Below are 57,671 nucleotides of genomic sequence, written 5' to 3' on the forward strand. Positions count from 1 at the left end.
TGAACCTCTCGGTGTTCCCGAAGAGAAACGCCTTGATCTCGGCGTAGGTCAGCCGTCCGGCGAGGAGATCCTCGTTGTAGACGCGATCGCTGAGCCGTTTGAGCGCGTCACCGGCTTCGCCGGTCCGCTCAGGCGCACGCTTCAGGGCGAGAAGGAGGGGGTCGATCGTCGCCTTGAACAGGTCCCATGGATGAACATCCTGCGACTGGCTCGCCGGCGCGCCGACCATTCGCAGAAGGACGTCGGCCCCGTTCTCGCGCGACGGGCCGGCCGGAGGGGAATCGTGGGGCGGAGCGGCCGATTCCCTGGGCTGTCCAGGATTGAGCGCTTCGACGGCCGACGCCGCCCGGTCGAACTGTGGAACAACGTCCGTGGCCGGGTCGGCCAGGTCGCGGGCGAGCCGTTCGGTCTCGGCGGCGCGGATCCGCGCGTAGTGCTCGGCTATCGTGGCCGGCGATTCGAACATCGCCGCGAGCTTCCGGTACAGCTCCTCGTACTTGGCCGAATAAACGAAGCGTCCGCCATCACGGACCAGTTCACCTCCGTCGGTGACCGTTCCGTCCGCCCACACGAACTCCTTGGCGAAGTTCCGGTTCGGTGCGTACCGCAGCGTGGTTTCCTTCTTCCGTTGATACGACGCCGTCGGCGTGTACGAAGAAAAGTCCGCCTGGTAATACTGGTGGGTCTCCACGAAAAAGCGCTGCGCGTCCGCACCGAATCCGCCTTGCTCCAATGTCGTCAAATCAGCCGGCGGACGGCGGCCGAGGCTGTTGAGAGCCTGCTCGACCGCCTCCCGATCCAGCTCCCACGCCGTACGCCCCGGCGCCTGCTCCACCGCCGGCACGGCATCCCGCGCAACCCTCAGGCGATAAGCCCACTCCACGATGTAACCGAACGCGGTATCCGCATCATGCCGACCACGCAGATAAAGCCCGATCGGATCCGAATCCACCAACGCCCGGGCCGCAAGGAAATCGCGATAGCTCGACCACAACGTGGGATAACGCCGCATCATCGCAATCGCGAGCAGATGCTCGGGCTCACGATCGTGGCTGTCGGCGTCCTTCCCGAACGCCGCCTTCGACGCCTCCTTCTCGATGTCATGGAACAGAATCGCCTTCGCGACCGCGTCGACGGACACGAACCGCGCCTCACCCGCCAGAACAAGGAACTGCCCCAACACCAACTGAGCATGGTCGTAGAACGTGAACTGCTCCGACGGCGCACAGATCGCGTCGAACTTCGACGTCAGCTCCGGCAGCTCGGCCAGCAACCCATCCACCATGCGGCGGGCCACCACCTGCACGGTGCCACCGGACTCCAGCAGCCCGCTCAGCCGCCAGCCCACCTCACGGTGCCACTCCTCACGCTCGGCCCGCGTGTCACGCCATTCCGCGAAGGAATTCGGGAACGGCGGCTGCGCCGCGACATTCTCCGGGTCGACCGTCCGCAGATCCGCGTCGACCTTCAACCGCTCATAGTCGGCCGCCATCAACGCACCGATCGCCGCCTGCGTGGCGACCGCCGGGACCTTCTCCATGAACGCCTCGACCTGCTCAGCGGTCACGGGCGGCACCACGATCGAGTCGGCGGCCGCGGCGGCGAGGCCGCCGGCCCGATTCGCGATCTGGTCGGCCATCTGCACACGGAACTGCTTGGATACGTGCGCCAGATAAGGGCTGCCCGACAGGGCGCGCCGGGTCGCCCCCACCATGCCCGGGACCAGCTCGTTCGTCACCGCGGCACGGATCACTTCCGGCGCGGCGCCGACGAAATCGCGTTCCTGGAGACTCTTCGCGCTGACCTTCTCGATGCCCGGCAGCAGGTGCTCGATGGAGTCACGCAGCAGGGCCAGGTCGATGGGTGTGCCCCGAAGCCTGTTGATGACAGCGGTAAGGGCCTGCCGCAGCGCCACGTCATCCACGATCGGCTTGCCGGCATTCGCCACGAGGCCGCCCAGCCATCCGTCCCTGGCGGTGGAGAACCACCCGGCGGGCGGATCCTGTGCGATCCCGGTGAGCTGGCGGACGATGGCCGCCCCACCTTCGGCGCGGATCACGTTCGCGAGATCATGTCTCACCCCGCCGGATAGCCAATGGACCAGCCGCTCATCCTGCTCGACCGCTCCGGCGAACACCTCCGTGACGTGGGTCAGGACGGCGGTCCTGAAGTCTTTGGTTTCTCCACTCGGACTCGTCCACGTGTCGTTCAGGATGGCGAGAAGGGCTTCCGGAGAGCGGACGACACCGTACTCCTCCTTCATCCGCCGGACGAAAGCCCTGAGCGTCACCGCAACGGTGCTCGGGAGGATATTAGTCGCCAAGCGGCTCTTGACCGCAGCGATATCGATGGGCGGTGGATTCGTAATTGCGGCGATATGATCCCGAGCCGCGACTTTGATCTCACCGACGGCATGTTCGATGACGGACCCTACGCTGGCGGCAGGTGGGCCCACTTTATTGAGGAAGGCGTTCAGGCGCCGGAGGCGCGCGGCGAAGCTCCTATCAGGTGGCCTGTAGCCGGGTCCCTTACCAGGCCACCCGCCGATATCGTTATCGAGCAGCGCGCTCGGCGTGCGCTGAGCTGCCGGCAGCCGAGACTGCCGGTATGTCACATGACACTCACGCAACTCGTAAGCGCGATTATGGAGCAGGCTCGCATCGAGCTGGAAATTCGGCGTCCATTTATTATTTTCCGTGTCCCAAGACCATTGGAACCAGGGATCGTAATCCCTGCCGAGGACGTCGGACTGGAAGCCGTCGATGCCCAGCCTTTCGAACAGCTCCGAGACAGGCCGCACCTCGCCGGCGAGAGCCTTGAGTTTCACGTCGGACGTAGAGCTCACATAGCTGCGCAGCGAACCTGGCCTGGCGAGGGTGGCAAGGGCCTCTAGATGCGGCCCTCGCACCCCGAACTGGTTCATATCGCCCCGGACGTCAACGTTCGAGGATGACGACGGCAGCACATTCGCCACGGCCTCCGTTGCCGCGGTCGAGGTCAGCTCCAAGAACGCGTCCAACGGCACGAGGAACGAACGCAGGGCCGGCCGCCACGCCGGATCAGTGTGCTGGTACTTCAGCAACCACTGCACGGCGCGCAACGGCCGACCCACACCTGCCCAGAAAATATCGATCTTCCCCGCCGAAACCGTGATGGCACCGGTGCGGGCGTCCTGGTGGACATCCTTGAAGGCAGATGTTCCCCTTCCCGGCCGGCCCGGCAGAGGGGTGATCGCCAGGGGGTCGGCGACCGCCGAGTACACGCGCACGTAGTGTGCGCCGTCGACCAGCTCGACCTCGAAGTCACCGCGGTGGATCGTCATACCTTTGCTGGCGCCCGGATCCCCGAGCGTGTCGGGCAGACGGCTGGGGCCGGGATAGGACAGCCCGGGCAGGCCGATCACCGCTGATTCCGACGGATTCGCTGGACCGGCGGCTCCACGTCGGGCCCGTGATCTCGCGGTCGACGGCCCTGGATCGCCAGCGTTATCGCCCCGGACCGCCTCCTTGCCCTTACCGGGCGCCCCGCCCCGCGCGCGTGCCATCTCCCCTCGCTCGAGAACCTCCTCCAGCGTCTCCGCACCACGCTGCATCGCGGACATGTAGATCTGCGCGATCCGCAGACCCGCCGACCCCAGAGTCCGCTTCTCCGAAGACGGCACCTTCTCCGCCAACAACCGCGGCAACCACCCGAACAGCCGCTCCGCCTCACCCGCCGCCAACGGCCAGCCCTGTTCGTTCAGCCCACCCCGCACCTCGGCGAACAGATCCGCCTGAGCCTTACCGGACAATGCATGAGCCGCCTCGGCGTCATCCGTGACGGGGACCTCGGATTCACGTGTGGGTTCGGCGGGCGGCTCGAGACCGTTCTCGGGCCGACCGGTCTCGCCCGCGAGGGCTGAGCGGATCAGCTCGGCCGTGTCGGAGGGCACGACGGATCCGTCCGGCACGCCAGGCCGGCTCGACACCGTTTCCGCCGGACTCGCGACCGCCTCACGGCCGGCCGCGCCGTAGCGAACGTAGCCGGTTCCGCCCGGCCGGCCGACGTCCGGTCCCGCGTCGCCCGCCCTCGTCCTCGGAAGCGCCCGGAACCACGCGGCCCCCGGCAGGACCAGCATCTCGCCGTCGTCATGCATCGCGCCGCCGGGCGGCCCGAAGACCTCGACGCCCGACAGGTCCGCCAAGCGCCCGGACGGCAGCTCGACGTCCTCGCCGTACTCGCTGCCGCTGGCCGGAATGTAGACGGGCTCCCCCACCTCGGTGGCCAGGTCCGAACCCCAGGCGACCAGCGACGCGGGAGTGTCCTCGAAAGGATGAACGATCATCAGCGGCATCCCCGGCGACCAGCCCAGGTGACGCAGCATCGCGATGAACTCCGCGACCTTGGGTCGCTGGCTCCCCCCGGGACCGAAAACGTGCGGTACGTACGGCCGACGGCCGAACGCGACCATCCCCACGAAGGCCTGACCACCGGGAACCATCCCGCGCAGCCGGTCCGCCAGCGCCATCTCCCCGCGGTCGGCCATGTCGTCGGTCGCGCGGAAGAGCGCCGCCCCCGGTGACCGCGTCACGAACACCCCGCCCAGGGACGCCAGCCCCTTCAGACCTGGCACCGAAGCCGGATCCACGACACCGGCCGAAGCACCGCGCCCACCGAACCACGAGGTCACCGCGTACCGCGCCATGGCCTGTTCGCGGAGATCGGGCCGCCAAAAGATGGTGTCGAGCATGCTGCGCATGCCTGCGGTCAGCTCTGCCGCGTCCGGCTCGAAGACCGTGACTGATCCCGGTCCATCCGCGGCACGGTGGACCCGCTGCGGCACGGCGGCGTAGGAGTCGGTTTCCTGCGAGGCAGGTGGTCGCCAGGTCGGATCCTCGGCCAGCCGCAGTGCCGCGTGCACGAACCCCAGCGCCAAGTTCACATTCTGCTGGTGCTCGCCCTCGAACACGCTTCCGTCCGGCTGCCGGAACTCCACATGATCCGTGCCCTTGCCCTGGACACGCCTGAAACTCAACGCGTCCTTGCTGTTCGACTGATCGGGGGCGGCCCACATATGAACGTACTCGGCGTCCGGGGGGAACGGCTTTGAATGCTTCAGACCCCGGTGGGCGTCGACACGCGGGTTCATCGCGAGCCGGAACAGCTCGGCCTGATGACCGGCGTACAACGCCCGCAGCGCCGCGTAGACCCTGGGGTTCGTGCCGAACCGGCCCGTGCCCACGTGGACATGGGCACTCGTCCGCTGCGTGGTCCGACCACCGTGCTCGCGGACGATCCTCAGGGCGGTCTGTAGGTCCTCCCACCACTGCCGGCTGTCCTCCATGATCGGAGAGATCAGCTCGGCGTCCACAGTGGGATCCCTCTCCAGGCGCCACCAGTCCCGGGATTTGGCGTAGCCCTCCTCCACCACCGCGCGGTATTCGGCTATCTCGGTCTGACGGGTCAGCCCGGCCGCTCTGAGATCGGCGATGATCACCGCATACACGGCCTCCTTCTCCGACTGCGGGAGGCCCTCGGGAAGGTCGAACTCGATCTCGATCCCGAACGTGAGACCGCCCCGCGCCGGGTCGGCCAGGCCCCCGGTGGCGTCCTCCAGCAGGTACGGCACCGGCGCCTCGCCGTGCGCCACCCGCTCGGTGGTCCGCCGTACGACCTGCTCGAGCATCTCGGGTGTCGTCGCGGGCGCCTCGCCCATCGCCGACCACCAGGCCCGCGCGTGCTCCCGCACCACCGACGCCGGGATCTCGACCGATGAGATGCCGTCCGTCCCGGGGACCGGAGTCCCGTCCGGCAGCAGGTGCCGAACCGCCTCGTACAGCGTCGGATCCGCCTCCACCACGGACGACTCGGCGTTCGTCACGTCGCCCGAGTCCAGGGGCGCGGTCTGCTGCTGGTCGCGGGGACCGAGGTCGGAATCGCCCGGGCGGTACCGCCCGGAGCTCGGCTCCCCGAGCAGGGTCGTCCGCTCCTCCGGGGACATCAGCGCCCAGTGCTCGGCCTCGGCGATCTCGTCGGGCTCCGGCAGCCGCAGGTCGACCTCGCTCGCGGGCCGGGTGTCCCCCTGTTCCTCCACGTGGGGGGACGGGGGCGTCTCGTCGAGGTCGGTGGGGATCGACGTCTCCGTCACGATGGCCGGCCGCTCCTCGGCCATGGCCTCGGTGCGGCCGGTCCCGAACGCGTCGGTCGTCATCGCCTCGTCGCCGGACCAGGACGAGGACAGGTCGCGCGGTACCCACAGCAGGCGCCACCCGTCGAAGAAGTCCTCGCGGAACGACTCGGCGGTCCGGTCCCGCCAGGCCGTGTCGTTCAGGTCGTGGCCCTCGCCGATCGCCTGGAACGACCGGCCCGCGCCGCTGAGCGCGGCCGGGGCGGTGGCCTCGAAGTCGAGGTGGGCGGGCAGCTCGGACGTCAGCCGCTCCACCTGCGGGTCCCACTCCGGCGCGAGGCGCGTCAGGTCCTCCGGCCGCTCGAGGGTCCCGCCGAAGACCCCGTCGTAGGTCGTCATCATCCGCTCGGTCAGGCCCGTGCCCACCCGGTCGAGGCCGTCCTCGGGCAGGGACTGCCCGGGATGGTCCTGCCGCCAGTTCGCGTACGCCCCGGCGACGGCCTGCCGGGCCTTCGCGGCCACGCCCTGCCGCGCCGTCTCACGCGCGATCAACGCGCGCATCCGGTCGTCGCCGATGGTCTCGCCGTACCAGGATCGCCACTGTTCGAGCCGTTCCGCCGGCGTTCCGCTCTGCTCGCCGGTGAACAGCTCACCGAACCGGTCGTTCACCGACCGGGCGACGGACTGCTGCAGGGAGCGCCGCACGCCGCCGGGCGGTTCGCCGCCGAACTGGACGCCGAACCGCTCCCGGAACTCCTCGATCCCCTCCGGCGGCGCGGTCCGCCACGCCTTGATCGCGGTGTCCACGTCGCCGAGGGTGCGGGTCAGCGCGCCCTCACGCGCGGTCTGCAGCGCCAGCCTGGATGGCAGCGACTCGGTCACCGTGTCGAACCTCGTCCGCCACCGCTGCTCCATCTCGGCGGTGATCTCGGTTCCGGGCGGGAAGGTCTCGGCATACGCGGTGTCGAGCTCGCGCCACGCGTCGCTCAGGACCTGGTTCCGGCCGGGCCCCGACGGCATGGTGTTCTCGGCGCCGAACGCGGTCAGCAGCTCCTGGTCGAACTCGGACAGATGGTCCTTGAAGGAGTCGACGGTGACGGAGAGGAGCTTGCTGAGCCGCTCATGTTCGGACGCGTGGAGGGCCCGCCGGTCGAAGGCGCTCCACAGGTCGTCGCCGGTGAGCTCCCGCAGGCGTTCGTCGGCCTGGCGCTGGATCTCCGGGACGAGCTCCGGCAGGCGGGCGCGGACGTTCGAGACGCCATCGAAGAGCTCGGATACGACGCTCTGCCACCTCTGCCGGAACTCCCCGAGCTGTCCCTCGCGTACGGACGAGGCGACGGTCTCGGTGACCACGGCCGTGAGCGAGGAGTCCGGCGAGCCGCCCAGGCGCCGGCTCCGGCCCGCGAACCACCTCTCGAAGCTCTGCTCGTACCTCCCCAGCCCGTACTGCACAGCGACCCGCTGGGCGGCCTCCAGGTCCAGCTCGTTCCGTAGACCGTCGAGGTTCTCCGGCCGCGGCCCGTCACCGAGGGAGGTCCGGCGGTCGAACGTCTCCCCCGCCCGGTCCCGGATCTCGTCCAGGTACTCGCCCTGAGCCTCCCCGACGTTGTCCGCGAGCCACGACTCAAAGATCTTCTGCCGGGCGTGGACGTCCTCGTACTTCGTGAACAGCCCGGTCTGCATGGCCTGCGAGGCGTGGGTGCGCCAGTCGCCGGGCCGCGCGTGGGACGGCGCTTCGACGAACTGCCACCCGTGCCGCCGTGCCTCGGCCTCGGCGGTGGCGTTGAGGTGGTCGTCGACGTAGGAGTCGCGCACGTCGTCGACCTGGCCGCGCAGAACGTCGAGGTGGCTCCGGACCCAGACGGCCATGCCCCAGGACCTCAGCGTCACCTGGCCGTCGCTCTGCGCGGCCAGGAACTCGGTGAACTCCCGCTGCGCAGGGTCGCGGCGCTCGGCGACGTCGTACAGCGCGTCGAGGAGCCGCCGGTAGTCGGACTCCAGCCGGACCTGCGCCCGTTCGTCGAAAGTCCGGCCGGCCGTGAACTCGCCGAACCGCTTGGCGATCTCGGCCTGTTCGTTCCGGTACCAGGACGCCACCTCCGGCGTCCATTCCAGGCTCGGCGGGCGGCCGGTGGGGGCCTCGCGCGGGCCTTCCGGCACCGCCTCGTGCTGCGGGACGTCGCCGCGGTCCTGGTCGCCGGCGCCCTGCTGCTCCTGCGTCGCCGGCGCCGACTCCCCGGTGGGCGGCGCGGACTCGGTCGCCTGGTTCGCGCGCTGCTGCTGCCGCCACGCGAGCGCCGCGCTGTCGTACCTCGCCCGGAAGTCCTTCACCAGCCCGGTCCGTACGTCCCCCGTCGGGGCGGGGCCGTCGGTCGTCGCCTGGACGAACTCGTCCCGCAGCGCGGTGGCCTGGGGGCTGTGGTGGAAGGCCGGGTCCATGCTGCGCATTGTCGGCCGTGAGAAGACGACCTCCCGAGCGAACGCGTCGCGTGCGTTGGCGACCGCCCGCGCCTCGTCGAGCCGCCGGGTGAGCTCGGCCTCCAGCCCGCTGCGGCTCTCCGGTTCCGTGGTCGTCCACTGCTGGACGAACCACTCACGCGCGCTCTCGACCTGCTCGAGCACCCCGAACATGAAGCCGCGGTCCGGCTGTTCGTCGAGCACCGCGTCGAACGCCAGATGCGCCTGGTCGCGCTGCTCGACCTCGGCGCGCAGGCGGGCCAGCCCTTCGGTCGCCCGGGCCTCGGCCACCACCGGCCTCGCCGGGCGCGGTGCCGCCGGCGTCTCCCGGACCTCGGGCGGTGCCTCGAGGAGCTCCGGCGACGTCTCCTGGAGCAGCAGCTGAGCCTGCTCGAGGTGCTCGACGGGCGCGTTCGCCTCGTCCGTGACGTCCTCGGCGTACGCCCGCCGGTCCACCGGCCCTTCCGAGACGGCGGGCACGAGCTCCGGGCGGGCCGGCGGCACCGGCTCGGTCGCCGGTTCGGGCACGAGCCCGGCACGCCGTTCCCACTCCGCGAGCGGGGTACGGGTCAGCTCCAGCTGCCGGAAATCCAGAGTCCACTCGGGGTTCCGGTGCCAGTCCCGGTACACCTGTTCCCTGGCGTCGACCTGCTCGCGGAGGGCCGCGAGGCCCTCGCGCGCCTCGGCCAGCACCGCGGCGCGCGTCTCCTCGGTCGCGGCCGCCTCCATCTCGGCGCGGAGACGTGTCCTGAGCGACTCCGCGCCGGTCCGGTAGTCGGCGAGCGCGTGCGGGGACCGCAGGTCCGGGCGTTCCTCCTGGAAGGTCCGATCCAGGGCCTCCCGCGCCTCGGAACGGGCGATCAGGTCCCGGTAGATGGTCATCAGCCGCTCGCGCGCCCGGGCGCTCTCCACCGCCGCCTGCTCGCGCAGCCGGGCCAGCCTGGGCGCGTCGGCCTCCTTCTGGAACTGCTCCCAGCTCTCCCGGTGGGCGCTGCCGAAGGCGTCGCCGCCGGACCGCTCCAGCTCCAGCCACTTCGCCACGTCTCGGTCGCGCGGCCCCATGACCTCGTGCTGGAGCTTCGCCCAGTCGGCCCGGGCGTCGTTGGAGACCGCCTCGAACGTCGCCTCGGTCATCGTGTACCGTCGCCGCGCCCGGCCGGTGAGCTCGCTCACCGCGGCGGTCAGCTCGTTGAACCGGCGGCCCGCCTCGCCGAGCTTCTGCTCGACGGTCGCCTCGAACCGCAGCCGATCGTTCAGCGAGGCGCGGTAGGGCAGGAAGTGGCCCCGGTAGAAAGCCTCCTCGCGGCTTGTGAGTTCGTCGCCGGACCAGAGACCCTCCTCGGGGCGGCCGACCACGGACCGGTACGCATCGGTCAGGGTCGCGTGGGCGTCCGCGCGGACCCGCTCGACGTGCTGTTCCGGCCTGCCGGTGCCGTCGAGCGCCTGGTCCACCCGGCGCAGCATCGCCGACAGGCCCGCCTGCTCGTCGAGCCGCGCGGGCAGTTGCTCGGCCAGGCGCTCGTACGCCGCGGTCAGCTCCTGAACGTGGTTCTCCCAGTCGCGGGCGGTCAGCTCCTCGGGCGGGCGGCCGCCGAGGAGCCGGGTGCTCTCGGCCCGCAGGTCGGCGCGGAAGCCCTCGATCACCGCCTCGTAGTCGACGCCGTCGCGCTCCGCGCGAGGGCGCTCGGACATCTCCCGCCAGTACATCTCGTGGTCGCCGACCTCCTCTTGGGCGCGGTCGACCAGGGCGGCCTCGGTCATCCGGGCGCGGAGACGGGCCGTCCAGCGTTCGTCGAGGTCCCGCAGCGCCGGCCCGAACTCCGCCGCCTGCCGTTCGAAGTCGGCGTACTCGACCGTGCGCGTCTCCCGGCCGTCCGGGAGGGTCCGCGTACGGGCCTCGAACTCCGCGCCGTACTGCGTCCGCAGGTCCCGCGCCTGGTCGGAGGCGGTGTCCAGACCCGCTGCCTCCGCGGTGCGCCGGAAGTGGAGGTCGGCCTCGTGTTCGAGCTCCAGCCGGGTGGGCAGGCCCCGCAACAGCTCGACGGCGCGCGCGTTGGCCTCCGTGTGGAACAGGTCCCAGACCCCGGGGCCGCTTTCGCGAGGCCGGCCGACGTAGTCGGCGAGGGCCTCCGTGGTCACGCGGCGCGTGCTCCCCCTGACCTCGCGCCTCGCGAGCAGGCGGTCCATCTGCGCACGCTCGATCCGGAGTCGTCGCGCCGCCTCTTTGACGGTCAGGCGCTGCGTCGGCCCGTCGCCGCGGACGTGCTCGGCGAGGGCGTCCACGGGTACGCGGCGCGTGGCCCCGGTCGTCACCGACCTGACCTTGCCGCCGTCGAGCAGGCTCTCCATCTCCGCAGGGCCGACCCGAAGGCGTAGCGCCGCCTCCCGTACGGTGAGGAACTGCGCCGGCCCCTCGTCCACCCGCTCGCCGTTGATGCCGAGCCGCTCGGCGATGCGGCGCACGTCGGCCTCGGTCTCGGCGAGGAACCGCGCCCGCAGCCGCGCCTCCTCGGCCGGCGAGTACCGCGCGTCCGTCGCGACCGCGTCGAACTCCTCCTCCGCGCTCATGCGCACCGAGGAGACCGCGGCCTCCAGCTCGAGCTGATCGTGCAGCCCCTCGACCAGGTCATCGAACCGCTGCTGGAACTGCTCCCGGGTCAGCTCGCCCTTCACGTAGCGGTCGAACTCCGGCTTCCAGCGCGCGTCGAACCGGTCCCGGACCTCGAACGTCCACGGCCGCGTCCTGTCGGCGTCGAGGCGCGCCTGCTCGCGGATCAGCCGGTCGGTCACCGCGGGGATGTTCAGTCCGTGGTCGCTGCCGTACAGCCGGGACTCCAGCACGTCGGCCAGGTGCTCCTCAAAGGGCCGGACCTCTTCCCCCTGGTCCTGGGCCCGGTGGTGCTCGGCACGGGCCGTGCGGTATCCCTCGGCGACCGCCTCCACGAGGTCGTCCGGCACGCCCGCCTTCCGCGCCCAGCCCTCCGGCTCCGAAGCCTGGTCCCGTCGCAGCAGCAGCTCGGCCACCTCGTGCGGTGACCCGGAGTATTCGTGAGTCTCGAAGACCGTCTCGAGCTTGGCGGTGAGCCGCTGCTGCAGCGTCGCGGGCCGGTCGACCAGCGCCTGTCCCCCGAGCACTCTCCGAGGCGGGTTCGCCCGCTCTTTCTCGTCCTCGGCGAGAGCGGCGCGATAGGCCTCGGTGACGGGCCGGGTGAGGTCGTCGGGGAACCTCGCCTCGCGGAGGCGGATTCCCGGGTCGGCGTTCGCCCCCCGGTCTGGCACGCCGTGCGTGTTCGACTCGTGGTACGCGGCGATGGTCGCGTCGACCTGGTCGTCGGCCGCCCGCTGCTGCCGGTACCGGCGGTCCTCCTCCTGGAGCCGCCCGAAGCGCCGGCCGTTCTCCTCCACGGGCCGCCCGGTGGAGCGTGGGTCATCGTCCTCGGGCCGCCCGGCGTACCGCTCCCTCCACTCCGCCTCGCCCGCGTGCAGCCGTTCCGTCGCCGCCGGATCGGCGGGGTCGAACCCGAAGTTCGGCGTGACGTCCTCGCGCCCGAGGGCCTCCAGGTCCACCAGGACGTCATCCGGCCGATGGCCCGCGGGCGGCGGGTCGTCCGACATGAGGTGTTCGCGCCCGGGCGCCGGGGGCGGGTCCTGCGCGGCTCCGTCGTGCCGCGCCGACTCCGCCGACGTGGACTCCGTCCGTACGGGCGACGGGGGCGCCTCGGTGGCGGAGGTGTTCGCCTCGCGCGGCGTCGTGAGCGATTCTCCCTCGTCGGGAACGTCCTCCACGGTCGCGCGCCGGTCCACCCGCCCCTGCGGTGCCGGCTCCGGGGTGTCGCGCACGGGACCCCGGCCGGTGGCCGGGGGCGGGTTCTGCGACCGCTCGCCGGGCTCCGCAGCCTTGGGCGTGGAGCCGGTCTCGGTGGGTACGGGCGTGGGCGGCGTCTCCGATTCGGGCCGCGGACCGGTGCCCGTGGACGTGCCCGGACCTCTGCCGGGCTGCGGCCCGGCCGCCCGCTCACCGGACGCGGGCGAGCTTCCGGACTCCGTCCGGACCGGCACGGCGGGCGGCTTCGTAAGCGGCTCGGCGGACGGCTCCGTCTGCGCCCCGGAATCACCCGTACGCGTCGTCGTCTCGTTCGGCCGTACGGTCTCGGGCGCCGCGCCGACGCCGCCGGGGGGCGCGTTCCGTACGGATGTGGGCGGCTCGGTGGTGCGGGGGTCCGGTTCCGATCGCGGTGGCGTCCCGGGCGGTGTCGTCGACGTGGTCTGCGGCCGGGACGGCGGCACCTCGTTATGCGAGGGCACCGGCACGTCGGGTTCCGGCGTCGTGAGGTTCCGCGAGGCGAGCGGTTCGGCGGGCGACGTCAGGTCCGAGCGGGGCGCGAGGCTCTCCACCGGGGGCACGGGATCCGGGCGGGATTCAAGGTTCTCCGGCAGCGGGGTGAGCCGTGGGGAACGTGCCGGGTTCGGCGCGGGGGGCTCCGGCCGTACCGGCTGAGTGGTGATCGGCGTGTGCTCGGACACCGAGGCCGGGACGGGCGGCGGGAGCGACGCGCGGTTCTCGCCGATCGGGAGGGGGCTCTCGGAGAGCGCCGGATCGACGGACTGCGGGAGGTTACGGCTCGGCGACGGGGGCGGGACCTCGCCGAAGGGCTCCGGGCCGTGGGAACCGTTAAAGGTCAGCGGGTCTTCCAGGCCGGTCCGCAGGATCGGGTCGTTCTCCCCGACCGTACCGATCCGCTCGGGAGGCTCGACGGTCGTCGGACGTGACGGCGGCGAGGGACGCGTGCTCTGCGGCGGCGGCACCTCCAGGGAGGACTCCGGCACGGGCGTCGGCCGTCCGCCGCCCGGACCGCCGGGGCCGAATTCATTGCCGGGTTCGGGCTCGGGGGGAGGGTCGCCGAGGCGCTCCTCCGCGATCAGCTCGGAGATACCGCCGCCGATCTTCTGCGTGCGGTAGCCGCCGACGCCCAGATGGACGCCCCGGGTGATCGCGCCGAACGCGGCGCCGCCGATGCCGCCGCCGACGATCATCATCGGGTCGAAGTGCCAGTAGCCCTCCACGAGCCCGGGCGCCAGCGTCCCGGCGATGCCCGAGCCCACCCCCATCTTCACGAAGTCGCCGCCGATGTTCTTCAGCTCGGTGACGATGTTGGTGTCGAGGTACTTCTTGAAATTGTCGCCAACGAGCCCGTCGAACCACTTGCCCAGGCCACTGAGCCCGGCGCCGGTGCCGCGGATTCCGAGATCCGCGAGGGCGCCACCGACCGCGCCCTCGACCACCCAGGTCCCGTTGATCGGCTGGTTCGGGTCGCCGTATCCGAGCGCGGTGGAGATCAGGCTCGCCGCCATCATGATCAGCGCGCCGATGGACGCCTGGATCGCGGTCGGCACGATGAACTCGATGAGTCCCGCCAGCCGCTGCAGGATCATCGTCAGGCTCAGGCGCGCGGTGTTGTACGCGACCGCCTCTTCGCCCAGGGTGGCCCCGCCGGTGAAGAAGGCCATCGCCGACATGATCGCGAGCTGGATCTGCATCGCGATCAGCGTCGAGACGATCTGGATCTGCGCCTGGCCGAGGCTCCGCGCCCAGCTGCCGAACTGCGCCGCCGCGGCCAGGGCGCCGTCCCTGATCTCGTCGATGTGGCTGCCGTAGCCGTTCGAGCCCATGAGCTCCCGGAGCATCGCCTTGTACTGGGCGATGACCTCGTCGGGCAGCGCGCCGTCGACCTTGGCCAGCGTGTCCTCGATGAGCTGCGTCAGGCCCTCCAGCTCGGCCGCCAGGTCTTCCGGGGCTTGGGCGAGGCCGAAGATCTGCCCGGGATTGGCCTCGGGCGGTGCCATCCCCATCAGGAACTCGAACAGCCGGCGATCGTCCTCGTTGAAGACGAATCCGCCCCACGGCTCATCGGACACGGTCGGCGTCTACTCCCTGCCGCCGGAGCCACCCGGCGTCCGCCAGCCGCCCCGACTGTTGGCGTCCTGGACGGCCGTGAGCGCCCGGAACTGCTGGTTCAGGACGCTCCTCTGGTTCGTCCGCAGCCCCATCGGGACGGCCAGCAGGAGCCGGCTCGCCGCCTCGGTGCCCGTGGCGATCTGGTCGACCAGCTGCATCGCGGCCCGTTTGGCCGGGACCCCGAAGGCTTGGTCGTTGCCGAAGAGATCGAAGTTGACGCCGTTACGGAACCGCTCAGCCATGTTGTAGACGTAGTTCCCGAGGTACTCCATGGCCTCGACGGCCGCTTCGGCCTTCGCCGGGTCCGCCGTGAATTTGCCCGTCTCACCCATCGTTGCCGTCCTCCACTATCTCGTCGCGCAGGTTCGCGGACGGCCTGCCGCCGCGTGCGGTGCCCCGTCCGCGCCGCCCGGCTGCCAGGGCCGACCCGAAGATCTCCTCGAAGTCGATCTTGAAGCCGGGGAGGCCGTCGGCGTCGTCGGCGGGCGGGGTCAGCGCGGAGAAGGTATCGATCACCCGCCGTGCCATGGTCGCCCGGCCCTTGTTCGCGGCCTCGACGATCGAGGCGGCCAGCTGCGACGCCTCCATCGTCCGGAAGTTCTCGTCCAGGAACTTGACCCGCTGCAGCTCGCCCTGCGGGCCGACGGTCACCTCCACCGAGCGGTCCTTGGACCGCGCGGTCGATGACGAGCTGCTCAGGTCGGCCCGAGCCCGGGCCACCGCCGCCCTGGTCGACTCGAGGCGCTCCCTCGCCTCCGCGAGGCGCCTCTCCATCGACTCTTCGGTCTCCATCGTCCGTTCTCCTCCCCTGTACCGGGCCACCATCGGGCCCGGCTCCGCAGTGCTCAGCCGATGACGGCCGGCGCTCCGCCTTCGTCCGTGCCCCAGACGTCCTCTTCCTCCGGCACCCATGCCTCGCGCTCTCGGTCGCCGCTCTCCGTCTGGCGGCGATCCTCGCCTCCCCCGTACGGGTTGTAGGCGGAGCTGGTGGGAGTGCGGCTTCCCCCCGGCACCGTCTCCTCGTAGCCGCGGCCCCTGCGAGCGCGCCGGCCGAGGGACCCGCCGTCCGCGGGGATGATCTCCTCGTCCTCGTAGACCTGACGCACCCGTTCGCTGTTGCCGTTCTTGTCACCGCCACCCATGCCGCCCATGCCACCCATCCCGCCCATCATCGGCCCCCCTGCCCCTCCGGCGGGCATACCGCCGGTGGTGGTCCCGTCGATGCGCGTGGCGGGCGGCAGCACTCCGCCGGACTGGCCGACCGGGAAGGCGGTGGGGTTCGCGGCCTGGCTGCCGAGCGCCGCGGAGGGAGCGCCCAGTGGGCTCCCCGAACTCGGCAGGTCGTGCAGGGCGGCCTCGTAGGAGGCCGTCGCACCGTTGCCGAGGGGCGTCCCCGCGTACGGAAGCGACGCGCCTCCGTGGTCGAGCGGGGTCGTGATGGTCTGGCCGTTCGGCTCGTGGGTGACCGCGGTGCCCGTGTTCGGGTTGACCGTGGTGTAGCTGCCGTCCGGGTAGCGGGTCGTGACGGTCCCGTCGGGGTTCACCGTGCTCTGACTGCCGTCCGGGTTGGTCAGCGTGTGGCCGTGGGTCAGGTGGTCGGTGGTGGTCGACCCGTCCGGGTGGGTCGTCGTCTCCAGGCCCGTGTGCGGGTTGACGGTCGTCGAGCTGCCGTCGCTGTAGTCGGTGGTGATGGTGCCGTCGGGGTTCAGGGTCGAGTGGCTCTGGACCTGGCCGGGCTGGAGATGCCCCGGCTGCGAGTCGAAGCCGACCCCGTTGTGGTCGCCGTAGACGGTGGTGAGGCTGCCGTCGGGGTTCTGAACCACGTGGTTGTTCAGCTGCGAGGGTTGCAGCTGCGACCCCGGCTGCACGATCTCGTGGGACCCCGGCTGCAGGTACTGCTTGGCGATGTCCTTCTGCTGCTGGTCGTACTGCTTCTTGGCCTCGTCCTGCTGCTGCTTCTGCAGCTGCTCCTGTTTCCGCTCCTGCGCCTGCTGATCCTGGCGCTGCTGGTCGTACTGCTTCTTGGCCTCGTCCTGCTGCTGCTTCTGCAGCTCCTCCTGTTTCCGCTCCTGCGCCTGCTGATCCTGGCGCTGCTCCTCGTACTGCTTTCTGGCCTCGTCCTGCTGCTGCTTCTGCAGCTGCTCCTGCTTCTTCTCCTGCTCCTCCTGGTGCTTCTGCTGCTCTTGGTACTGCTTCTTCTGCTCGTCCTGTTGCTGCTGCTGTTGCCTCTGCTGGTCCTGGTACTGCTTCCTGGCCTCGTCCTGCTGCTGCTTCTGCAGCTCCTCCTGCTTCCTCTCCTGCTCCTCCTGGTGTTTCTGGTCCTCCTTCCGCATTTGCATCTGCAGCGCCATCTGCTGCTCGTTCTGCTGCTTGGCCTCGTCCTGCTGCCGCTTCTGCAGCTCCTCCTGCTTCCTCTCCTGCTCCTCCTGCTTCCTCTGCTGGTCCTCGTACTGCTTCTTCTGCTCGTCCTGCTGCTCCTTCTGTTGCCTCTGCTGCTCCTGGTACTGCTGCCTGGCCTCGTCCTGCTGCTGCTTCTGCTCCTTCTTCTGCTCGTCCTCGACCTCCTTCTGGTGTTTCTTGTCCTCGTCGCGTTCCTTCTTCTGCTCGTCCTCCAGCTCCTTCTGGTGCTTCAGGTCCGCGTCGCGCTGCTGCTTCTGCTCGTCCTCGATCTCCTTCTGGTGCTTCAGGTCCGCGTCGCGCTGCTGCTTCTGCTCCTCCTCCATCTCATGCTGGTGCTGCAGATCTTCCTTGCGCCACTGCTCTTGCTTCTTGTTCCAGTCGTCCTGGTTCTTCTTGGCGTCCGCGGCGGCCTTATCCGCCTTGTCCTGCGCGGCCTGCGCCTTGTCGGCCTGGAGGTCCGCGGCGAGGTTGACGTTGACGGTCGTGAGCTTGGGGATGCTGTCGGGAACATCGGTCCAGGAGTTATGGATGGCGCGCAGCGCCTCTTGGGCGGCCTTTCCCAGGTAGTCGTTCGTGGAATCCTGCCAGCGTTTGATGGCCTCCTCACCGATCGCCTTCCACGTGGTTTTGGAGTTCAGGGGGCCGTAATTCTTCGCACCGATTGTCGTCGTCGCGTCACCGCTCCACCCATCCTCATCGATCTGGTTCCAACTGCTATAAGACTCGTAGCCGTAGGTCTCGTGCCACCGGACCTTGGTGATGTTGTTCAGCCAGATCTGGTCGGTGATGTCGAACAGAATGTCATACAACCACCGAAGCGGGTTACCCAACCGGAGCGCCCAGTCACTCCAGACCCAATAGAGATTCTCGATCGCCTTCTGGAAACCCGACTTCGCATTCAACAGGTTCACGGCAACTTTGGAACCACCAAAACCACCGATCGGAAGAGCATCCGTATAATTCTGATAGTTGATGCCCAGTTGGTGGATGATGTCCCAGAAGACGCCGGCCGCCTGTCCGCGCCAAGCGGCGTCCTCCGATCCCAGCGCGTCCTCCCACTGCTGGATCGTCGCCCTGGCGTTGAAGAAGAAGAGCGCCGCCCGGTTGAAAGCCAGCGCGGCCTTATCGAAGGACTTGAGATCGACGGCGTCGTTGTCGTCGACGGCCACGTCGTTGAAGGAGAAGCCCTGGGTGGTGTACGGCTCGTACATCAGTTTTTCGAGCGCGAGGCCACCGCCGTAGCTGTACTGGGCGAGCGGCGCGGAGTTCCATCCCGGGAAACCGTCCGGCATGAGGTGCGATCCTGCCCCGAACGTCCCCCCGAGGGAAACACCCCCGTGCGGGATGGTGTGTGCCGAATCGGTGCCGAGCAGGGTGATGCGCGCCCTGCGCATGTGCACTTCCGTTCCCTTGGACAGGGTACTGGCCGACGAGTCGTCGGTCGGACCGAAGAAGGGGACGACGAAGTCGGTGTCGTTGATACGCCAGCCGGAGTTCCTCGAACGCCAGGACATGTCATTGATGGCCTCCAACTCCGCGTTGGTCGGCGAGGCACCCGAGGTGTCGATCTCCACCTTCATCAGCGGAATGTCATCGTTGCCGTAGAGGTTGTCCTTGAAGATCTCGCCGCGCTTGGCAGACGGCTTGTAGCCGGTGAGCAGGAAGATGGCGTCGTACCAATGGTCGTTCACCGAAGAGGCTGGAGGCTTGTCTCCTGCGGGGTCCGCCATGATCGGCTCTCCATTGAAGGCTTGGCGTCGGAAGAGGGGAGGAAGTCAGCGGGGTCAGGTGGTCTGGCTTCCGCCGGTCGAGTCGAAGTCACTGGGCACCGTGCCCAGGCCGTCCAGGAAGGCCTTCCCGTCGATCTTCGTCAGGGAGTCGTGCTGGCCGTCCATGAGCTTGGTGATCGTGGCGTTGAGGTACTTCTCCAGATCGGTGAAGAGCTTGATCTGCTTCTTGTAGATGTCGGAGATGGACCCCGCCGACGCGGTGATGTGATCGACGATGTCCTTGCCCCCGGTCCCCGAGTCCTTGGCCAGCCCACCGATCGCGAGTGGCGCGTGGACTCGATAGAAATCGTTCTCCGGGGTGCTCTCGCCCTTGCCCAGAAGAAAGTCGATCGGCGGCGTTCCCTCGGTGTCGGTCTTGTTCGCGACCTTGTCGAGGGTGTCCTTGAAGTTGGCGATGTCGTGGTTGACGAAGTTCTGCAGCGACGTCTTGTCCAGCGCCAGCTTTTTCTTGTCCGCCATGGCTCCGCTCTTCCGAGGTCTGTCAGTTCCACTGCCGGCCGGTCCGGTTCACGGCCGGGGATTTCGCTGTCCGCATGCCGACCGTCTTCGGCCGCCCACGTGACGGGCGGCCGAAGGCGGGTGCTCAGCCGCCGATCCGCACCTCGGACCACATCTGGCTGAGGCTGTTCTCGTTGTACTTGTAGCTGCCGGAGATCTCGTCGAGCAGCTGCGAGTGACTGGTGAGGATCTGCTCCATGTTCTTGATCGCGTTGTCCCAGGCCTGCTGCTTCTGGTTGTAGACCTGGGCGTCGTCACCGATCCACTGCTTCTTGAGCTCGGCGAGCTCCATCTCCATGTTGGAGATCGTCTGCGCGATGGCCTTGGTCTGGGAGACCAGGTCGTCGGCGGCGTTGCCCATGTGGTTGTAGTCGACGTAGATGAAACCGTCGGTGAAGTCCTCGCTCATCGATGTCCTCGTTTCGCGTCAGAAGGAAAGAGCCGGGGCCGTTCCGGGGTCAGCCGTGCAGGGCGTTGAAGACGGCCTGGGCCTGCTGGTAGCCCTGGTTGATCTGGTCGTTGCTGGAGCCCTGCTGCTGGTGCTGCGCGGTGAGGGTCTGGTTGAGCTTGTCGACCATGTCCTGCAGGTTCTTGAGGATGACGTCCGCCTGCTGCTCCCAGGAGTTGACGAGGTCCTGGAACGCCTGACCGTCCGAGCCCTTGTAACCGGAGGCCAGGTTGAAGCGGGTCGCCTCGACGTCCTGCTTGATCTTGGTGATTCCGGTGTAGGCCATCTCCAGGGCCTGAACGCCGTTCTTCGTCGACCTGACCTCTGACTGCTGCATGCCTGCCACGCTGCGCCTGCCTCTCTGGTTCGGTGCTCACGGGAAACCGAGAGCGAGATCGTGCGTCGAGGTTCGCTCGGTCGGCACCGCCATCGGCGCGCGCCGCCGCCAACCGGTTCACGTCTCCTTCCGTACTCCGTGGTAGTCACCCCGACTTGCCGTCACCTTGTCGTCGCCTTGCCCGGACCGGTTTTCGCCGCCCTGCCCGGAACCGCTGTCGCCGCCCCGCCCGAATCCGTTGTCGCCGCCTTGCCTGGAGCACCGCAGGGCGGCGCGGTGCTCGATGAGACGCCCGCCTGCGCGGCCGCCACGCTCAGGTCCGGTCCGGTCGGCAGCATGGTCAGCAGCGGCGACGGCATGGCCACCGCCTGGCCGGACGAGTACCCGAGCGCCGTCAGGTCGGAGTCGGATCCCACTCGGTACTTGGTGCCCGTGTCGGTCACGAGGTAGGTCGCGCCGCCGACCGTGCCGCCCGCCGCCGGCAGGACGCGCACCAGCGCGCCCCCTCCGGGCGGCACGGTGATCCGGTCCACGGGCGTGCACGCGGACGCGGTCGCCGCCTGGGCGACGATGCCGAGCGAGGCCGGGTCCTGCAGGGCGACGCTCACCCGGGGCCCCACGGCGGTCGGCTGGATCCGGGCGCAGGCGTGCTGGTCCGGCTGAGGGTCGACCAGGCGCGGCGGCGTCTCGGGCAGCGCGCCGGCGGCGGTCGTGTCCCGCGCCAGCCGGCCGGTCATGGCGTCGGGCGCGATGCCGATCGCGTCGGGCGTTCTGCCGCCGTACGCCCTGGCGCGTACGGCGGGATCGGCCAGGATCAGGGCGGCGACGGTCGTGTTGACCTCCGTCAGGCCGTCCTGGCGCAGCTGGTAGTACCGCGGCTTCGAACCGAGCACCCCGATCTTGAAGACCTGCCCGACGCGGGTCGCGTGCCCGTCGAGCGACGGCCCGGCATGGCCCATACCGGGCACGACCGGGGCGGCCAGGTCCGGTCCCGCCGGAAGCGCGTCGACGAACGCGGCCGAGACCGGGTTCGGTGTCCGGCCCCCGAAGCCGAGGGCCGTCGCCGCTCCGCCCTTCGGGTCCAGCCGCAGCCTGCTGCCCTGCCACACCAGGTAGACGTGCGCGTCGGGCGCGGTGACGAGCAGTCCCTGACCGGTCGTGAGCGCGCCGTCGCCGTGGGCGTCCCCTACCCCGATGGCGAGGGTCGTGACCGGCGCCGCGGAGCCCGCCACCCCGGTGCCGGAACAGACCGCCCATGCCCCTTGGGCCAGACCGCCGGCCGACGGCAGCGCGGCGGGCGCCCCGACGATGCCCACCGGCTGGCCGTGCGGCGTCCCGTCCAGCGACTTGGTCCGGACGTGGTGCGCGGTCAGCTTGGAACCGCCGATGAGCCGCGCCGACGCGTAGTTCTGGACCGGGCGCAGCCGCCCGTCCACGTAGAGGTAGGACGCGCCGGTCTCCTGGTCGACGATCAGGCTCTCCGGGCTCTGCCAGGAGGCCGACCGGCCGGGCGAGATCAGGCCCCAGACGAACGCCCCGCCGCACAGCAGCACGGCGATGACGATGCCGGTGATCACCCCGCGGTTCGTACGGCCCTGGGGGCTCTCGGGCGCGTCGGGATCCGCTCGGAGCATCCCCGACGTGATGCGGCTCATGACGAACGTGTGGGCGTTGACCTGGTCGCGGCGGGACTGCATCGTCGTCTCTTCCGTCGTGCTCTCGTGTCCTGGTCAGCCGATGGCGCGCAGTTCGCCGTACACGCCGAGGACCCACAGGGTCAGCGGCAGCATGCTGATCGCGACCAGGCTCTGCAGGAGTTCGGCGGCGCGGCCCCAGTACGGCACCATCCGGCGGCCGGGCACCGTCCACCCGGCGATCAGGAGGATCGTGGTGACCGCCATCAGCGCCACCGCGATGACCACCCGGCCGGTCGGTCCGGCCTCGGCGACCTCGACGGCGGCGATGGTGGCCGCTCCCCACACTCCCGGCAGGACCAGGAACAGACGCTGCCAGACGTTGCCGAGGCCGCGGCTGTGCAGCACCAGCAGCAGGGACAGCGCGGCCGCCAGCACGAGCTGGGCCAGGTCCTCGTGGTGGGCCAGTGCGGTCAGGCAGGCGGTGCAGGCCAGCCCGACCGTGCCGTACAGCCCCGTCATCCAGCCGTCCGCCAGGACGGCACGAGCGGCCACGGCCTTCGGCGAACGCGGTTTGATGCCCTCCTGGAGCTGGTCGGGGGTGGTCGGCAGCGGCGGCATGCGCAGCCCGGACAGCCGGAACGACAAGGCCGGCACGAACGCGCCGAACACGACCGAGAGCAGGGCGACCACCGCGGCCGCCTCCTCCGGCGGGAGGCCCGCGACCATCATGAGGGCCCCCGCGAGGGCGCCGGCGAAGGCCAGCACGGTCGCGCCGACGAACAACGACGTGTACGCCGCCACCAACGCCAGCGCGAGCACGGCCCCGCCCGCCTCGGCCGCGGACGCGGCGAGCAGCCGGGCGCCCACCACCTCGAAGCCGTCCGGTCCGGACAACCGGCCTCCGGGCAGCAGCCACCCGGCCAGGATGAGGTACGGACCGGCCATGACGCCCAGGAGCGCGGCCGACGCCGCGTCGCCCACCGCGCGGCTCGCCGCCGCGGCCCCGGCGAGCAGCAGAAGCGCGGCGGCGCCGGCGGTCACGGCCCGCTGCTCGGTCGGTCCGCTCGGCAGCGCGAGCACCGCCAGGACGGCGATCATCACGAACACCGCCAGGCCGCGCAGCAGTCGCCGGCTCGCCTGCGGGCTCCACCCGTACGGGCTGTCCTTCATCGTGGTGGAGATGCCGTCCACCAGGTCGTCCAGCCGCACCTCGGGCAGCACCTCGGTGCGGGGCCGCAGGTAGAGCGTGTCGCCGTCGCGCAGGTCGAGCGACTCTAGGGTGGCGTCCTCGTCGAACGGCGGTCCGCCCAGGCGCTGGAGCACCCAGCCCTCGTGTTCGATCCCGCTCTCGCCGAGGTCGTCCCCGCCGTAACCGAGCACGGCGGGGAGCAGGTCCGCGACCGGGACGTCGGCCGGTACGGCCAGGTCGATGGTCTTGGCGGGGGCGCGTACCGTCAGCCGGCACAGGTCCGCCGCCGAGCTCTTGCTCATGGGGGCTCACTCGTTCTTTCCACGAACGCCCGTCGCCGAGCGCGGGCGCGTGAATGGGTCGTTTCTCCACGTCGGTCCGTCTGCGCAGTGCTCTCCACTCGGGGCATACGCACGCGATCGCCACATGGTTCACCTCGAATTCGCGAATGATCCGGACGAAGTTCCGCGCGGGCGCGATCCGGGACGCCGAGGCACGCTCCGCTGTACGATTCGCGGTGACGCAACCGGCCTGCTCCGCAGGTCCCCTCCGCGGCTCTCCACTCCGCCGAGCGCGCCCGGCGACCACCGTCTGCCGGCGCGGCGCTTCGTCGTACCACGCCAGGAGGCCGTCCGTTGAGTTTCGTGCTGTTCCGCAGGCCGATGCGCCGGCGTCCGCCCGAGATGCCCGAGGGGGAGCTCACCCTTCAGGAACCACCCACGCTGCCCGAGACCGTGCCCGACAACTCCGCCGTCTGGACGTACCTGCCCATGGCGCTGATGTCGGTGGCCATGGTGATGATGTACATGACGCGCGGAAGCGGGGCCAAGAACAGCTTCCTGCCGCTCGCCCTCGGCCTGATGGTCCTCGCCGCCGGGGGCATGCTGGTCGGGCAGGGAATGCGCAAGAGCAGTGAGCGCAAGGAGAAGCTCAAGGGCGCCCGCCGGGACTACCTGCGCTACCTCTCCCAGACCCGGCGCAAGGTGCGCACGGCCGTACGGGACCAGCAGCGCGCCCTGGCCTGGCGGCATCCGGCGCCGCAGACGCTGTGGTCCATGGTCGGCACGACCCGGATGTGGGAGCGCCGGCCCTCGGACCCCGACTTCGGTGAGGCGCGGCTGGCGGTCGGCGACCAGAAGCTGGGCCTGCGGCTGGCGCCCACGGCGACGAAGCCGGTCCAGGACCTGGAGCCGCTCACCGCGCACGCGCTGCGCGGCTTCGTCCGGGCCTACTCGACCGTGCCCGACCAGCCCACCGCCGTCTACCTGCAGTCCTGGGCGCGCGTGCTGTTCCGGGGGGACGAGACCCAGATCCGCGGAGCCGTCCGCGCCCTGATCGCCCAGCTCGCCCTCTTCCACTCTCCGGACGACCTGTGGATCGCGATCTGCGTCGCCCCGGACCGCCTGGCGGAGTGGGAGTGGGTCAAGTGGCTGCCGCACAACCTGAACCCGCACGACAGCGACGGCGCCGGCCAGGTCCGCATGATCGCCTCGGACTTCCCGGAGTTGGAGGGCATGCTCGGCGCGGAGTTCTGGGAGCGGCCGGCGTACGACCCGGAGGCCATGCCCGCCCGGGAGGAGCCCTACACGGTGCTCGTCGTGGACGGGGGCACCGTGCCCGCCGGGCACGCGCTGGACGGCCCCGGCATGCGCAATGTCGTCGTGCTCGACATGTCCGGCGCGCTGACGTGGCGGCCCGGCCGCACCACCCTCCGCCTCGACGTGGGCGACGGCGAGATCCGGCTCGTCCGCACCGACCGGGAACGCAAGGAGCAGCTGACCCTGCTCGGCCGCCCCGACGCCCTGGGCGTGCGGACCGCGACCGCGTTCGCCCGGCGGCTCGCGCCGTACCGGCTCGGCGTCGGGGCCGAGAGCACCGAGCCGCTGTCGGCCACCACGGACCTGGGCACCCTCCTGGGCATCACCGACCTCTACCGGCACGACCCGCAGACCCTCTGGAACAAGCGCACCGCCGCGGAGCGGCTGAAGGTGCCGATCGCGGTCGGCGCCGACAGCAAGCTGGTGGAGCTGGACATCAAGGAGTCCGCCCAGGGCGGCACCGGCCCCCACGGCATGCTGATCGGCGCCACCGGCTCGGGCAAGAGCGAGCTGCTGCGCACCCTCGTGCTGGCGATGGCGCTGACCAACTCCTCCGAGACGCTCAACTTCGTCCTGGTGGATTTCAAGGGCGGCGCGACCTTCCTCGGCCTGGACGAGCTGCCGCACGTCTCCGCGGTCATCACCAACCTGGCCGACGAGGCGTCCCTCGTCGCGCGCATGCGGGACGCGCTGCACGGTGAGCTCATGCGCCGTCAGGAGCTGCTGCGCGCCGCGGGCAACTACGTCTCCGCCCTCGAGTACGAGAAGGCGCGTGCGGCCGGGGCCGCCCTGGAGCCGCTGCCCAGTCTCTTCGTCGTGGTCGACGAGTTCAGTGAGCTGCTCGCCGCGCACCGCGACTTCATGGAGCTGTTCGTCATGATCGGCCGACTGGGCCGGAGCCTGGGCGTCCACCTTCTGCTGGCCTCCCAGCGGCTCGACGAGGGCCGGATGCACCAGCTCGAGAGCCACCTGTCCTACCGCATCGGCCTGCGCACGTTCTCGGCCATGGAGAGCCGCGGCGTGCTGGGCGTGCCCGACGCCCATCAGCTGCCGCCGCAGCCCGGCTCCGGCTTCCTCAAGACGGGCGTGGAGGCGCTCACCCGGTTCCGCGCCGCGTACTCCTCCGGTCCCTACCGGCGACGCGGCAAGGCCGACCAGGCGCGAGTGGCCAGCCAGGTGGTCCCCTGGTCCGCCTCCCGGGTCGCCCAGGTCGACCCCGTCCCGGTGCAGGAGACGCCGGAGGAGCCCGAGGAGACCGCCGAGACCCTGCTGTCGGTGGCCGTCGACCGGCTGCGCGACGCCGGGCCGCCGGCCCACCAGGTATGGCTGCCCCCGCTCGACCTGCCGCCCGCCCTCGACCAGATCCTCCCGCCGCTCGCGCCCGACGACGAGTACGGCCTGACGACCGTCGACTGGGAGCGGCGCGGCGGGCTCACGGTGCCGGTGGGCATCGTCGACCGGCCCTTCGAGCAGATCCGCGACCTGCTGGTCGTCGACCTGTCCGGGGCCGGCGGGCACGTCGCCATCGCCGGCGGCCCGCAGAGCGGCAAGAGCACGCTCGTCCGCACGTTGATCACCGCCCTCGCGCTCACGCACACGCCGCGCGAGGTGCAGTTCTACTGCCTCGACTTCGGCGGCGGCACGCTCGCCGGCATCGCCGGCCTGCCGCACGTCGCCGGGGTCGCCACCCGCCTGGACGAGGAACGTGTCAGCCGCACCGTCGCGGAGGTCACCGCGCTGCTCGCCGACCGCGAGCAGTTCTTCCTCGCCCACGGCATCGACTCCATGGCGACCTACCGGCGCCGCCGAGCGGCTGGGGAGTTCGCCGACCAGCCGCACGGAGACGTATTCCTCGTCGTGGACGGCTGGTCGACGGTGCGCCAGGACTTCGACCGGTACATCCAGACGTTCAGCGCGATCGCGGCGCGCGGCCTCAGCTTCGGCATCCACCTCATCGTCACCACCGCGCGGTGGGTGGAGCTCACGGCGGCCGTGCGCGACCAGGCCGCCACCCACCTGGAGCTGCGGATGGGCGACCCGATGGACTCGGAGGTCGACACCCGCCGCGCGGCGAGCGTGCCGCGCGTCCCCGGACGCGGCATCACCCGCGACACCAAGCTGCACTACCTCACGGCGCTGCCGCGCATCGACTCGGTGGAGAGCGCCGACGACCTCGCCGACGGCATCGCGGGCCTGGTCGCCGCGGTGCGCGAGAGCTGGGCCGGTCCAGTCGCGCCTCCGGTGCGGATGCTGCCGGCCCGGCTCAGCGTGCGGGAGCTGCCGGCGCCCGAGGGCGACTTCCGGGTGCCGATCGGCCTGGAGCAGGAGCGGCTCTCCCCCGTGGTGCACGACTTCGCCGAGACCCCGCACATGGTGGTCGTCGGCGACACCGAGAGCGGCAAGACGAACCTGCTGCGCCTGGTCGCCCGGGCCGTGACCCAGCGGTACACGCCCGCGGAGGCGCGCATCATGGTGGTCGACTACCGCCGTGAGCTGGCCGAGGCGGTCCCCGAGGACTATCGCCTCGGGCACGCGGTCGCCATCGACGCGCTGCGCGAGCTGGTCACCGGCGCGGGCCAGGCGATCAAGGAGCGCGTGCCGGGCCCGGACATCACCCCGGCCCGGATGAGGCTGTGCGACTGGTGGAGCGGACCCCGGCTGTTCGTCCTGGTCGACGACTACGACATGGTCGGGGCGGGGCCCATGCAGCATCCGTTCGACCCGATCGTCGACCACCTCGCCCTCGGGTGGGAGGTCGGGCTGCACATGGTCGTCGCCCGCTCCGCCGCGGGCGCCGGGCGCGGGATGGGCGAAATGATGATGCGCCGGCTGCAGGAGGTCAACACGCCGTCCCTCCTGATGTCCTGCCCGCCCGACGAGGGATACCTCTTCGGCAACGTCAAGGGCCGCATCCTGCCGCCCGGCCGGGCCATCCGGATCGCCCGGCGCAAGGCCGTGCAGATCCAGACGGCCATGCTCGACTGAGGGCGAGAACACGAGCGGCGCCGCTCGAAGGGCGAGAGCACGAGAACGGCGCCGCTCGATCCGGAGCAGGCCCAAGGGGACCCGGCGTGCCGGTGGCCCCCCGGAGGCTTGGGCACCGGAGCGGCGCCACTCAGTCCATCACGGCACGGTTTCGCAGGGACGCGCGCAGCGCGCGCATGGCGTAGTGGGCACGGGACTTGACCGTCCCCGGCGCGAGACCGAGTATGGCGGCCGTCTGCTCCGCGCTGTAGCCGAGGTAGTAGGTGTAGATGAGGACCTCGCGCTGCTGCTCGGTGAGCTCGTTCATGACCTCGAGAACGGCCCGGAACGTGACCACGCGCTCGGCCGGATCGGGCACGGCGTATTCACCGGACTCGTCGTCGCCGACCTCGTTCGGCCGGGCCTGCCGCGCGCGGTAGTGGTCGATCACGAGCCGGTGCGCGACGGTGAACAGCCAGGTGCGGACCCGGTCCGTCGTGGGGTCGAGGATCTCGCGGTGCTGCCAGGCCCGTACGGCGGTCTCCTGGACGATGTCCTCGGCCCGGTGCCGGTCGCCGTTGCACAGCCGGAGGGCGAAGTTGAGCAGCACGGTGCCGTGCCGCTCGTACAGTACGCGGGAAAAGGCGTCGTCGCGCGCCGGATCGTGCTGCAGGGCCGGAACACGCGGGGCGTCATGCCGTCGCGGCACGGCTACTCGCCACGCGGCCGCGGGCGGCCGGTCCAGCACTCGGCTGCGCGTCATGGAATGCGACCTCATTCTCACGATTCGTCGTTCCGGGCCGGCCACGGTGCTACTTGACCTGGGCCGTTGATGAAGGTTCAACTATCAAGCTGTGGTCTTGGCGAGCCCTTGCCGCCGACTTGCCGACCGTGACCCGCGGAGTCAGGACACCGGCCAACGCCCTGCCGTGCTTCCTCACCGATGTCCTCCCTCTACACGGTCCTTCTCGGTGCCGGGCCGCCCAAGCAGAACGCTGCGGACCGGCCGGTGCGGAGATCATCGCCCCGCGGTGGACAATCGCCGGCAGCTCTCTCGGGGGACCACCGGCACCCGGACACGCCCTAGGCGGCCCGGTCCCCGGCCGGCCGCCAGCCCCGGGCCCGGCCGAGCGGGACGATCGCGGCCGCGCACGCGACGAGGGCCACGATCCCGCCTCCGACCGAAGCGATGATCAACGCTCGGGTACGGGGGCCGTGCGCGGTCTGGGCCGGCATCCGCATGGCTGCCGAGGGCGTCGGCCGGGCCGTCACCGGGGATGACACCGCCGCCACGGCGGCGTACGGGTCCAGGACGGGCCTCGCCGCAGGGTAGGCGGACGCGACGAGCCGGTTCGCCACCTCGGCCGCCGTCAGCCGGGGCTGGTACGCGCGAACGAGGGCGGCCGTACCGGCCACGAACGCCGCGGCCAGCGAGGAGCCGGAGCCGATGTAGTTCCCGGAGCCCTTGGGGCCGATGCTCACGACGGCGTCGCCGGGCGCGGCCAGGTCGGTGGCGAAGACGTTCGGCGCATCCTGCGGACGTGAGCCGTCCGGCCCGTAGTCCTCGACCGCGACCACCTGCGGGATGAAGGCGGGGAAGTAGGGCCGCGCGGGCGGCGCGGAGACCGCCGCGCCGGCGGAGGTGGGCACGGCGTCCGGCGCCGCGGGCGCGACCACGACGGCGTCCTTGCGGGTGGCGTAGACGACCGCGGCCGTCAGCTCCGCTCTGCCCTCGGTCAGGGCCGCGCCGACGTACACGACCCGGGCTCCACGGTCGACGGCGGCACGGATGCCGGCCGCGACCTCTCGGGGTGCGGCGACGCCGTTCTTGCCGGTGCCGCGTACCGCGAGGATCCGCGCCCGGGGCGCGATCCCGCCGCCGGTCGCGTCCTCGGCACGCCCCGCGATCAGGCCGGCCACGAAGGAGCCGTGCCCGACACAGTCCTGGCCGGCGTCCGCCACCGCGGTGACCCGGCCGGCCAAAGCGGGGACGTTCGCGGCCACGCCGGTGTCCACGACGCCGACCGTGACTCCGGCGCCGTCGCTGAGCTCTCGGACCCGGGACACCCCTAGCGCGCTCACCGTCCACGGCTGCGCATGGGCCGCGGTGGAGGACGCGCCGGTGCACGACCGGCCGGACGCGAGCACCGACGGAATGACGGGCAGGCCGACGGGGCCGGGCGCGGCAGCGGACGGCCGTTCGTACGCCGTGGCCGCCGCGGCTCCGGGGAAGGCGGAGACGAGAAGCGAGGCCGTGGCGGCGGCCACCGACGCCACGGCGCGCAGACGCCGGGGGACACGTCGCATACGCTCAGCGTAGAAACCCGATCTTGTCGTTCTCTTGTCGTCCGGGACAAGGATCCCCGCTGGTCAGAGCCCTTGCGGGCAAGGGTGTCAAGCGGCCCGCGCGAACGGCATGATGGATGTCTCGTCGGCACCCCCCCCACCACCACCGACCCGAGGAGGGTTCAAGCGTGTCTCGGCAGTTGCTCACGGTCTCCCCGGAAGAGCCAGGCGCTTTCCGGACAATCGCGGAGGCGCTGGCGGCGGCACGTACCGGGTCGGTGATCCGTGTCCGGCCCGGCCGGTACGCCGAGAGCCTCTTCATCCGGACCCGGGTCACGATCGTGGCCGACGGGGACCGGGGCAGCGTCGAGATCTGTCCGCGGAGCGGTACCGCGGTGATGCTCGTGGCGGACGCCGTGATGCTCACGGACCTCACGCTGCGCGGTGGCGGCGACGACGTGCCGGTCGTGGACGCGGCGCGCGGGCAGGTCGCGATGGAGGGCTGCACCGTGGCCGGTTCCGGCTGGACGGCCGTCCTGGCCCGCGGGTCCGGTTCGCTCGCGATGCGCGGCTGCCGGATCACCAACGCCGAGGGCGCGGGCATCGTCGACACCGCGGATGCGGCCAGCATCATCGAGGACTGTCTCATCGAGAACCTCGGCACCTCCGCCGTCGTGCTCGGTGAGAAGTCCCGCTCGACGATCCGAGGCTGCCGGCTGCGGGACGCCCGCGGCAACGGCGTGCTCGCCAACGGCGAGGCCCAGGGCACGATCGAGGACTGCGAGATCTCCACGACCTCGAAGCCGGCCATCGCCCTCGAGGGCGACAGCGCCACCCGGATCGTGCGGACGAGCGTGCGCGACTGCGCGGTCGGCGTGTACGTGACCAGCGGGTCGCGTCCTACGCTGGAGGAGGTCTCGGTCACCGACATCACCGCCGGTTCCGGCATCGTGCTGGCCGGAGGCGCGGATCCGCTGCTGCGGCGCTGCCGGACGGCCCGTACGAAGGACAGCGGGCTGTCCGTCGCCGAACGCTCGCGCGGCACCTTCGAGGACTGCGAGTTCGCCGGGTCGGCCGCGCCCGCGATCAGCGTCGTGGGGACCAGCTCGCCGACGCTGATCGGCGCGACGGTGCGCGAGTGTGCCGACGCGTCCGCGTCCGTGCTGCTGGCGGAGGACTCCGTCGCGGAGTTCGACCGGCTGGAGGTCGTGGACGCCGCCGGTACCGCGATCGCCATCCGGACCGGCGCCAACCCGCTGGTCCGTAACGCGACGGTCACCGCGCCCGGCGGGACCGGCGTCGAGGTCACCGAGGATGGGCGCGGGCGGCTGGAGCACTGCGCCGTCGAGCGGGCCGGCGGCGCCGCCGTGCGCATCGCGAGCGGGGCCAACGTCTCCTTCCGCGACTGCGATCTCCGCTCCCCCGGCGACGCCGGGGTCGCCGTCGAATCCGGCGGGATGGCCACGATCCAGGACTGCGCGGTCTCCGGGAGCGACGCCTCCGGCGTGGTCGTACGCGAGGGCGGCGACCTGAACCTCACCCGGGCGCGGATCAGCGGCTCCGGCGCCCACGGCGTGCTCCTCACGGCCGGCGCGCGGGCCACGCTCGACGCTTGCGAGATCACCGGGAGCGTCGGCGACGGCGTCCGGGTCGACACCGCGGAGGCCGTCTCCGTCACCGGCTGTGCCGTGCGCGACAACCGCGGTGCCGGGCTGCGGCAGTCACGCCCCGGCGGCCGGCTGACAGTGCGCGACCTGGACGGCTCCGGGAACGCCGTCCCCGACTCCTGGGGCGACGACGTCGCCGTGGAGGCCACCGGCACGCCGGACGGCAGGGCCACCCGCGCGCCCGCGTCCGCCGGCCCGCTGGAGGAGTTGGAGTCCCTCATCGGCCTCGAGGGCGTGAAACGTCAGGTGCGCGCGCTTGTCAATCTGAATCAGCTGTCGCAGCGCAGGGCCCGGCTCGGCATGCCGGTGCCGCCGATGAGCCGGCATCTGATCTTCGCGGGCCCGCCGGGAACCGGCAAGACCACGGTCGCCCGGTTGTACGGCGGCGTCCTCGCCTCCCTTGGCATGCTCTCCTCCGGGCATCTGGTGGAGGTCTCCCGCGCCGATCTGGTCGCCCAGTACGTCGGCGCCACGGCCATCAAGACGACGGAGGCATTCAACGAGGCGCTCGGCGGCGTCCTGTTCATCGACGAGGCGTACACCCTGGTCACCGAGGGCAGGGGCGGCTCGCACGACTTCGGCCGCGAGGCCATCGACACCCTCGTGAAGCTGATGGAGGACCACCGCGACGAGGTCGTCGTGGTGGCGGCGGGTTACACCGCCGAGATGCAGGGGTTCCTGTCCGCCAATCCGGGCATGGCCTCGCGGTTCAGCCGGACCATCGAGTTCACCAACTACTCGGTCGACGAGCTCGTCACGATCACCGAGAAGATATGCGAGAGCCACCGCTACGAACTGGACCCGACCACGCGTCAGGCGCTCTCCGCGCACTACGAGCGGATGCCACGGGACGCCGCCTTCGGCAACGGCCGTACGGCGCGCCTGGTCTTCGAGGAGATGATCGAGCGGCAGGCGTTCCGGCTCGCGTCCATGACCGACCCGGCGGAGAGCGACCTCACCCTGTTGCTGCCGGAGGACGTCAGCGACGCTGCGGCCACGGACGGCGCCGTGGGCGAGGAGCGCGAGACGCTGCTGGCCCAGCTGTCGGACATGGTCGGCCTGGCCGGCGTGAAACGCGAGGTGAAGGACATCGTCGACCTCCTCGCGACGGCCCGGCAGCGGGAGGCCGCCGGGCTGCCCGTGCCCCGACTCAGCCGGCATCTCGTCTTCACCGGGTCGCCCGGTACCGGCAAGACCACCGTGGCCCGGCTCTACGCCGAGCTGCTGCACAGCCTGGGCGCACTCCCGCGCGGCCAGCTGGTCGAGGTGGCACGCGTCGACCTCGTGGGCCGCTACGTGGGTCACACGGCGCAGCTCACGAAGGAGGTCTTCCAGCGCGCGCTGGGCGGTGTCCTGTTCATCGACGAGGCGTACACGCTGACCCCCGAGGGAGCGTCCAACGACTTCGGCCGTGAGGCGGTGGAGACCCTGCTCAAACTCATGGAGGACCACCGCGACGAGGTGGTCGTCATCGTCGCCGGATACACCGAGGAGATGCGGCGCTTCCTGAGTTCCAACCCCGGTCTCGCCTCCCGGTTCTCGCGGCAGGTGGAGTTCGAGGACTACAGCACCGACGAGCTCGTCGCCATCATGCGGAACCAGGCCGCGGCCGGGGGCTACGAATGCGCTCCAGAGACGCTCTCGGCACTGCGCGAGTACCTCGACGCCCTGCCACGGGACCGGACCTTCGGCAACGCGCGTCTCGTCCGGCAGCTGCTGGAGACGATGATCACCCATCAGGCGCGGCGGCTCGGCGGGATGCGGTCGCCCGGCGTGGCGGACCTGCGCCTTCTGCTGCCCGAGGACCTGCCACCCGCGAACACCCCCAGCGCGCGCTGAGCACGCCCCGCAGGCCGGCGATCAACGGGTCGCCGACCTGTGGGATGCCGGTTGCAATCACGCCGATGTACGGCACTGACCTGTGGAAACGCTACCGGACCGGCAGGCCGGTGATGGTGCGGCCGATGACGAGGCGCTGGATCTCCGAGGTGCCCTCGAAGATGGTGAAGATCTTGCTGTCCTCCGGGTCCTGCTCACCGCGCCGCAGGCTCCACGAATGAACGCGATCACGGAACGCTGGGTCGGGAGCGTACGCCGTGAACTGTTGGACCGAATCCTCATCATGAACGCCCGCCACCTGCGCAAGGTCCTCGCCAAATATGAGATCCATTTCAACAACCACCGGCCGCATCGGGCGCTGAACCACGCCAGCCCGCTCCGACCGCTCCCCGGCCCCGCCACCACCGACGTGAAGATCACCCGACGAGACAGACTCGGTGGCCGCCTCCACGAATACGCCCAGGTCGCCTAGGGGTAGCCGAATTACGGGCACCCACAGGGTTAAGGCGAAAGTGTTCGCCCTGAACGATGGCGTGCTGACCGCCCGCATTGTGGCTACGGCATGTCAATTGCTGCGACCGTTCGTCTCCGGGATCTCCGGTCGGGATGACGCTGCGCGCGTGCTGCTCTGCCGAAGTGAATTTGACCGAGGGCGAACGCGCGGTGCTGCTCGATCCGGCCGAGTCGCAGCGGGCCCGGCTGCTGTGCGAACTGCAAGCCGGACACGCCGGACCGCACTGCGCACTCGGCGACAACGACGATCAGACCGAGCAACGCGCCGCAATCTCCTGAACCGCGAACGGCGGCCGGGAACTGGTCATGCATGTGAAGTTCTGGCCCGACCACGGCCCCTGTCCCAAGTACGACGAACCCGACTGAGTGGTGTCAGGTCACGGGTAGGTCGTCGCCGTAGTCGATGGCGTCGAGTTCGAAGCAATACGCGCCCGGGTGGCCCAGCGGCAGGGTGCAACGCAAGGTCGAGCTCGGCTCCTGTGGCGGCCGTATCAGACCCCCTGCCAGCACGAACACGCCTCCGGGACGACGGCGTTCGCGGACCCCACGGGGCGGGTCCGCGACGCGTCACGTGGTCTGTCCGCCTCTCCAGGCGGCGAGTTCCTCGTTGAATTCTTTCTTCGTGATGATGTTGATCCGGCTCCTGTCGATCTTCGAGGTGCCGTCCGTCAGGTCTTGGATGTGCCCGTCGCCGACCTTCCAGACGCCGGCCTTCCGCTTCGAGAAGACCGCTCCCAGCCCCATGAAGGTCGAGCGCTGCCTGCGCATGAACTTCGCCAGTTCGGCGGCGTCGCGTTTGTCCGCCAGGCGTGCGCCGGCCGCGTCGGCCAGTGCCGGCACCAGATCGCGGAGGCCAATGCGGCTGTTGGCGAAGTCCCGTACGGCCTTGAGCTGCTGTTGCGCCGGGGCGTTCCGGAGCGCGGCGTCGTACGCCTGGTAGGCGCTCTCGACGTTGTCGTACACCGCCTGCACGGCCCTGTTCACCGCGTCGCTCGAGGGCCGCCAACTGCGATCGACACGGTCCCGGAACTGCATGAGCTCCTGTACTTCGGTGTTGAACGCGCCGATCGCCGTGGCGGCAGAGTTGACCGGGGTCGCCGACACGTTGATTGCCTCGTCGCCCAGTTTGTCGAACTTGACGATCAACATGGCCGCGCCGTGCGTGGCGCGGTACTCCATCAGGTCGGCCCCCGGCTCGGCATGGGCCTGCTGCTGCCCGCCCAGGGGCAGATCGGGAAAATCATTTTCGGTCCAGTAGTCGGCGCTGCCGGTCTTCGCCGAGCAGAACTGCCTCTCCAGGGCCCTGCGCGCATCACTTTCGGTGTGGGTCTCTCCGGCGATGTTGAGCTTATCTCTTGCTAACACTTTGTCGCCCTTCCCCTGTCTCGAGTGAACGTGAATTCCGATCGGGCATCGGACCGCAAGCATGGTCATGCGGCGCGGAAATCAAGAATCCTTTCCCCCTAGTCGGCCACCGCCCCCTTGATTGCACATCTCGGCAGTCCGCGTAACTTCATGCTCCCCGCGACGAACAACGAGCGCTACCCTTCGCTTATGACCGGTTGCGGCCAGTTCGCGTACGCCATCGGTCTCGTCGACGAAGAGGGGCGGCCGACGCCAAGCCATCGACCTCTGCGGTGAGACTTCGTGAGAACGGTAGATGCGGTGGCTGTTGACATGGTGCAGAGAACGGTCCGACGGCTTGCCTACCCACGTGCCCAGGCCCCGCTTACCCGGCAATCGGTGTGGGCACCAGTGCCTACCGCGTGCCTAAGCGTCCAGGAATGCGCTCACAGATTGCCTACGACGTGCCTAAGGTCGCGCCTACGGGCCGGACGGCTTGCCTCCATCGGGGGACGATGGTTGCTCGCTGGTTGCTCGGATGCCACGAAACAGCCCGTCAGCCAGCGGCACCACCCGGCATCCGAACGGGTCGAGTCGCGGACGAACTAGCATGGACTGGCAGCGAGAGCACCGATCTGGCACGAGAGCAGCGGACTCTTAATCCTCGGGTTCGGGGTTCAAGTCCCTGGCGGCGCACCCGTCCCGACCTGGGCGTTTCCGGTTCCACCGGGAACGCCCAGTATCCGTTTAGGCACGGTTTGGAAATCGTGGGTGCTCGGTGGGTGCTCGAGCGTCGCGATCTTGTCGGTCGGGTTATCGAAATCCACCGGATCACAGTTGCTCCCGCCGTTTGGCAACTCCCCGCTCCGACCCCCAACCACGACCGCCGCGCGCTGCTCGGGCAGGAGCACCTGGCGTACTCGATGCTGGTCCGGCTGGCTGTACGAGGGCATACGTAACTACAAGCACCTGTACGGCGAGGACGAGTTCCACGAGGCGTGTGAGTACTTCTACGTCCACATCGGCGAGGCCGAGAAGGAGCACAGGGAACAGGCCGTCGTCTCCGCGGCACAGCTCTGCCGGACCGGCGCGGACTTCGAACGCGAACGGGAGGCCTTCGACGGATTCCTCGACCTGACCGCGCGGTACTGGGCCGGCGTGCACGGCGCGATGCTCGCCGCCTGATGCGTCGCTGGGCGCCGGCCCTGGTGCTGGCCCAGATCACCAGCCTCCAGGTCGGCGCCGCCGTCGCCACCCGGCTGTTCGGTCACATCGGCACCTGGGCCACGGTGTCGCTGAGAGTTCTGTTTCGCATCCGTACGGCGCCGTCCGCCTGAGGGCTGCGACCCAGACGAGACGGTTACCTCCGGGAACCTTGTCGTGTCGCGGCGCTACGGCATGGGCCGGATATGGCCGGATAATGCCGGTTCCAGGAAAGCCGACTTTAAGATCCGTCCATGGTCGGCGTCTGGCCTTTCGTGGGTCGCGTGGACGAAATAGCCGAAATCCGCGCCGCAGCGTGTGCTCGTACCAAGGCAGGCCTCCTGATCGCAGGTCCGGCGGGGGTCGGCAAGAGCAGGCTCCTCCGCGAGGCGTGCGCGGACCGGGACGTCGTGCCTGTCCAGGCCACCCGGGCGGGCGCCGAGCTCGCGGTGCTGGAGTACCTGTCCCTGGGAGAGCCGGTGGGGCTGGCCACGCTCATCGCGCTCACCTCCGCGGAGGCATGCGAGGCGGTGGAGGAGGCGCAGCTCGCGTCCGTGCTCCGGGACGGCCGCCGGACCCAGATCAGGCTCGCGCACCCGATCTACGGCGAGGTCATCCGCGCGTCCTGCCCGGTGCTGCGGGCCCGTCGTCGCCAGGCGGAGCTGGCGGCGGTGACAAAGACGTACGGCCATCGGCGCCGGGAGGACGTCATGCGGATCGCGGCATGGCGGCTCGAGAGCGGCACCGCCACCGAACCGGGACCGCTGCTGACCGCCGCCGCACTCGCGTACGCGGTGTCCGATCTGTCGCTGGCGCTCCGGCTCGCCGAGGCCGCGGTCGCGGCGGGTGGCGGCCTGGACGCCACCCTCACGCTCGCCCAGTTCAGGATCTGGTCCGCGCAGCCCAGGAGGCCGCCGCCGCACTCGCCCTCGCCGACCTGGCGGACGCCGACGAGTTCCAGCGCACCCGCTACGCCGTGAACCGGGCCATCAACCTTGGCTGGGGACTGGGCCGGCTGGACGAGGCACTGCGCCTCCTCGATGAGGAGGCGGCGCGTCAACCCGTACCGGAGCTCGTCGGGCTCCTCGTCAGCCGAAGCGCCTCGTCTTCCGGACCGACGAGGTCATGGTCCTCAAAGATCCCGGGCAGCCGATCGCGACATCGGAAGCCGACGCACGACTCGAGTCGAAGATGCGCCTCAGCTGAGGACCAGGAACTGCCTCGAATAGACCCAGGACGAAAAAGCCTCAAGGAGCTACACCCGGCCTAATTAGGCCAACCGCGTCAGCGCGAAACGGGGTACCGTGCTTCGTCTGTGGTTTTCATGAGGAGGGTCGCCGTGCTCGCCAAACTCGCCGCTGGCCTGGTCCTAGTCGCCGCGTTGCTGCCCGCTCCGGCCCAAGCGTCCGGAGCGCCGTCCGACCCGACCCGCGCGCAGCTTCGTACGATCGTGGAGAACGTCACCCAGGCGGACGGAAAACGCTATGCGCTGCACGACGACGCCGGCCACACAATGGACACAGTCAAGGTCATCCAGGACAACACCGGTGGTTATCTGGCCGTCTCGCACTTCATGTTCACCGATGGCCATTTCCGGGTCAACCTCGCGACGTCGAGCGACCTGCTGACCTGGCACTGGGTACGCGAGCTCGCCGGTAGTAACACCGGCCCGGCCTCGCAGCCGACCATCGCGCAGGCCTCCAACGGCGGTTTCGTCCTCGCCTGGGAGCAAGAGAATTCGGGCGGCGGCAACAACCATCTCGCCTTCCGTTATTTCGCCAGTCGCACCGACCTGCTCGCCGGCAATGTCTCCCGCTCGTACGACGCGCCGCGGCAGCTGTCGTCCTGCGCGGAAGGTACGCCGAACCTATACTCGATCAAGCTGTCACCGGACATCGACCACTCGACCATCGACGTCGGCGCGCATTACTGGTGGAACTGCGACCGGGACCGTCAGCAGCGGGGAACGCTCACGAACTTCGGCTCCTGGACGACCTCGGCACAACCGAACTTCGACAACGCCCTGCTTTACTGGGGCGTGGGCGGGAACATCGGCGACCGCGACCAGACCGTCTTCCTCGGCTACAGCTTCGGGCTGATCGAAGGTCAGTACACCAAGGGAGACTTCGGCTCCTGGCGGGTCTTCCTGTACGACTACCAGACCGGCAACGCCGATCGCACCACCATCCAAACCGACGGCGGCAGCACGGCGTTCGCGAATCCCACGCTGACGGCGCTGAAGACACCAAGCGGTCAACGCGCCATGCTCGTCACGCTGTTCGTCCCGAGCGAAGGCGCGGCGCCGGGAGAATCCGGCGAGCTGCTCTATTACAAGACCTATTAGTACTGCAACGGCGCCCTTAAAACTGCCGGACCCACCAAGATCAAGTCTCAGGAATCACGATAGGCCGTCGCAGTGCCAGGGCCGCATTTCCTCGCGCGCCAAGCCAGGGTAATCAGTCGAACAGGTCGGCGATGGATGTAGCAATGACGGCGCGGTCAAGCCAGGTGTCGAGTTGCCGCAGATCGGTCCAGGCACAGATGCGAGCACGGGCGTCCTTTGGCACCTCGAAAACCCGCAGGTCAGCCATTGATCAGTACGACCTTTTTTTGACACGGTAGAGGTCACTGGTTCGATCCCAGTATCGCCCACCACGTGAAAGTGCAGGTCAGGAGCCCTGCTTCTCTTCCAGAGAGGCGAGGGGGGTACCGGCGCGTGCACGGCGAACTTCTCGTGCTCGGGGTTAAGGTGGCCGCCTCGACCGTGTGGGAGATCATCAAGGACGCCGGCATCGATCCGGCACCCGAACGGACCTCCACTACGTGGGCCGGCTTCCTGCGTCCCGGGCAGGCGCTCTCTTCGCATGCGACTTCCTGGAAGCCGTGACCCTGTCGGGAGCACGCATGTACGTGCTTGCGGTGATCGAGCACCGTGCCCGCCGGATCCGGATTCTGGGTGCGACCGCGCACCCGACCGCGTCCTGGGTGGTGCGGGCGGCGAAGAACCTGGTCATGGACCTGGAAGACGCCCGGTGCCGGGCACGGTTCCTGATCCGGGACCGCGACGGTAAGTTCCCTGGGCCGTTCGACTCCGTCCTGGCCGATGCGGGAATCGAGATCGTGCTCACCGGAGTTCGGATACCGAGAATGAACGCGATCATGGAGCGGTGGGTGCAGACCTGCCGGCATGAACTGCTTGACCGGACCTTGATCTGGAACCAGCGGCACCTGCTCCACGCCCTACGCTAGTTCGAGGCCTTCTACAACGAGCATCGGCCCCATCGCATCGCCAACGCCCGGCCTGTCCGTCCGCTGCCGCAGCCAATTACCGACCCAGACCAGATCGCCGACCTGGAAATACCGTGTATTTCGAAATCCCGTTCTAGGTAAGATTTTTGGAAATCGCCGGAAGCGCCGAAATGTGTGCCACGCGCGCGGTGTTCGGTGACGAACCAACCGACGCTGAATGACACGATTTCCTACTCAAGCGCGGCAGCACCCTCCTGGGCAAGGCCGCCGCCAAGGCTCGCAAGGTCGGCCACGCCGAACAGCGCCGCCAGACCGCCCGTGTCAAAAGGACGGCACACAAACGCGGTCGATGAACCAGCCAGTCGCCAGGTGCACGGAGCCACCACCCGTGGCTCAGCGGCGCACTGACGGAGGGTAGGCACGATCGCCGGCCGGTTTCCGCGAGTGGTCCGGATGCCGAGGTGCCCAACCAGGGCGGCGCCGGTGTGAGATCTATGGCCGAGAGTCTGCCTGCGGAGCCTGTTTTCCGGCACGGGATTGACCAAGGCCCGCGGCTAAGTGCAGGTAAAAGCATAGACCACCGCGAATCATCGAAAGCTAATGCGAAAGTGAGCTATTGACATATATATGTCAATAGTACGTTAATGTCCCCGGTGGATCCTCCGTCCACTGTCGCCCCGGCGTGCTGGTGGGCGACCTCTACGAGCACGTACAGGAGTTGCGTGTGCGCACCTTTCCTCTGAGAGGGTTCGCTGCAGGGCGGATGGCGTACGCCATTGCAGTCCTCAGCGCCACAGGATTGGCGGTTCTGGGCACCCAGGCACCGGCCTCCGCGGCGGAGCCGAGACCCCGTCCTCGGTGGCAAGCTCTACCTGATCGGCGGCTGCGACACCGGCTGCGGCGTCACCGACGCCAGCGTCTACAACCCGGCCACCGACAGCTGGAGCCAGATCGCCCCCTACCCCGAGCCGGTCGGCTGGACCTCCTGCGCCGGCATCGACGGCAAGATCTACTGCGCCGGCGGCACCACCACCGGCGGTGACATCAAGCACGCCTACGTCTACGACCCGGCCACCGACATCTGGTCCAAGCTGCCCGACATGCCCGTCGCGCTGTGGGGCTCCGCGTACGCCACGGCCAACGGCCTGCTGATGATCTCCGGCGGCGTCAACGGCAACGCCGCCACCAACCAGGGCGTCGCCTACCATCCGCAGACCGGCACCTGGAGCACCCTGCCGAACGCCACCACCCCGACCTACCGGTCCGCCGGTGCTCCCGGCTTCTACAAGATCGGCGGCTCGACCGGCGGAATCACACCCACCTCGGCCGTGGAGACCCTCCCCGGATTCGGCGTCGACCCCAGCGCCAACGTCCCATGGCTGCGCGAGTCCACCAAGCAACTGACCCTGCCGCCCCGTGCCCAGGCGACCGTCAGGGTCACCCTGGACTCCGGCGTTCCACAGATCAGCCAACCCGGTGGCTACAGCGCCCAGCTCGTGTTCGGCAGCACCACCCCGTACACCTTGCCGGCGGCTCCGGTGACGCTGCACGTCGCCCCACCGAAGTCCCAGAGCCCGGCCACCGGAGCGAGGTGAACCTCAAGACAGGAGCCAAGGTCACTGAGAACATCACCCTGACTCGGAAGTAACCCAACAACCACAATTCCAGTGCCGGGCCGGCCCTCGGGAGCCGGCCCGGCACCGGCACGCTTACGCCCAGAGGATGTCCCGCTCGAAAATTGGGGTCCGGGCACTGACCCGCAGGTTCAGGCAGGAGTGGGGCCTAGGCATTTCATAGGCACCCGATCGGCATCGCCCTACCAGCCGCGTGCCCAAGTTCTGTCCACACCGGCCTTGAGCCGGCTAAAGATCGCCGCTGCCTGGCTCCGGGTCGAGCGCCGACAGAACGAGTTCCGCGACCGTATTGACCAGAGCCGTACCCCTTGCACGGCTGACGACGCTGATCGTGCATTGCGACTGAACGTCGTCTCAGGCCCGGAAGAACCGCAGATCACAACCGTGCTCCCCCGGTTCGTGCTCCCACTGCTCCCGCCCGGAGCACCGAGCGGCGGGAGCACACATGGTTCCCGAACCGTCCCGAACATGCGCCAACAACCAGCATCCGGCGACACTGACCTGCGACATCTCGAAAACCAGCAGGTCAGGGCATGATCGGTACGATCTTGACACGGTAGAGGTCACTGGTTCAATCCCAGTATCGCCCACCACATCAATGCAGGTCAGGCCATGCGCCTGGCGTACTTGGCCTGGTGATTCCTCCGCATGGACACCGCCTTTCACAGACCTGCTGCTCCCGATCGGCGGTCAAGCGCAGGAGGTCCCAGATCAGATCGGGCCGCATCAAGGTGTTCTACTCTGGCCAACGCGGCCACCGCGTGATCTTCAGTACCAACACACCTGAAGCATCGCAACGGTGGCCGTCTCGCTTACTTGTAGGCATAGGCCAACATCCCAACAGTGAGGCACTCGCCGTCAGGAGGCCTCCGAAACCAAGATCGCGATCTGGAGTACTAGCTAGGGTATGGGATCGGCGATGGATCCAAGGAAACCATCCGCATACATCAATGCTTCGGCGATGTATTTTATGTTTTGACGATCAATCCCCTGCACCACATCAAAGAGAGCGATCTTACACGCCCCGGAGATGCTTGCCGCAATCCGGAGAATTACTGCCTGCTCTTGATCGGCCTCCAGGTCGCCACTGTCGAGCGCAGCAACTGCAGCACCCCACTCGATGCCAGCCGCCGCAGGCGGGTCTTCGTAAGTAACAACGAATTTGAGAAGGTCTCTGTTGCTTAGCCAGTATCCATGCCGGACGAGAAGTTGGACAGATGCCTCGTAGACATAGTTTCCGCCCGCACCTCTCATCAGCAGCGAGGCCAAGTACTCAGCCTCACTTTGGAATTTCAACGTCACTCAACCTCCAATCTATAGCCACCGTAAAGCTTACGAAACGCACCTGGAAGTGACATGGTCAGCAAATCAGGGATCTAAAAGTGACGCCTCACGGCACCTCGACTTCACCCTCGCCTTCTGCGCGGCCAACAAGGCCGGCGTCGCCAGCTCCCCAGTTTGCGATTGCCTCCGGAGCGGGACCCTTGTAGCCAGCTTCGCCATTAGGGTTGCCCGCCAGGGGAACACGCACAGCCCGGCGGTCTGCTGGAGTTTGCCGTTGACGTACAGGCGGATCTGTTTGGTGTCGGTGTCGTAGACGCGGATCATCACCACCTGCCGCAGACGCCGCGGATGAACGCCATCTGCGAACGCGTCATCGGAACCCTCCGCCGCGAACTCCTGGACCGGATCTTGATCCTCGGCGAACGCCATCTGGCCCTGGTGCTCGGCGAGTACCTGACCCATTACAACGCTTCCCGACCGCACCAATCCCGGCGACAACGGCCACCGGACCTTGAAACGCTGCCGACCCGGGACGCAGCCAGCCTCACCGACCTACAGACCATCCGACGAAGACAATCAGCGAATACCACAACGCCGCGTAACCCCAGATCAGACCGCGTAACCCAATAATCGAGCGGCACAGCCTTGAACATCGTCCGTAGACAGGGGCGAGGACTCCAGGCAGAATCGCTGACGGAAATTTCGGCAGTTTCACCGCGAATCGGGGGTTCGGGTGCGCGGCCAGTCAGACGCAGGACTTGGTGCCGCGCTCCGTGCGCGGCGGATCGCGGCTGGGCTCACGCAGGAACAGCTCGCCGAACGATCGGGGATGAGCGTGCGGGCGATTGGGGACCTGGAGCGGGGCAAGGTTTCCAAGCCGCATCGCGAGACGGTGCGACTGCTCGCCGAGGCGCTCGGACTCGACGAGGAGGGAAGTCGAGATCTCATGCGACGCGTCGGCCAGCGAACCCTCGCCGACGGTCCCGCCCTGGATCTGCCGACTCACCCCCCGGCCCGCAATACGATCACGCTTGCCGAGAAGATCAGAGCACCCCGGCCATCGGCCCCGACAGTCTCCATCGACGACTCAGCGAGCACACCGCCAGGCGAGCCGCGCCGATCGCCCTGGCCCGCACCGGCCCAGTTGCCGGCCGACATCCCTGACTTCACCGGACGCGCCGCGGAACTGCAGGCAGTGACCAGCAGTCTGGCCAGCGGTGCAGCATCCGCGAGAGTGACTGTTGTCACCGGTCCGCCAGGGGTGGGGAAGACGGCCCTGGCATTACATGCCGCCCACCGGCTGCGACACATCTTCACCGACGGCACCCTGTTCACCGACCTGCGTGGGGCCGGCACAGCCCCCCGGGACCCTGGGGACGTCCTGAACTCCCTGCTCAGATCACTGGGCGTGCCAGGCCGAACCATTCCTACCGACCTGGCTGATCGGTCGGCGTTGTACCGGTCGATACTTGCCGACCGCGCAGTCCTCCTCTTGCTGGACAATGCCGCCACCAGCGCCCAGGTACGGTCGCTGCTGCCCGGCGGAGGTCCGAGCGCCGCGCTGGTCACTAGCCGCGCCCAACTGACCGGCCTGGTAGGCGCGACCAGGCTCGACTTGCTGCCCATGAGCGAGCTGGAAGCCACCGCCCTGTTCGCGGCCACAGCAGGCCACGGGCGGGTGGCGGGTGACGACACTGCCGTCGCGGACGTGATCACCAACTGCGGCCGGCTACCTCTTGCGGTGCGGATCGCCGGTGCCAAGCTCGCCTCCCGACCGGCATGGTCGGTGCGGCACCTGGCCGACCGGCTGGCCGACAAGCACCGCCGGATGGACGAGCTCCACGTCGAAGACCTCGATGTGCGCGCCAGCCTCATGCTCAGCTATCGCGGGCTTGGACCCGCAGCCGCACAAGCGTTCCGGCTGCTCGCGCTGCTCGACTATCCGGCCTCCTCACTCCGCACAGCGGCCGCCCTGCTCAACGTGCCTGCCTCGGACGCTGAGCACCTCTTGGACCAACTGCTCGATGCCCACCTGGCGACCAACCCGGCACCAGACCGCTACGGCTTCCACGACCTACTCCGCAGCTTCGCCAAAGAGCAGGCGCTCCGTGAAGACCCCGCCGATGTGCGCCGCCGGTCCCTCACCCGTGCCGTCCGCGCCTCCCTCACCGGCCTCGCCGGGCAGGTCCCGCACCCCCGGCCCGACGCAGTGCCCCAGGGAACCGGCCTGACAGCCGAATCTTCGCGCGCCAAGCAGACGGGCGAGGCGGTACCCGACGTCGAGCAGGACAACCTGATCGCCGCGATCATGCTCGTGACCTCCACCCCCGAACTGGATGCCGCCCTTGCCGCAGAGCTCTTGGAACTCCTTCAGCGTCCGCTCGTCCTTTCCGGCCGCTGGGACGATCTGTCCCGCTGCGCGGCCGCCGTTGAGCAGGTCACCGAAGGCTGGGCCCAGGCGACAGCCCAGCGCGTCCGGGCTCGTATCGCGATCCACCGCGACGAGCGGGCCACCGCACGTCGGCTCCTATCCATCACCCTCGAGCAGGCCCGCGCGGCCGGTGATCGCCCCGGAGAAGTCAGCAGCCTCATCCTGTTCGGCACCCTGCATGGCCGCTCCGGCGACCACGACGCGGCCGTCACCACCCTCGAGCGGGCCATCGCGCTCGGGCGGACCGCCAACGTGCCGGTCCAGATGATCATGGCCCACAACTACGCCGGCGAACAGTACCTCCACCTCAACCGGCCCGATACCGCGCTCCACCACCTCCGGACCGGGCTCAGCCTGGCCCGCGACAACAACGACGAGGATCTCACGGCCATGGCGCTCTACCTCATCGGCACCGCCCACAGCCGCCTCGGCGACCACAACACCGCTCTCATCCACCACCATGACGCCCTCCACCTCGCCCAGACGCGCGGCTCGGCCCACAGTGAAGCCATCGCTCGCCTCCACCTCGGCCGAACCCTCCGGGCTGCCGGAAGGCTCGACGAAGCCGACAGAGCGCTCGCCATCGCCGTAGAAGGCTTCCGGGCGCACGGCGACCACCACAGCGCCGCACAAGCACTCGCCGCCGCTAAATCCCTCAGCTCACGCGACACTGGCGGCCCACATGCGAGCCGCGAAGGCCGGGACTGTCCTAAAGATCGTGTGGGTGGGGTGGTGATTCGGAAGGCTGGGGCCGATGCCCCGGCCGGGAAGGATCATCTGTGACCGCTAACGACGAGGACGAGACCATCGGTGGGCTGGATGTGCGACTCGCCGCCGAGCTGATCGAGCGAGCCATCGCAACGGCACCTCACCCAAGACCGTGTCGACCGAGGTCGGGCCGGTGCAGCTGCAAGTGCCACGAGACCGGGCGGGTGAGTTCGAACCGCGGATCGTGCCCAAGCACGCCCGCCGCGTCGCCGGGTTCGATGAATCGATCATCTCCCTTTATGCCAAGGGACTGACCACCGGGGAGTGGCGGATGTGTGCACCGCCTGCTGCGACGGCCTCAAGGGCCTGCCGGAGGCGATCGAGGAGATCTGGCCGCAGGCCACCGTCCAGCAGTGCGTGGTGCACCTAGTGCGAGGAGCTCGGCGGGGCTGGGGATCGCTTTGTATGCAGAAGAGGCCGTGACCAATGGGGTCACGGCCTCGTTGCGGGTATGGGGTCTTAGAGCCATTCGGTATCGGTCAGGTCGCTGCCTGGGAAGCAGCCGAGCCCGTTGTCGAGCGTGATGTAGGTTCCGCTGGCGAAGCTTCCGTGCTTGAGCGTGGCCTGCCACTGGCCGTGCGGGTAGGCGGTGTGGCTGTGGTGGGAGCCTGCCCAGGAGGTGTCGCCCCACAGGTACGGTGAGGCGTTGTAGCTGTAGGAGTAGTTCGGCCCCTCCATGTCGACGTTCCAGTCGATTTGCAGGACGCCGGTGTTGGATTCGAAGCCGGTCTCCATGTTCGCGGGCTGGCCGTTGTACTCGCCGATGTTCACCCAGGCCGTGCCGCAGGACATCGGCTCGTCGGAGGTGTAGGGCCGAAGCCCGCGCGCCCGGGTGGCTGCCAGCGCCTTGGTGTAATACGGCAGCAGCTTGTCCGACGCGACGATCTTGCGTCCGTTGTCGTAGCGCACTGTGATCTTGCGGGTCCTGGCGTGGCCGACGGAGTCGACCGCGACCACCCGGGCGGTGTACATCTTGAGCCGCGTGGAGTAGACGCGCACCGCGTGGCCGGTGTGCGGGCCGGTCGCTGCGGCGAAGGCGTTGGGCCCGGAGGCGAGCAGGGCCAGCGCGGCCGCCGATACCGAGGCGGGAATGAGCCAGTTCTTGACCATGATGTCTCCGCTCGCGGCTTAGCAGGTGTAGACGCTGTTGCTGTGCACGTCCGAGGCGACCGTCCACTGGACGCTGGAGGACATGTTGCTGAAATCGGCCTCCAACATTCCGCCAGTGAAGGCCCAGCCCGTGATGTTGTTGCCGAGGGCCCCGTGCGCGTAGGAGGAGAAGCCCCAGTAGTTGCCGCAGATGCCGCCGCCGTTGAAGCTGATGATGCCGTCTCCGTACTTGGCCGATCCGTCACTGCCGGCCACGCGGTTCTTGAAGTTCATCCCTCGCCCATTGGCACCGTCATTCATCGACGAGTCCAGGGAACAGTTGACGCCGAAAGAGTCGCCCCAGTGGCAGGCGGAAGAGCCGGTCATGTGGATCGAGGTGTTGAAGCCGAGAGCAATTCCGTCGTAGTGCGTGCCGTCGGCCACGTCGGAGAAGTTGTTGGACCAGTGCCACGGTCCGTCGAGGAAGACGTCCTGGGTGCAGGTCTGCGAGTAGATGTACGGAGAGGCGACCGTGAGGCCGTGACTGGTGATGTCTCGCGGGCTGACGACCCCAGCCGACGAGGCGGTCTGCGCCCGGGTCAGGCCGTACTGCGTCGACAGCGCCTCATCGATGCTCTGCTGAGCAGCCCCTGTCCGCCGTTTCCCGGCGATGAAGCGAGCGACATTCGCCGCAGTGGGGGTCTGGTGGGTGGTCGTAAGGCACGGAGTGATGCTCGAACCGGTGGCGGTTCCTGCGGTTGCCGTGCCGGCGATCGTGGTAGCTGCGAGCACTCCCGTGGCGGCGATGGTTCCGATGCGATGAGTGGTCTTCACATGTGGCTCCTGTGGGGGTGGGTGCAACGGCGTGTTCGGCGGATGTTCATGGGAGGAACTGATCGGCTGGTCGAAGTCGACAGAGATCGTTACCGCCTCGAACATCGTCGGTGGAGGGGCGCGGCTACTCCAGGCAGAACCTCTGGCAGAAAAACCGGCAGAAAGATCGGCACTTTCACCTCGGGACCGTTCGAAGGAGTCGGTGCCGAACCCGGCGTCGCGCCGAGACGGCACGTCCCCGCCCGCGCCGCGGCCCGGGATACCTCCCTTAGCTGCACCGCAGCCCGGCACGCCCCATCGCAGCAACGACGCCACGCGCGCGACCCGGCCGGCAGCGGAAACCTGGCCCGACGACGTCAGGCCACCAAGACCATGGACCCCGCCGGCGAGGGCTGGACCCCTGCACCAGTTCTGGCATTCCCGCCTGGCCCATCTCGGCGAGGGACGGATGGTCCGCACCCACGCGCGCGGACCGCTCTTCCTCGCCAACCGCAAACCCGTCCCCGCACGCCGTCCCGGGCCTGAGCACATCGGCCCGTACACCGGCCGGTTCCGCCTCGGCAACGACCGCGTCCGCGTCCTCATGGATAAGCAGATCGGCCTCGATCCCCACCAGCAGTGAGGCCATCGCCGAGATCACCGGAATCCTCGGCCCACCTCGCCGCAACCACTGAACCGGTCTCCCGGAACCCCGCTGCACCAGTCTCGGCGACAGCGGCCTCCGGATACCGAAACCAGGCCGCCCCCGCGCGCAGCCGAGGGAGGTGGTCCCTACGCACCGCAGCCATTCACTCCCCACCAGCCCTGGTCCCCGCGCACGCGGGGGTGATCCCCTCACGGCCGCCTTGGTGGAGTACGCCGATGACTGCTCCCCGCGCACGCGGCGGTGGTCCCAGCTCCGCCTTGACGATCGAGTCCCGGCGGGTCTGCTCCCCGCGCACGCGGGGGTGTTCCCCGACCAGCCCGAGGGAGACGCCCCTCCGCCGCCGTGAACAGGGGGGCATGTGTGCTCGCCGTGTGCTCGGATGCCATGAAACGGGCCGACACGCGGCGGCAGAATTCGGCACCGGAACCGTTGGAGTCGCGGACGAACGGGCATGGATCGATAGTGAGAGCACCGATCTGATACGAGAGCAGCGGACTCTTAATCCGCGGGTCGGGGTTCAAGTCCCTGGCGGCGTACCCGTCCTGACCTGGGCGTTCTCGGTTCCACCGGGAGCGCCCAGTGTCCGTTTTGGGGTAGTGGTTGCTCCGTGGTTGCTCGGATGCCACGATCTTGCCAAACGCAGCCCTGGCTGGCGCCCTGCGGCTCTGTGCTGGGCCTATGTCGCCAACGTCATCGCGGTCGCCCGCCGCTACGCCGCCGCGCGACCGGTGGAGGCGACCGACGACGCTGGCTGTGGCTACGCCGGCCCGGTGCAGGCACCGACCGTGATCGCCGCGCAGGTCGTCGCCTACGCGAGGGCACATCTCGGCAAGCCGTACATCTTCGGCGGCACCGGTCCAGCCGGCTACGACTGTTCCGGGCTCACGATGATGGCGTACCGCGCGGCAGGCATCGCGATCCCACGGCTGTCAGACGCCCAATACTGGTTCGGCGCGAAGGTCCCGCCTGGACAAGAAGCGCCTGGCGACCTCGTCTTCTTCGACTACAAGCCCGGCCACTCCGGCCCAGGTCACATCGGCATCGTCTACGACGTCCCGCGCGGCCTCATGCTCGTCGCCCCTCACACCGGCTCGAATGTGCGCGTCCAGTCCTACCGCGATTACCCCGGCGGATACGTGGGCTTCACCCGGCCCTACGCCCGCCGCCGCTGACCTCGCCAGGCCGGATTTTCCGGCCGGGCGTCGGGCCGTCAGCGGGGCGGCCCGGCACCGCCCACGAGGAGAAAGAGGTGTTGTCCATGCCGAATCCGCAGGGAGTCAGCTGGATCCGCAGGATGAGCGTTCCGCTCACCGCCGTCGCGACGTCGACGGTCATCGCGCCGGCGTTCATCGCTCACCAGATGGACGGAGCCGCCGCGTCATCAGCGGGCGCGACCACACGGCACGCGTCTGGTGGCCGCCCGACGCCGATGTGGTGGTCGGCCAGCTGATCCATCCACGATCGCGGGCCGGACGGAGGGGAGCCGTCCGGCCCGCCTGCCGAAGAACCTAAGTAGCCGTACTTCGCCAGGCCGTCAACTTGCCCAAATATAGTACATAGAGAGCAAAATATGTGAATTCATTAGTAGCGCCGAACTGATGTTGGGTAGATGAACATTGCAGTTAGCTCGGCGGTAACTCAACGCCGCGCTTCACGCCCTTAAGTTCCGATACCAAAGAGGGAGCACCGTTGCGCAACGGACATGTAACACCACTCAAGTCGCCCCCCGGCTATGACCTCAAGATCGCCCAGACCTGTTCTTTCCTCGTCAACGTCGCCTGCGACATGTGCGCGAAATGGATTGCCGCCGGTAAGCCACCCCCCGACAAGTTCACCTGGAAACCCTCGGACAGCTGTCCCATCACCAGCCCGGTGTTTCCCCTCGACAAATGGAAGTTCGTCGGCCCTATCTGGAGCACCTTCACATCCAAGGGCAAAAAGGTCAGCGAACCGTTCGCGATATTCGCCTATGGGCCTGACCCAACAACGGCGTACCTGGCCTTTCGCGGGACGCAGACCGGCGACGACTGGGACGAGGATCTGAAGTTCGATCAGGTGCCCTACACTCCGCCGACGCGCACGCCCATCACGGGAATCAAAGTGGCGCACGGGTTCTATGACGTCTTCAACGGTCTTGACCAGAACGCGTTGAACGCCACGTTCTCAAAGATCGCCAGCGGCCGCGGAAGGCTCACCGTGACCGGGCACAGCCTCGGCTCGACCCTAGCGACCTTGACCGTACCCCTGGCGTACGCCACGGGAATACCGGGCGCGAACATCCTGCTTCACGCTCAGGCCAGCCCCAAGGTCGGGAACTCCCAGTTCCAGGCCTACTACAACGACCTGGGCGTGCCGACGTTCCGGCTCGTGAACACCTCCGACGTGGTGCCCAAGATGCCCCCGGGGCCATATGTTCCGGTCGGCCTCGAGGCCCCGTACGATGCCGCCTACCCGACCGAGGCGGAATGCCATAATCCCTGCTGTTCGTATTCCTACGCTGTGTTTCACCCCGACGATCCCTACAACCCGGACATGGACACGTGCATGGCCCGGTCGGAGCCCGAGATGCGCGTCGAAAAGCTCTGAGGCCGTCGCGCGCCCAGGGGTGTCCGGTGGATCTCCGTCCGGCTGGACGCCGCTCGCTAACAAGATCCACTGGACACCCCTAGGCCGCCGCGCCCGCCTTCGCCTTGGCCTCGCGCACGCCGCGCAACGCGCCGGACCAGGCGATGACCTGGTCGAGCATGCCGCGGACAGCGACGTCGAGGCCCTCCACCGGGACGAAGGCGCCGGTCGAGAACGCGGGGATCAAGGCGACGGCGGGCTGCGCGCGGACCGTGGCCACCTGGAGCTCGGCGAGCACGAGCCGCAGCGCCTCGGCAGCCCGGACCCCCGCGGCCCATCCGCCGTAGCTGACGATGCCGGCGGCCTTGTCGTTCCACTCCCGGTAAACGTAGTCCAGCGCGTTCTTGATCGCGCCGGAGAAGCGCAACCAGCTGGTCATCCAGCTGCTGAACCGCACCCGGGCCGCGGCGGTCCGGGCCTGCAAGACCCCCGAAGGCGAGTACGCCAAGGACACCTGGGACCTGGTGCCGTTCGGCCACCGCGGCAACCTGGTGTTCACCAAGATCGGCCAGCCCTGGCTGCGGGAGGCGGCCAAGCGGTGGGCTCGGGACTACCTGTCGACGGTCCGTTCGCGCAGCACCAACTCCCACGTCCAGCAGCACCTGCACGGCTTGGCCAGTCTGTCGGAGAGCCTGCGGGCCCGCCCGGACCGTGGTCTGGACCCGGCCGCGCTCGCGCGAGCCGACATCGAGAACTGGCTGAACCGGACACGGTTCCTGCAGGAACACGGCAGGCTCGGGGCTGCCACGCGCTGGACCTACCTGCGTCATGTCCGCCACATTCTGCGCCAGGTCCGCGCCTTGGGCTTGACCCGTCCGGGTGAGCCGATGGCGGGGCTGCCGGATGACTTTCATCCTCACCACGGCCGATGTTCCCAAGCCGCCGACGGCCTCGGAGGAGGCGCAGGACCTGCCGCCGGAGGTGATGCGCCAGCTGTGCGCCCACTTGGATGTTCTGGAAGCTCACACGTGCAGGGAGATGCGGGTCGCCGTCGAGCTGTTGATGGACACCGGCCGGCGTCCCGATGAGATCTGCAGACTCGCCTACGACTGCCTGACCCGTGACAGGCAGGGCAAGCCCGTGCTGGCCTACGACAACTTCAAGGAACAGCGGATCCGCCGGGAGCTGCCGATCCATGAGCCGACCGCGGCGTTGATCCGGGCCCAGCAGGAACGCGTGCGAGGCCGCTACCCAGACCGGGACCTGCGCAAGCTCGTGCTGCTGCCGGCCGTGGTGATGAACCCGTGCGGCGACAAGAGCATCGGGTCCAACCACCTGTCGAACATGCACCGTGAATGGGTGGAAGGTCTGCCGGAGATCCGGCTCGATGACGGCACCGTCTTCGACACCGAGAAGATCTTCCCCTACGCCTATCGTCATTCCTTCGCTCAGCGTCACGCCGACGCGGGAGTCGGCATCGATGTGCTGGCCGGTCTACTCGACCACGATTCCTTCGAGTCGACGCGCGCCTACTACAAGGTCAAAGAAGTACGGCTCCGCCAGGCCGTCGACAAGGTCACCACCTTGCAGTTCGACCGGCACGGCCGGCGGATCTGGGGCGCGGTGACCTCCCTGCTGGCCGCGGAGCGGACCCGTAAGGCGATCGGCACGGTCGTCGTCCCGTTCGGCACCTGCTCCGAGCCGTCCAACGTCGCCGCCGGCGGCGGTCATTGCCCGCTGCGGTTCCGCTGCGTCGGCTGCGACCACTTCAGCACCGACGTCTCCTACCTGCCTGAGCTGCGCGCCTACCTCGATGACCTGCTCCGCAACCGGGAACGGCTCCGCTCGATGCCCGAGGCCGACGCCTGGGCCGTCGCCGAGGCCGCCCCATCCGATGAGGAGATCAACCGGATACGGCGCCTGATCCGCCGCATCACCGAGGAGGTCGACAAGCTCACCGACGCCGAACGCCAGCAGATCCAGCAGGCAGCCGCGACCGTTCGCAAGACCCTCCAAGGTTTCCTCGGCATACCCCGCATCCACCAGCCACTGCCCGATCTACGACCGGAGCGACCCGCGTGAGCTCACCCACGACCGCCCACGAGTCGGCCGTCCAGGCGATGCTGGACGGACGCCGAGCCGACACCGGCCGCCGCCGCGGACGCGTCATCGCCGCGCTCAACCAGGCCGCCCGCGACGGCAGCGACATCACCGTCTCGCAGATCGCACGGCTCACGGGTGTGGACCGGACCTTCCTCTACCGGCACCGTGACTTGCTCGCCCAGGTCCACGCGCACGCCGCCGAGCCGTCCGCCACGCCGGGCGGCAAGGGGCCGGTCGTCTCCCGCGCCTCGCTCCAGGCCGATCTGCTGGCCGAGCACTCCCGCACCGCCCGCCTCGCCGCCCAGGTCCGCCAACTGGAGAAACGTCTCAGCGAGGCCCTCGGCGAACAGGTCTACCGCCAGGCCGGGATCGGCGGAGGCGACGACATCGACCAGCTCAAGGCCCGCATCACCACCCTGGAACAGCAGGTGGTTGACCTTGAATTGCAGCTTCAAGACCGCGATGAGGACCTGGCCGCCGCCCGCGGGGCCAACCGCGAGCTCATGGCCCAGCTCAACCGCGGACGCGACGCATCCACCCCCGACTGAACCATCAGCGGCGGCCGTACCGAGCGCGCGGTCAACTGCCGTAGGCGTATCCGGCGGCGCTCTTGGCCTCGGCCGGGTCACGGTGGCGCCTGCTGCGGTACCACCGCCTGCTGCACCTCTAACGAGCAGGCCATCGACCCCGCCCTCTTGCCGAGGGTGTCGGCGTGTGTCTTGACCACGTACACCTCCCAGGGCTCCTGACCGGGGCCGTGGATCCAGACCTTGTCCTGCAGTGCATAGCAGCAGGAGGTGTCGTTCTCCTCGAACGTGTGGCTCTGTCGTTGACTTCGGGCACCGGGTGTCGTTCATCTCCGGCACCGTTCCGCGATTGAACGAATGTCCATGAGTTCGGGCACCGCTTGATCAGCGAGCACCAGTTACATTCCCTCCCTATGATTACGCAAAGTATTCGTCATGTCACTTTCTGTACATGAAGCTGATGACTGCTGCGGCCGTGGCCGCCGCATCCCTGCTCGCCTTCGCTCCCAACGCCGCCGCTGCGGGCCCCGCGTCCAAGGGCTCCGTCAAGGCCTACCAGCTCACCAGGGTCGAACCGAACGTGGTAGAGGCCAGTGAGTCGATGTACTGCTCCTCCGACGACACCGTCACCCTGGAGGTCAGCGTCAACCAGACCGTCACCAGCCCCGACGATCCCCACCCCACCGGCCACAGCAAGACCACGGTGCCGTGCAGTACCCGTCTCGAGCAGCGGACGGTCCGCGTGCCCATGAACGGGCCCGTCACGGTCGGCCGCGCGGCCGTCGTCATCACCAAGATGTCCAACAGCGCGGGCAGCGTGATTTACAACGACGCCAACATGCTGCCGATCTGGCCCTAGAACGGCTGGGGCGACGGCCCCTTTGGGTGGCCCGGGGCGCTGAACCGGCACCCCGGGCCACACCCGGCTCGTCCCCGCACACCGACGTGCGCGCACGCAAGGTCTCCCGAAAACGCGAGACCCTCGCGACACCAAGATGTCTGGCCATATGACGGCGTCCAACCCCGCCCTGGCGGTCTACAACAACGCGCTCCACCTCGTCCACCGCGAGGGCATTGACCCCCGCATCGCGGTCGAGGTGGAAGCCCTCACCCCCGGCCTGCTGCGAAGCCGACTCAACGATGCGATCGAGACCCTGGTCGACGACGTCCGGCAGTGGAACATCCAGTCCAGGACCGAAGAGGCCGAGCGGAAACCGCTGCGCTCCCTGCAAGGAGCAGTGAAGAAGAGACGACGAGTCTGAGTAGCCCGCTTCTCCGATGGCGAGGAGCGCACCGGTCCCCGGGGCTTGGCCGGTGCCCGATCGCCTGCTGGTTGGGGTGCGCCGGGTGACGGGCCACCTTCAAGACGACACCAAATATATCCCAACGTAATCGCATGACTACGTCTAGTGATGGGTAGGTGGGTGCTGGAAGCAACCCCCATCCGGAAGGAAGCCGCATGACCACACCACAGAGTCTCCTGCCTCACCTGTCCGCTCCGGTGGAGCGGACCATCACCGGAGCCGCGTCGCTCGACGCCGCCAGCGTCGAGCAGTCGATCCAATTTCCCGTCCATCCCTTCGCCGGCGACGACGACGAGTAGCAGCCGAGTGAACCAGTGAGGGCCGGCGCGGAGTGCCTGGCACTTCGCCGGCCCTCACCCGGGCTAGTTGGCGGTGCAGGCGCACACCGGTCACGAAAGGGGGGCTGTTCGGGTGGGTGGGTTGTCGGCGGTTGCGGGGCTGGAGCGGTTGTGGCGGCTGACGACGGGCGATCGGCGTGTCGGGGTGGCCGTGATCGACGGCGCGGTCGATGACGGCCATGCCGCGCTGGCCGGAGCCGGCATCATGCGGGCGCGGGGCGATTGGCCCGCCGAGGACCTCACCGGCGTCAAAGCCGCGCACGGCACTGCCGTGGCCAGTGTCTTGTTCGGCCGGCATGACGGTCCGGTCCCGGGTGTGGCGCCGGGCTGCCGTGCAGTGAGCGTGCCCGCCTTCTGCGACCAGCGGCGGACCTCGCAACTGGACTTGGCACGCGCCATCGAGACCGCGGCCGACACCGGCGTCCACGTGATCAACATCAGCGGCGGGCAACTGGCCGCCGCCGAAGAAGCCGAAGCCCTGCTGACCCGCGCGGTGCGCCAGTGCACCGAGCAGGGTGTGCTGGTGGTGGCTGCGGCCGGTAACGACGGCTGCCGGTGCGACCACGTGCCCGCCGCGTTGCCCGGCGTGCTGGCCGTAGGAGCCTGCGACGATGCCGGACGGCCGCTGCCGATCAGCAACTTCGGTCCCGGCAACAGCCGCCGGGGCCTGCTGGCTCCCGGCCACGATGTCTTGGTGGCGGTGCCCGGCGGCGGCACGACCCGGATGAGCGGCACCAGCCTGGCCACCCCGATCGTGTCCGGCGTGGCCGCGCTGCTACTGAGCCTGCAACTGTCCCGCGAGGGCCGATGCGACCCGATCGCCGTCGGCGACCTCCTGCTGAAGACCGCCGACCCCTGCGACCTGGGCCAGGCCGGGGCGTGCGCCCGGTATCTGGCCGGAACACTCAACATCACGAAAGCGGTGAACGCTATGACCTCCACTCCCCCCGCCACCTCCGACCCCACCCCCGGCCGGGAGACGATCGCCGTATCCGGTACGGAACAGGCCCCGCCCTACACGGGCGAGCCGGTCCTGTCCGGCTGCGACTGCACCCCCACCTCCGCCCCGGCCCCGGCCCCGGCCGCGCAGGCCACGCCCCCGTATGAGACAGCCGGGCCACAGACGGCGACCCCGTCTGCCCCGGCGCACACGGCGGCCGGGCCGCAGATGGCGGACCTGCCCGCCCCGGCGGCGCCGCTGGTTGCGCCGGCCGCGCCGCTGGTTGCGCCGGCCGCGGCCGGGGTGCTCCCGTCGGGTGAGGACGCGGGAACACAGGTGCGGCGGCTGGTGTACGCACTGGGCGGGCTGGGCTATGACTTCGGCACCGAGGCGCGCCGCGACACCTTCAAACAGCTCATGCCGCCCGTCGACGTCGACGGGGTACCGCTGCCCGCCAACCCTTATGACCCGCGGCAGATGGTGGACTATCTGACCGCCAACCCTTCTGAGGCCCGGCCGCTGATCTGGACGCTCAACCTCGACCTCACCCCGATCTACGCCATCGAACCGGTGAGCGGCTACGCACCTGGGGTATACGAGCGGCTGGTGGAGTTCCTGGCCCGCCAGCTCCTGGCCGACGACAGCACCGACTTCGTCGACCGGGTGTCGGTGCCCGGCCGGTTGCCCGGCCGCACCGTCAAGCTGTTCTCCGGGCAGGTCGTGCCGGTGGTGGAGATCGACCTGAACCGCGGTCTGTACGGCTGGTCGGTGGCCAGCCTGGCCCACGCCGTCGCCGACTGCGGGGTGCCCGAACACAACCAGCGCGTTCACCCGCGCGACGACGGCGACCTACAGGACGCGGTGGCCGACTTCCTCACGCGCATCTACTACGACCTGCGTAACTTCGGCGCCACCTCCCGCGACCGGGCGCTGAACTTCGCCGCCACCAACGCCGTCCAAGCCCGCGAGACCCTGGCCCAGGCACTCGGACGGGGGATGGCGCTGCAGGACATCGATGTGGAGAAAAGCCCCTACGCGCGGCCCGACAGCGACTGCTGGGACGTCAAACTGCGTTTCTTCGACCCCGACAACAGCCGCCGCGCCAAACGCGTCTACCGCTTCACCATCGACGTCAAAGACGTCCTGCCGGTCACCATCGGCGAGGTCCGCAGCTGGCCCGAAGCCTGACCCGAACCCCCGCGAAAGGACTGACCGCGGTGAATCTTCCTCCGCAGGCGCCGCCGGTGCATCGGCCCGCGCTGGTGGACCCCGCCAGCACGGTGGACCTGGACCCGCCCACCCCCGAGCATCTGGCCCGGGTCCGCGCCTACCTGACCTACAGCGCCAACTTCAACGATCCGCAGGCCTACACCCTGCCGACCTACCAGCAGGCGATGCTCAGCGCAACTAGCTGACCGCCGTCCAGCATCTGGCAGAGGAGCCGTCGCCGATGTCCGATCCCCGGTCTGCCGCCGCCCGCGCCGGGCGGGCACCCGCCATGACACCGGGGCGAGGTCACCGATGACACCACAGCCGCGCCCGCCAGGCCCCCACCGCACCCACCCTCAGCCGGGCACCGCGCCGACGCCTTGGCTGCGCGGCCTGTTCCCGGCCGAGGCCGTCGCCGGTGTCACCGAACTGTGGCGGCACACCCGCGGTGACCCGGCCATCACCATCGGCGTCTACGACGGCCCGCCCGAGACCACCCACCCCTTCCTGACCGGCGC

General features: G+C 69.2%; 45 protein-coding genes, 1 tRNA gene and 2 pseudogenes (2 of these 48 cut by a window edge). 28 read left to right on the plus strand and 20 right to left on the minus strand.

The annotated features are described in order from the left end of the window. From NE236_RS26210 to eccD, 9 genes are all read right to left on the minus strand, one after another. Nucleotides 1-14,479 carry the 5' portion of a WXG100-like domain-containing protein gene (locus tag NE236_RS26210; RefSeq protein WP_252844803.1) on the minus strand. Its footprint begins 35,891 nt before the window's first position, so 14,479 of the gene's 50,370 nt are visible here — the first part of the coding sequence; it begins with the start codon at nucleotides 14,477-14,479; its stop codon lies off the left edge, out of view. A 9-nt stretch (nucleotides 14,480-14,488) separates the two neighbouring features. Further along, nucleotides 14,489-14,851, minus strand: coding sequence for a hypothetical protein (locus NE236_RS26215; protein ID WP_252844804.1), 363 nt, complete (start codon nucleotides 14,849-14,851; stop codon nucleotides 14,489-14,491). Further along, entirely contained in the window at nucleotides 14,844-15,311 is a 468-nt protein-coding gene (locus tag NE236_RS26220) for a YbaB/EbfC family nucleoid-associated protein (RefSeq protein ID WP_252844805.1), read from the minus strand. The genes NE236_RS26215 and NE236_RS26220 overlap by 8 nt, the downstream gene beginning before the upstream one ends. A 53-nt stretch (nucleotides 15,312-15,364) precedes the next feature. Further along, nucleotides 15,365-18,649: an AAWKG family protein gene (locus NE236_RS26225; RefSeq protein WP_252844806.1), complete on the minus strand. Its 3,285-nt coding sequence runs from the start codon at nucleotides 18,647-18,649 to the stop codon at nucleotides 15,365-15,367. A gap of 54 nt (nucleotides 18,650-18,703) precedes the next feature. Then, entirely contained in the window at nucleotides 18,704-19,168 is a 465-nt protein-coding gene (locus tag NE236_RS26230) for a type VII secretion system-associated protein (RefSeq protein WP_252844807.1), read from the minus strand. A gap of 124 nt (nucleotides 19,169-19,292) precedes the next feature. Next, nucleotides 19,293-19,616 (minus strand): WXG100 family type VII secretion target, encoded by a 324-nt coding sequence (locus NE236_RS26235; protein WP_252844808.1) that lies wholly within the window; start codon nucleotides 19,614-19,616, stop codon nucleotides 19,293-19,295. Nucleotides 19,617-19,665: 49 nt separating this feature from the next. Further along, nucleotides 19,666-19,992, minus strand: coding sequence for a WXG100 family type VII secretion target (locus tag NE236_RS26240; RefSeq protein ID WP_252844809.1), 327 nt, complete (start codon nucleotides 19,990-19,992; stop codon nucleotides 19,666-19,668). Between the two features lie 161 nt (nucleotides 19,993-20,153). After that, complete coding sequence (gene eccB, locus NE236_RS26245) at nucleotides 20,154-21,689, minus strand: type VII secretion protein EccB (RefSeq protein WP_252844810.1); 1,536 nt, start codon at nucleotides 21,687-21,689, stop codon at nucleotides 20,154-20,156. A 33-nt stretch (nucleotides 21,690-21,722) separates the two neighbouring features. Beyond that, nucleotides 21,723-23,120, minus strand: a complete 1,398-nt coding sequence (eccD, locus tag NE236_RS26250) for a type VII secretion integral membrane protein EccD (protein WP_252844811.1) — start codon at nucleotides 23,118-23,120, stop codon at nucleotides 21,723-21,725. 333 nt (nucleotides 23,121-23,453) lie between these two features. Between eccD and eccCa the strand changes: the two genes are divergently transcribed. Further along, complete coding sequence (gene eccCa / locus NE236_RS26255; RefSeq protein WP_252844812.1) at nucleotides 23,454-27,401, plus strand: type VII secretion protein EccCa; 3,948 nt, start codon at nucleotides 23,454-23,456, stop codon at nucleotides 27,399-27,401. A gap of 130 nt (nucleotides 27,402-27,531) precedes the next feature. On the opposite strand, the gene NE236_RS26260 is transcribed toward eccCa, so the two are convergent. Then, nucleotides 27,532-28,143 (minus strand): sigma-70 family RNA polymerase sigma factor, encoded by a 612-nt coding sequence (locus tag NE236_RS26260; RefSeq protein WP_252844813.1) that lies wholly within the window; start codon nucleotides 28,141-28,143, stop codon nucleotides 27,532-27,534. A 320-nt stretch (nucleotides 28,144-28,463) separates the two neighbouring features. After that, complete coding sequence (locus NE236_RS26265) at nucleotides 28,464-29,687, minus strand: S8 family serine peptidase (protein ID WP_252844814.1); 1,224 nt, start codon at nucleotides 29,685-29,687, stop codon at nucleotides 28,464-28,466. A 167-nt stretch (nucleotides 29,688-29,854) separates the two neighbouring features. On the opposite strand from NE236_RS26265, the gene NE236_RS26270 reads away from it, so the two are divergent. Beyond that, complete coding sequence (locus NE236_RS26270) at nucleotides 29,855-33,172, plus strand: right-handed parallel beta-helix repeat-containing protein (protein WP_252844815.1); 3,318 nt, start codon at nucleotides 29,855-29,857, stop codon at nucleotides 33,170-33,172. A 91-nt stretch (nucleotides 33,173-33,263) separates the two neighbouring features. Here the strand turns inward: NE236_RS26270 and NE236_RS45560 are convergent, their stop codons facing one another. Beyond that, the gene (locus NE236_RS45560) at nucleotides 33,264-33,470 is read right to left on the minus strand and encodes a hypothetical protein (protein WP_252844902.1); all 207 of its coding nucleotides are present in this window, start codon (nucleotides 33,468-33,470) and stop codon (nucleotides 33,264-33,266) included. Here NE236_RS45560 and NE236_RS26280 point away from each other — a divergent pair. Then, nucleotides 33,390-33,644 carry an integrase core domain-containing protein gene (locus NE236_RS26280; RefSeq protein WP_252844816.1) on the plus strand — a complete coding sequence of 85 codons (255 nt, stop codon included), beginning with the start codon at nucleotides 33,390-33,392 and terminating at the stop codon, nucleotides 33,642-33,644. The genes NE236_RS45560 and NE236_RS26280 overlap by 81 nt on opposite strands. A 134-nt stretch (nucleotides 33,645-33,778) precedes the next feature. Beyond that, nucleotides 33,779-33,964, plus strand: coding sequence for a hypothetical protein (locus tag NE236_RS26285; RefSeq protein WP_252844817.1), 186 nt, complete (start codon nucleotides 33,779-33,781; stop codon nucleotides 33,962-33,964). Nucleotides 33,965-34,252: 288 nt separating this feature from the next. Here NE236_RS26285 and NE236_RS26290 read toward each other — a convergent pair whose 3' ends face one another. Further along, nucleotides 34,253-35,119 (minus strand): hypothetical protein, encoded by an 867-nt coding sequence (locus NE236_RS26290; RefSeq protein ID WP_252844818.1) that lies wholly within the window; start codon nucleotides 35,117-35,119, stop codon nucleotides 34,253-34,255. Between the two features lie 747 nt (nucleotides 35,120-35,866). Here NE236_RS26290 and NE236_RS26295 point away from each other — a divergent pair. The 4 genes from NE236_RS26295 (at nucleotide 35,867) to NE236_RS26310 (ending at nucleotide 38,576) form a co-directional block, all read left to right on the plus strand. Continuing rightward, nucleotides 35,867-36,214, plus strand: coding sequence for a hypothetical protein (locus NE236_RS26295; RefSeq protein WP_252844819.1), 348 nt, complete (start codon nucleotides 35,867-35,869; stop codon nucleotides 36,212-36,214). Further along, entirely contained in the window at nucleotides 36,214-36,366 is a 153-nt protein-coding gene (locus NE236_RS26300; RefSeq protein ID WP_252844820.1) for a hypothetical protein, read from the plus strand. Before NE236_RS26295 ends, NE236_RS26300 begins: the two co-directional genes overlap by 1 nt. Nucleotides 36,367-36,516: 150 nt before the next feature. Beyond that, complete coding sequence (locus NE236_RS26305) at nucleotides 36,517-37,212, plus strand: P-loop NTPase family protein (protein WP_252844821.1); 696 nt, start codon at nucleotides 36,517-36,519, stop codon at nucleotides 37,210-37,212. A 359-nt stretch (nucleotides 37,213-37,571) separates the two neighbouring features. Further along, complete coding sequence (locus NE236_RS26310; RefSeq protein ID WP_252844822.1) at nucleotides 37,572-38,576, plus strand: hypothetical protein; 1,005 nt, start codon at nucleotides 37,572-37,574, stop codon at nucleotides 38,574-38,576. 112 nt (nucleotides 38,577-38,688) lie between these two features. On the opposite strand, the gene NE236_RS43820 is transcribed toward NE236_RS26310, so the two are convergent. After that, nucleotides 38,689-38,823: a hypothetical protein gene (locus NE236_RS43820; RefSeq protein WP_289850898.1), complete on the minus strand. Its 135-nt coding sequence runs from the start codon at nucleotides 38,821-38,823 to the stop codon at nucleotides 38,689-38,691. A 125-nt stretch (nucleotides 38,824-38,948) separates the two neighbouring features. Here NE236_RS43820 and NE236_RS26315 point away from each other — a divergent pair, with 125 nt between their 5' ends. The 3 genes from NE236_RS26315 to NE236_RS26325 all read left to right on the plus strand — a co-directional run bounded on the left by NE236_RS26315 (nucleotide 38,949) and on the right by NE236_RS26325 (nucleotide 41,076). After that, nucleotides 38,949-39,119: a hypothetical protein gene (locus tag NE236_RS26315; RefSeq protein ID WP_252844823.1), complete on the plus strand. Its 171-nt coding sequence runs from the start codon at nucleotides 38,949-38,951 to the stop codon at nucleotides 39,117-39,119. 17 nt (nucleotides 39,120-39,136) lie between these two features. Continuing rightward, entirely contained in the window at nucleotides 39,137-39,481 is a 345-nt protein-coding gene (locus NE236_RS26320; RefSeq protein WP_252844824.1) for a hypothetical protein, read from the plus strand. Between the two features lie 776 nt (nucleotides 39,482-40,257). Then, complete coding sequence (locus NE236_RS26325; RefSeq protein WP_252844825.1) at nucleotides 40,258-41,076, plus strand: Kelch repeat-containing protein; 819 nt, start codon at nucleotides 40,258-40,260, stop codon at nucleotides 41,074-41,076. Nucleotides 41,077-42,015: 939 nt separating this feature from the next. Here the strand turns inward: NE236_RS26325 and NE236_RS26330 are convergent. Then, a complete protein-coding gene (locus NE236_RS26330; RefSeq protein ID WP_252844826.1) occupies nucleotides 42,016-42,417 on the minus strand; it encodes a hypothetical protein in 402 nt (133 codons plus the stop codon). 66 nt (nucleotides 42,418-42,483) lie between these two features. After that, nucleotides 42,484-42,861, minus strand: coding sequence for a hypothetical protein (locus tag NE236_RS26335; protein ID WP_252844827.1), 378 nt, complete (start codon nucleotides 42,859-42,861; stop codon nucleotides 42,484-42,486). On the opposite strand from NE236_RS26335, the gene NE236_RS45230 reads away from it, so the two are divergent. The 3 genes and pseudogenes from NE236_RS45230 to NE236_RS26345 all read left to right on the plus strand — a co-directional run. Beyond that, on the plus strand, nucleotides 42,748-43,029 hold the full coding sequence (locus tag NE236_RS45230) for an integrase core domain-containing protein (protein ID WP_372494441.1): 282 nt from the start codon (nucleotides 42,748-42,750) through the stop codon (nucleotides 43,027-43,029). The two genes, NE236_RS26335 and NE236_RS45230, sit on opposite strands and share 114 nt — an antisense overlap. A gap of 103 nt (nucleotides 43,030-43,132) precedes the next feature. Continuing rightward, nucleotides 43,133-45,613, plus strand: coding sequence for an ATP-binding protein (locus tag NE236_RS44670; protein WP_252844828.1), 2,481 nt, complete (start codon nucleotides 43,133-43,135; stop codon nucleotides 45,611-45,613). Nucleotides 45,614-45,686: 73 nt separating this feature from the next. Further along, nucleotides 45,687-45,985 (plus strand): annotated as a pseudogene (locus NE236_RS26345) (transposase); the annotation flags it as partial. 72 nt (nucleotides 45,986-46,057) lie between these two features. Here the strand turns inward: NE236_RS26345 and NE236_RS26350 are convergent. Then, nucleotides 46,058-46,708: a hypothetical protein gene (locus tag NE236_RS26350; protein ID WP_252844829.1), complete on the minus strand. Its 651-nt coding sequence runs from the start codon at nucleotides 46,706-46,708 to the stop codon at nucleotides 46,058-46,060. An 18-nt stretch (nucleotides 46,709-46,726) separates the two neighbouring features. Further along, nucleotides 46,727-47,521, minus strand: coding sequence for a hypothetical protein (locus NE236_RS26355; RefSeq protein WP_252844830.1), 795 nt, complete (start codon nucleotides 47,519-47,521; stop codon nucleotides 46,727-46,729). Nucleotides 47,522-47,969: 448 nt separating this feature from the next. Between NE236_RS26355 and NE236_RS26360 the strand changes: the two genes are divergently transcribed. From NE236_RS26360 to NE236_RS26380, 5 genes are all read left to right on the plus strand, one after another. Then, nucleotides 47,970-48,143, plus strand: a complete 174-nt coding sequence (locus NE236_RS26360; RefSeq protein ID WP_252844831.1) for a hypothetical protein — start codon at nucleotides 47,970-47,972, stop codon at nucleotides 48,141-48,143. A 469-nt stretch (nucleotides 48,144-48,612) separates the two neighbouring features. After that, nucleotides 48,613-48,703: transfer RNA gene (locus NE236_RS26365), tRNA-Lys, on the plus strand. 75 nt (nucleotides 48,704-48,778) lie between these two features. Next, on the plus strand, nucleotides 48,779-49,339 hold the full coding sequence (locus tag NE236_RS26370; protein ID WP_252844832.1) for a C40 family peptidase: 561 nt from the start codon (nucleotides 48,779-48,781) through the stop codon (nucleotides 49,337-49,339). A gap of 86 nt (nucleotides 49,340-49,425) precedes the next feature. Then, complete coding sequence (locus tag NE236_RS26375; protein ID WP_252844833.1) at nucleotides 49,426-49,617, plus strand: hypothetical protein; 192 nt, start codon at nucleotides 49,426-49,428, stop codon at nucleotides 49,615-49,617. A gap of 239 nt (nucleotides 49,618-49,856) precedes the next feature. Next, nucleotides 49,857-50,753, plus strand: a complete 897-nt coding sequence (locus tag NE236_RS26380; RefSeq protein ID WP_252844834.1) for a lipase family protein — start codon at nucleotides 49,857-49,859, stop codon at nucleotides 50,751-50,753. A 79-nt stretch (nucleotides 50,754-50,832) separates the two neighbouring features. On the opposite strand, the gene NE236_RS26385 is transcribed toward NE236_RS26380, so the two are convergent. Then, entirely contained in the window at nucleotides 50,833-51,171 is a 339-nt protein-coding gene (locus NE236_RS26385; RefSeq protein WP_252844835.1) for an NADPH-dependent FMN reductase, read from the minus strand. Here NE236_RS26385 and NE236_RS26390 point away from each other — a divergent pair. The 3 genes from NE236_RS26390 to NE236_RS26400 are packed head-to-tail and all read left to right on the plus strand — an operon-like array spanning nucleotide 51,137 to nucleotide 53,383. Next, the gene (locus NE236_RS26390; protein WP_252844903.1) at nucleotides 51,137-51,820 is read left to right on the plus strand and encodes a hypothetical protein; all 684 of its coding nucleotides are present in this window, start codon (nucleotides 51,137-51,139) and stop codon (nucleotides 51,818-51,820) included. The genes NE236_RS26385 and NE236_RS26390 overlap by 35 nt on opposite strands. Further along, on the plus strand, nucleotides 51,717-52,814 hold the full coding sequence (locus NE236_RS26395) for a tyrosine-type recombinase/integrase (RefSeq protein WP_252844899.1): 1,098 nt from the start codon (nucleotides 51,717-51,719) through the stop codon (nucleotides 52,812-52,814). The genes NE236_RS26390 and NE236_RS26395 overlap by 104 nt, the downstream gene beginning before the upstream one ends. Continuing rightward, nucleotides 52,811-53,383 (plus strand): DUF6262 family protein, encoded by a 573-nt coding sequence (locus NE236_RS26400; protein ID WP_252844836.1) that lies wholly within the window; start codon nucleotides 52,811-52,813, stop codon nucleotides 53,381-53,383. The genes NE236_RS26395 and NE236_RS26400 overlap by 4 nt, the downstream gene beginning before the upstream one ends. Nucleotides 53,384-53,460: 77 nt before the next feature. On the opposite strand, the pseudogene NE236_RS26405 reads toward NE236_RS26400, so the two are convergent. Continuing rightward, nucleotides 53,461-53,652, minus strand: a pseudogene (locus NE236_RS26405) (glyoxalase/bleomycin resistance/dioxygenase family protein); the annotation flags it as partial. Between the two features lie 161 nt (nucleotides 53,653-53,813). Here NE236_RS26405 and NE236_RS26410 point away from each other — a divergent pair. From NE236_RS26410 to NE236_RS26435, 6 genes are all read left to right on the plus strand, one after another. Further along, nucleotides 53,814-54,221 (plus strand): hypothetical protein, encoded by a 408-nt coding sequence (locus NE236_RS26410; RefSeq protein WP_252844837.1) that lies wholly within the window; start codon nucleotides 53,814-53,816, stop codon nucleotides 54,219-54,221. 148 nt (nucleotides 54,222-54,369) lie between these two features. Further along, nucleotides 54,370-54,624 (plus strand): hypothetical protein, encoded by a 255-nt coding sequence (locus tag NE236_RS26415; protein WP_252844838.1) that lies wholly within the window; start codon nucleotides 54,370-54,372, stop codon nucleotides 54,622-54,624. A gap of 197 nt (nucleotides 54,625-54,821) precedes the next feature. Continuing rightward, nucleotides 54,822-54,965, plus strand: coding sequence for a hypothetical protein (locus NE236_RS26420; protein WP_252844839.1), 144 nt, complete (start codon nucleotides 54,822-54,824; stop codon nucleotides 54,963-54,965). Nucleotides 54,966-55,086: 121 nt separating this feature from the next. Further along, a complete protein-coding gene (locus NE236_RS26425; protein ID WP_252844840.1) occupies nucleotides 55,087-57,132 on the plus strand; it encodes a PatA/PatG family cyanobactin maturation protease in 2,046 nt (681 codons plus the stop codon). Between the two features lie 29 nt (nucleotides 57,133-57,161). Then, nucleotides 57,162-57,359 (plus strand): cyanobactin biosynthesis system PatB/AcyB/McaB family protein, encoded by a 198-nt coding sequence (locus tag NE236_RS26430; RefSeq protein ID WP_252844841.1) that lies wholly within the window; start codon nucleotides 57,162-57,164, stop codon nucleotides 57,357-57,359. A 106-nt stretch (nucleotides 57,360-57,465) separates the two neighbouring features. After that, on the plus strand, nucleotides 57,466-57,671 hold the beginning of the coding sequence (locus NE236_RS26435; RefSeq protein WP_252844842.1) for a S8 family serine peptidase. It continues 781 nt past the right edge of the window; only the first 206 of its 987 coding nucleotides appear in the window; its start codon is at nucleotides 57,466-57,468; its stop codon lies beyond the right edge, outside the window.

It is taken from the genome of Actinoallomurus purpureus (assembly GCF_024055795.1).
Lineage (GTDB): Bacteria > Actinomycetota > Actinomycetes > Streptosporangiales > Streptosporangiaceae > Actinoallomurus > Actinoallomurus purpureus.

Coding starts and splice junctions, on each gene's coding strand:
- NE236_RS26215 (WP_252844804.1), bottom strand. CDS start 14,851: ATGGGTGAGACGGGCAAATTCACGGCGGACCCGGCGAAGGCCGAAGCG.
- NE236_RS26220 (WP_252844805.1), bottom strand. CDS start 15,311: ATGGAGACCGAAGAGTCGATGGAGAGGCGCCTCGCGGAGGCGAGGGAG.
- NE236_RS26225 (WP_252844806.1), bottom strand. CDS start 18,649: ATGGCGGACCCCGCAGGAGACAAGCCTCCAGCCTCTTCGGTGAACGAC.
- NE236_RS26230 (WP_252844807.1), bottom strand. CDS start 19,168: ATGGCGGACAAGAAAAAGCTGGCGCTGGACAAGACGTCGCTGCAGAAC.
- NE236_RS26235 (WP_252844808.1), bottom strand. CDS start 19,616: ATGAGCGAGGACTTCACCGACGGTTTCATCTACGTCGACTACAACCAC.
- NE236_RS26240 (WP_252844809.1), bottom strand. CDS start 19,992: ATGCAGCAGTCAGAGGTCAGGTCGACGAAGAACGGCGTTCAGGCCCTG.
- eccB (WP_252844810.1), bottom strand. CDS start 21,689: ATGCAGTCCCGCCGCGACCAGGTCAACGCCCACACGTTCGTCATGAGC.
- eccD (WP_252844811.1), bottom strand. CDS start 23,120: ATGAGCAAGAGCTCGGCGGCGGACCTGTGCCGGCTGACGGTACGCGCC.
- NE236_RS26260 (WP_252844813.1), bottom strand. CDS start 28,143: ATGACGCGCAGCCGAGTGCTGGACCGGCCGCCCGCGGCCGCGTGGCGA.
- NE236_RS26265 (WP_252844814.1), bottom strand. CDS start 29,687: ATGCGACGTGTCCCCCGGCGTCTGCGCGCCGTGGCGTCGGTGGCCGCC.
- NE236_RS26280 (WP_252844816.1), top strand. CDS start 33,390: ATGAACGCGATCACGGAACGCTGGGTCGGGAGCGTACGCCGTGAACTG.
- NE236_RS26285 (WP_252844817.1), top strand. CDS start 33,779: ATGACGCTGCGCGCGTGCTGCTCTGCCGAAGTGAATTTGACCGAGGGC.
- NE236_RS26290 (WP_252844818.1), bottom strand. CDS start 35,119: ATGACCATGCTTGCGGTCCGATGCCCGATCGGAATTCACGTTCACTCG.
- NE236_RS26300 (WP_252844820.1), top strand. CDS start 36,214: ATGCGTCGCTGGGCGCCGGCCCTGGTGCTGGCCCAGATCACCAGCCTC.
- NE236_RS43820 (WP_289850898.1), bottom strand. CDS start 38,823: ATGGCTGACCTGCGGGTTTTCGAGGTGCCAAAGGACGCCCGTGCTCGC.
- NE236_RS26320 (WP_252844824.1), top strand. CDS start 39,137: ATGTACGTGCTTGCGGTGATCGAGCACCGTGCCCGCCGGATCCGGATT.
- NE236_RS45230 (WP_372494441.1), top strand. CDS start 42,748: ATGAACGCCATCTGCGAACGCGTCATCGGAACCCTCCGCCGCGAACTC.
- NE236_RS26335 (WP_252844827.1), bottom strand. CDS start 42,861: ATGGGTCAGGTACTCGCCGAGCACCAGGGCCAGATGGCGTTCGCCGAG.
- NE236_RS26350 (WP_252844829.1), bottom strand. CDS start 46,708: ATGGTCAAGAACTGGCTCATTCCCGCCTCGGTATCGGCGGCCGCGCTG.
- NE236_RS26360 (WP_252844831.1), top strand. CDS start 47,970: ATGGTCCGCACCCACGCGCGCGGACCGCTCTTCCTCGCCAACCGCAAA.
- NE236_RS26375 (WP_252844833.1), top strand. CDS start 49,426: ATGCCGAATCCGCAGGGAGTCAGCTGGATCCGCAGGATGAGCGTTCCG.
- NE236_RS26385 (WP_252844835.1), bottom strand. CDS start 51,171: ATGACCAGCTGGTTGCGCTTCTCCGGCGCGATCAAGAACGCGCTGGAC.
- NE236_RS26395 (WP_252844899.1), top strand. CDS start 51,717: ATGCGCCAGCTGTGCGCCCACTTGGATGTTCTGGAAGCTCACACGTGC.
- NE236_RS26410 (WP_252844837.1), top strand. CDS start 53,814: ATGAAGCTGATGACTGCTGCGGCCGTGGCCGCCGCATCCCTGCTCGCC.
- NE236_RS26415 (WP_252844838.1), top strand. CDS start 54,370: ATGACGGCGTCCAACCCCGCCCTGGCGGTCTACAACAACGCGCTCCAC.
- NE236_RS26420 (WP_252844839.1), top strand. CDS start 54,822: ATGACCACACCACAGAGTCTCCTGCCTCACCTGTCCGCTCCGGTGGAG.